This window comes from Acidithiobacillus sp. YTS05 (assembly GCF_024396695.1).
Lineage (GTDB): Bacteria > Pseudomonadota > Gammaproteobacteria > Acidithiobacillales > Acidithiobacillaceae > Igneacidithiobacillus > Igneacidithiobacillus copahuensis.
This window is the reverse complement of sequence record NZ_CP094359.1, coordinates 1-57,671: the sequence shown is the minus strand read 5'-3', so window position 1 is coordinate 57,671 and position 57,671 is coordinate 1. Positions and strand designations below refer to the sequence as shown.

46 protein-coding genes (1 of these 46 running past the window's edge) are annotated in these 57,671 nt (G+C 59.7%); 26 read left to right on the top strand and 20 right to left on the bottom strand.

Features of this window, described 5'->3' with window-relative positions; translation table 11 throughout:
- From MQE22_RS00230 to def, 9 genes are all read right to left on the bottom strand, one after another.
- Positions 1 to 140 carry the start of a ParA family protein gene (locus tag MQE22_RS00230; protein WP_215872120.1) on the bottom strand. It extends 616 nt beyond the left edge of the window, so 140 of the gene's 756 nt are visible here — the first part of the coding sequence; the start codon lies at positions 138 to 140; its stop codon lies beyond the left edge, outside the window.
- Between the two features lie 24 nt (positions 141 to 164).
- The gene (gene rsmG / locus MQE22_RS00225; protein WP_255789877.1) at positions 165 to 872 is read right to left on the bottom strand and encodes a 16S rRNA (guanine(527)-N(7))-methyltransferase RsmG; all 708 of its coding nucleotides are present in this window, start codon (positions 870 to 872) and stop codon (positions 165 to 167) included.
- Positions 873 to 2,747: a tRNA uridine-5-carboxymethylaminomethyl(34) synthesis enzyme MnmG gene (mnmG, locus tag MQE22_RS00220; protein ID WP_215872121.1), complete on the bottom strand. Its 1,875-nt coding sequence runs from the start codon at positions 2,745 to 2,747 to the stop codon at positions 873 to 875.
- Positions 2,748 to 2,861: 114 nt separating this feature from the next.
- On the bottom strand, positions 2,862 to 3,383 hold the full coding sequence (gene moaB, locus MQE22_RS00215) for a molybdenum cofactor biosynthesis protein B (RefSeq protein WP_215872122.1): 522 nt from the start codon (positions 3,381 to 3,383) through the stop codon (positions 2,862 to 2,864).
- A complete protein-coding gene (locus MQE22_RS00210; RefSeq protein ID WP_215872123.1) occupies positions 3,383 to 4,780 on the bottom strand; it encodes a sigma-54-dependent transcriptional regulator in 1,398 nt (465 codons plus the stop codon). Before MQE22_RS00210 ends, moaB begins: the two co-directional genes overlap by 1 nt.
- Positions 4,777 to 7,002 carry a sensor histidine kinase gene (locus tag MQE22_RS00205; RefSeq protein WP_215872124.1) on the bottom strand — a complete coding sequence of 742 codons (2,226 nt, stop codon included), beginning with the start codon at positions 7,000 to 7,002 and terminating at the stop codon, positions 4,777 to 4,779. Before MQE22_RS00205 ends, MQE22_RS00210 begins: the two co-directional genes overlap by 4 nt.
- Complete coding sequence (rsmB, locus tag MQE22_RS00200; RefSeq protein WP_215872125.1) at positions 6,999 to 8,267, bottom strand: 16S rRNA (cytosine(967)-C(5))-methyltransferase RsmB; 1,269 nt, start codon at positions 8,265 to 8,267, stop codon at positions 6,999 to 7,001. Before rsmB ends, MQE22_RS00205 begins: the two co-directional genes overlap by 4 nt.
- Positions 8,264 to 9,199 (bottom strand): methionyl-tRNA formyltransferase, encoded by a 936-nt coding sequence (fmt, locus tag MQE22_RS00195; RefSeq protein WP_215872126.1) that lies wholly within the window; start codon positions 9,197 to 9,199, stop codon positions 8,264 to 8,266. Before fmt ends, rsmB begins: the two co-directional genes overlap by 4 nt.
- Positions 9,192 to 9,695 carry a peptide deformylase gene (gene def, locus MQE22_RS00190; protein WP_215872127.1) on the bottom strand — a complete coding sequence of 168 codons (504 nt, stop codon included), beginning with the start codon at positions 9,693 to 9,695 and terminating at the stop codon, positions 9,192 to 9,194. The genes fmt and def overlap by 8 nt, the downstream gene beginning before the upstream one ends.
- A 75-nt stretch (positions 9,696 to 9,770) precedes the next feature.
- On the opposite strand from def, the gene MQE22_RS00185 reads away from it, so the two are divergent.
- Genes MQE22_RS00185 through corA form a run of 9 tightly spaced genes read left to right on the top strand, consistent with a single transcriptional unit; the run spans position 9,771 to position 18,058 of the window.
- Positions 9,771 to 10,823 carry a LysM peptidoglycan-binding domain-containing protein gene (locus tag MQE22_RS00185; RefSeq protein WP_215872128.1) on the top strand — a complete coding sequence of 351 codons (1,053 nt, stop codon included), beginning with the start codon at positions 9,771 to 9,773 and terminating at the stop codon, positions 10,821 to 10,823.
- Entirely contained in the window at positions 10,820 to 11,893 is a 1,074-nt protein-coding gene (gene dprA / locus MQE22_RS00180) for a DNA-processing protein DprA (RefSeq protein WP_215872129.1), read from the top strand. Before MQE22_RS00185 ends, dprA begins: the two co-directional genes overlap by 4 nt.
- Before the next feature lie 9 nt (positions 11,894 to 11,902).
- Complete coding sequence (locus MQE22_RS00175; RefSeq protein ID WP_215872130.1) at positions 11,903 to 12,343, top strand: Smg family protein; 441 nt, start codon at positions 11,903 to 11,905, stop codon at positions 12,341 to 12,343.
- 3 nt (positions 12,344 to 12,346) lie between these two features.
- On the top strand, positions 12,347 to 14,800 hold the full coding sequence (gene topA, locus MQE22_RS00170) for a type I DNA topoisomerase (RefSeq protein ID WP_215872131.1): 2,454 nt from the start codon (positions 12,347 to 12,349) through the stop codon (positions 14,798 to 14,800).
- 3 nt (positions 14,801 to 14,803) lie between these two features.
- Positions 14,804 to 15,136 (top strand): ferredoxin FdxA, encoded by a 333-nt coding sequence (gene fdxA, locus MQE22_RS00165; protein ID WP_215872132.1) that lies wholly within the window; start codon positions 14,804 to 14,806, stop codon positions 15,134 to 15,136.
- A gap of 17 nt (positions 15,137 to 15,153) precedes the next feature.
- Positions 15,154 to 15,846, top strand: a complete 693-nt coding sequence (gene minC / locus MQE22_RS00160; protein WP_215872133.1) for a septum site-determining protein MinC — start codon at positions 15,154 to 15,156, stop codon at positions 15,844 to 15,846.
- 16 nt (positions 15,847 to 15,862) lie between these two features.
- A complete protein-coding gene (gene minD / locus MQE22_RS00155) occupies positions 15,863 to 16,672 on the top strand; it encodes a septum site-determining protein MinD (RefSeq protein WP_215872134.1) in 810 nt (269 codons plus the stop codon).
- Between the two features lies 1 nt (position 16,673).
- Positions 16,674 to 16,934, top strand: coding sequence for a cell division topological specificity factor MinE (gene minE, locus MQE22_RS00150; protein ID WP_215872135.1), 261 nt, complete (start codon positions 16,674 to 16,676; stop codon positions 16,932 to 16,934).
- 11 nt (positions 16,935 to 16,945) lie between these two features.
- Complete coding sequence (gene corA / locus MQE22_RS00145; protein ID WP_215872136.1) at positions 16,946 to 18,058, top strand: magnesium/cobalt transporter CorA; 1,113 nt, start codon at positions 16,946 to 16,948, stop codon at positions 18,056 to 18,058.
- A gap of 38 nt (positions 18,059 to 18,096) precedes the next feature.
- Here the strand turns inward: corA and dhaM are convergent, their stop codons facing one another.
- Genes dhaM through glpD form a run of 6 tightly spaced genes read right to left on the bottom strand, consistent with a single transcriptional unit; the run spans position 18,097 to position 26,015 of the window.
- A complete protein-coding gene (dhaM, locus tag MQE22_RS00140) occupies positions 18,097 to 20,397 on the bottom strand; it encodes a dihydroxyacetone kinase phosphoryl donor subunit DhaM (protein WP_215872137.1) in 2,301 nt (766 codons plus the stop codon).
- Positions 20,394 to 20,999, bottom strand: coding sequence for a dihydroxyacetone kinase subunit DhaL (gene dhaL, locus MQE22_RS00135; protein ID WP_215872138.1), 606 nt, complete (start codon positions 20,997 to 20,999; stop codon positions 20,394 to 20,396). Before dhaL ends, dhaM begins: the two co-directional genes overlap by 4 nt.
- Positions 21,000 to 21,009: 10 nt before the next feature.
- A complete protein-coding gene (dhaK, locus tag MQE22_RS00130; protein ID WP_215872139.1) occupies positions 21,010 to 22,011 on the bottom strand; it encodes a dihydroxyacetone kinase subunit DhaK in 1,002 nt (333 codons plus the stop codon).
- Positions 22,008 to 22,982 carry an MIP/aquaporin family protein gene (locus tag MQE22_RS00125; RefSeq protein WP_215872140.1) on the bottom strand — a complete coding sequence of 325 codons (975 nt, stop codon included), beginning with the start codon at positions 22,980 to 22,982 and terminating at the stop codon, positions 22,008 to 22,010. Before MQE22_RS00125 ends, dhaK begins: the two co-directional genes overlap by 4 nt.
- A 1-nt stretch (position 22,983) precedes the next feature.
- Positions 22,984 to 24,489, bottom strand: coding sequence for a glycerol kinase GlpK (gene glpK, locus MQE22_RS00120; protein WP_215872141.1), 1,506 nt, complete (start codon positions 24,487 to 24,489; stop codon positions 22,984 to 22,986).
- A gap of 23 nt (positions 24,490 to 24,512) precedes the next feature.
- The gene (gene glpD, locus MQE22_RS00115) at positions 24,513 to 26,015 is read right to left on the bottom strand and encodes a glycerol-3-phosphate dehydrogenase (RefSeq protein WP_215872142.1); all 1,503 of its coding nucleotides are present in this window, start codon (positions 26,013 to 26,015) and stop codon (positions 24,513 to 24,515) included.
- 180 nt (positions 26,016 to 26,195) lie between these two features.
- Between glpD and MQE22_RS00110 the strand changes: the two genes are divergently transcribed.
- The 17 genes from MQE22_RS00110 (at position 26,196) to MQE22_RS00030 (ending at position 47,863) form a co-directional block, all read left to right on the top strand.
- Positions 26,196 to 27,812, top strand: coding sequence for a MutS-related protein (locus MQE22_RS00110; RefSeq protein ID WP_215885371.1), 1,617 nt, complete (start codon positions 26,196 to 26,198; stop codon positions 27,810 to 27,812).
- Positions 27,793 to 29,262 (top strand): MutS-related protein, encoded by a 1,470-nt coding sequence (locus MQE22_RS00105; RefSeq protein ID WP_215872144.1) that lies wholly within the window; start codon positions 27,793 to 27,795, stop codon positions 29,260 to 29,262. Before MQE22_RS00110 ends, MQE22_RS00105 begins: the two co-directional genes overlap by 20 nt.
- Positions 29,263 to 29,482: 220 nt before the next feature.
- Complete coding sequence (locus MQE22_RS00100) at positions 29,483 to 30,400, top strand: ribokinase (RefSeq protein WP_215872145.1); 918 nt, start codon at positions 29,483 to 29,485, stop codon at positions 30,398 to 30,400.
- Positions 30,397 to 31,305 carry a substrate-binding domain-containing protein gene (locus MQE22_RS00095; protein ID WP_215872146.1) on the top strand — a complete coding sequence of 303 codons (909 nt, stop codon included), beginning with the start codon at positions 30,397 to 30,399 and terminating at the stop codon, positions 31,303 to 31,305. Before MQE22_RS00100 ends, MQE22_RS00095 begins: the two co-directional genes overlap by 4 nt.
- An 11-nt stretch (positions 31,306 to 31,316) precedes the next feature.
- A complete protein-coding gene (locus tag MQE22_RS00090) occupies positions 31,317 to 32,075 on the top strand; it encodes an ATP-binding cassette domain-containing protein (protein WP_215872147.1) in 759 nt (252 codons plus the stop codon).
- The gene (locus MQE22_RS00085; RefSeq protein WP_226827290.1) at positions 32,068 to 33,024 is read left to right on the top strand and encodes an ABC transporter permease; all 957 of its coding nucleotides are present in this window, start codon (positions 32,068 to 32,070) and stop codon (positions 33,022 to 33,024) included. The genes MQE22_RS00090 and MQE22_RS00085 overlap by 8 nt, the downstream gene beginning before the upstream one ends.
- Entirely contained in the window at positions 33,024 to 34,529 is a 1,506-nt protein-coding gene (locus MQE22_RS00080; RefSeq protein ID WP_255789871.1) for a hypothetical protein, read from the top strand. Before MQE22_RS00085 ends, MQE22_RS00080 begins: the two co-directional genes overlap by 1 nt.
- Positions 34,530 to 34,552: 23 nt before the next feature.
- Positions 34,553 to 35,833 (top strand): ABC transporter substrate-binding protein, encoded by a 1,281-nt coding sequence (locus tag MQE22_RS00075; RefSeq protein ID WP_215872148.1) that lies wholly within the window; start codon positions 34,553 to 34,555, stop codon positions 35,831 to 35,833.
- 72 nt (positions 35,834 to 35,905) lie between these two features.
- The gene (locus MQE22_RS00070) at positions 35,906 to 36,796 is read left to right on the top strand and encodes a carbohydrate ABC transporter permease (protein WP_226827294.1); all 891 of its coding nucleotides are present in this window, start codon (positions 35,906 to 35,908) and stop codon (positions 36,794 to 36,796) included.
- Positions 36,796 to 37,638, top strand: a complete 843-nt coding sequence (locus MQE22_RS00065) for a carbohydrate ABC transporter permease (protein ID WP_215872149.1) — start codon at positions 36,796 to 36,798, stop codon at positions 37,636 to 37,638. The genes MQE22_RS00070 and MQE22_RS00065 overlap by 1 nt, the downstream gene beginning before the upstream one ends.
- A gap of 3 nt (positions 37,639 to 37,641) precedes the next feature.
- Positions 37,642 to 38,757 (top strand): ABC transporter ATP-binding protein, encoded by a 1,116-nt coding sequence (locus MQE22_RS00060; RefSeq protein ID WP_215872150.1) that lies wholly within the window; start codon positions 37,642 to 37,644, stop codon positions 38,755 to 38,757.
- 24 nt (positions 38,758 to 38,781) lie between these two features.
- A complete protein-coding gene (locus tag MQE22_RS00055) occupies positions 38,782 to 40,134 on the top strand; it encodes a sugar porter family MFS transporter (protein WP_215872151.1) in 1,353 nt (450 codons plus the stop codon).
- 132 nt (positions 40,135 to 40,266) lie between these two features.
- The gene (locus MQE22_RS00050) at positions 40,267 to 41,838 is read left to right on the top strand and encodes a type I restriction-modification system subunit M (RefSeq protein ID WP_215885370.1); all 1,572 of its coding nucleotides are present in this window, start codon (positions 40,267 to 40,269) and stop codon (positions 41,836 to 41,838) included.
- Positions 41,835 to 42,875 carry a PDDEXK nuclease domain-containing protein gene (locus MQE22_RS00045; protein WP_215872153.1) on the top strand — a complete coding sequence of 347 codons (1,041 nt, stop codon included), beginning with the start codon at positions 41,835 to 41,837 and terminating at the stop codon, positions 42,873 to 42,875. Before MQE22_RS00050 ends, MQE22_RS00045 begins: the two co-directional genes overlap by 4 nt.
- Positions 42,872 to 44,056 (top strand): restriction endonuclease subunit S, encoded by a 1,185-nt coding sequence (locus tag MQE22_RS00040; RefSeq protein ID WP_215872154.1) that lies wholly within the window; start codon positions 42,872 to 42,874, stop codon positions 44,054 to 44,056. The genes MQE22_RS00045 and MQE22_RS00040 overlap by 4 nt, the downstream gene beginning before the upstream one ends.
- On the top strand, positions 44,053 to 44,658 hold the full coding sequence (gene fic, locus MQE22_RS00035) for a protein adenylyltransferase Fic (protein ID WP_215872155.1): 606 nt from the start codon (positions 44,053 to 44,055) through the stop codon (positions 44,656 to 44,658). The genes MQE22_RS00040 and fic overlap by 4 nt, the downstream gene beginning before the upstream one ends.
- A 79-nt stretch (positions 44,659 to 44,737) precedes the next feature.
- On the top strand, positions 44,738 to 47,863 hold the full coding sequence (locus MQE22_RS00030; RefSeq protein ID WP_215872156.1) for a type I restriction endonuclease subunit R: 3,126 nt from the start codon (positions 44,738 to 44,740) through the stop codon (positions 47,861 to 47,863).
- A 41-nt stretch (positions 47,864 to 47,904) separates the two neighbouring features.
- Here the strand turns inward: MQE22_RS00030 and MQE22_RS00025 are convergent, their stop codons facing one another.
- The 5 genes from MQE22_RS00025 to dnaA form a co-directional block, all read right to left on the bottom strand.
- Entirely contained in the window at positions 47,905 to 51,384 is a 3,480-nt protein-coding gene (locus MQE22_RS00025) for an FAD-dependent oxidoreductase (RefSeq protein ID WP_226827296.1), read from the bottom strand.
- 59 nt (positions 51,385 to 51,443) lie between these two features.
- The gene (gene gyrB / locus MQE22_RS00020) at positions 51,444 to 53,843 is read right to left on the bottom strand and encodes a DNA topoisomerase (ATP-hydrolyzing) subunit B (protein ID WP_215872158.1); all 2,400 of its coding nucleotides are present in this window, start codon (positions 53,841 to 53,843) and stop codon (positions 51,444 to 51,446) included.
- Positions 53,840 to 54,886 (bottom strand): DNA replication/repair protein RecF, encoded by a 1,047-nt coding sequence (gene recF / locus MQE22_RS00015; RefSeq protein WP_215872159.1) that lies wholly within the window; start codon positions 54,884 to 54,886, stop codon positions 53,840 to 53,842. Before recF ends, gyrB begins: the two co-directional genes overlap by 4 nt.
- Complete coding sequence (dnaN, locus tag MQE22_RS00010) at positions 54,886 to 55,983, bottom strand: DNA polymerase III subunit beta (protein WP_215872160.1); 1,098 nt, start codon at positions 55,981 to 55,983, stop codon at positions 54,886 to 54,888. Before dnaN ends, recF begins: the two co-directional genes overlap by 1 nt.
- Before the next feature lie 241 nt (positions 55,984 to 56,224).
- Positions 56,225 to 57,574 (bottom strand): chromosomal replication initiator protein DnaA, encoded by a 1,350-nt coding sequence (gene dnaA / locus MQE22_RS00005; RefSeq protein ID WP_215872161.1) that lies wholly within the window; start codon positions 57,572 to 57,574, stop codon positions 56,225 to 56,227.
- Positions 57,575 to 57,671: the final 97 nt, after the last annotated feature.

Here is a 57,671-nt window from a genome sequence, read left to right as displayed (position 1 = left end):
CCCGTGCTGGCGTTGCCCTGCGGATCCAGGTCGATCAGCAGCACGCGCTTGTCCAAGGCTGCTACGGCCGCCGCCAGGTTGACCGCCGTGGTGGTCTTCCCGACACCGCCCTTCTGGTTGGCTATAGCCACAACCCGCATCTTATGTCTCTCTCCGCTTCGCGCTTACAGGATACCGACTGCGGGCGGAACCGACCAGTGACTGGATGACGCCGCGCTCTCCAGCTCGGCGCAGAGGGCAAAGCGTGGCGGTTGCCCGGGAACGGTCAATGGCTGCGCCACGAATCGTGCCGCCCAATCCGGTGGCAGTCTACTCATTTCTTCGGCCCAGGACGGTCCTTTGGCGAGCAGCAACGCGACCCCCGGTTGCAGGCAACTCTGGGTCATGACGAGGAACTCCGCCAGCTCAGCGGTGGCGCGACTAACCAGTACCATACCGTCGACGTAGCGTAACTCCTCGGCACGCTGTGCCCGAACTTCTACCTGCTCCAATCCCAGCAGCGACAGCACATGACGCAGAAACGCCACCCGCTTGCCCGCCGGTTCGACCAGCACGAAGGGTTGCTGCGGGCGCGCGACGGCCAGCGGAATGCCCGGCAGACCAGCGCCACTGCCGATGTCATACACCGGTCGATCCTTCGGCAAAAACGGTAACAAGGCCATACTATCGAGCAAATGCCGGTATACGGCCGCCGATGGGTCCCGAATTGCTGTCAGGTTATGGGTCCGGTTCCACGACATCAGCTCTGCCAGATAACGCAAAAGCCGCTCGCGCGCCTGCGGGCTGATTTCCTGGTCCAGGTCCATAGCGAGCAGCCCCTGATCGAGGCTCTGGCGCAGGGCGTTGCCGTCCATCTCGGGAATAGGTGGCACCTAGCTCGCCGCCGCCCAGTGGTGACGTTTCACGTGAATCAACAGCAGGGAGACCGCAGCAGGTGTGACCCCAGGGATGCGGCTGGCCTCCCCCACACTGCGCGGCTGCTGCCGCTGCAGACGTTGCCGCACCTCCGTAGACAGACCGGAAATGACGCCAAAGTCGAGATCCGCCGGAATTTCCATGCTCTCCCAGCGTTGATTGCGTTCGACCTCTTCCTCTTGCCGCTGCACGTAGCCGGCATATTTGCAGTCAATTTCCAGTACCGCGGCAAGGGAGACCGGTAACGGATCGCTGATACCACAGTCTGCCAGCAGTTCGGCGTAACCCAGCTCGGGGCGACGCAACAACTCCCAGAGGTTGTGGTCCCGGCGTAGTGGTTGCGGCAGGCGCAGGGCCAGGTGTTGGGCTGCGGGAGAGTCTTCGCCAATACGGATGGATTCCAAGCGCTGCCGTTCACCGCGCAGCGCTTCCTGCTTGGCGACAAAGCGTTGCCAGCGCTCTTCATCCACCAAGCCAAGCTCTCGGCCTACCGGCGTCAGGCGCTGGTCGGCATTGTCTTCGCGCAGCCGCAGGCGATATTCCGCGCGGCTGGTGAACATCCGATAGGGTTCATCCAGGCCGCGGGTAACCAAATCATCCACCATCACGCCAAGATAGGCCTCATGTCGTGCCGGACACCAGCCTTTTTCGCCGCGCATCCAGCGGGCGGCGTTGATCCCCGCCAGGAGACCCTGCGCCGCCGCTTCTTCGTAGCCCGTCGTGCCGTTGATCTGTCCGGCACAGAAGAGCCCCGGCAGAAGCTGGCTCTGCAACTCTGGGGTCAGAGCGCGGGGGTCGAGGTAGTCGTACTCGATGGCGTAGCCCGGGCGCAACAATACGGCGTTTTCCAGGCCGCGCATGCTGCGTACCAGCGCCTCCTGCACGGCAAAAGGGAGGCTGGTGGAGATCCCGTTGGGGTAGACCTCCTGGGTGCGCAAACCTTCGGGTTCGAGAAAGATCTGGTGTGACGCCTTGTCGGCAAAGCGCACGATTTTGTCCTCGATGGAAGGACAGTAGCGTGGTCCCTTGGATTGAATGTGGCCCCCATACATGGCCGAATGCTGCAAGTTGTCGGCGATGATGCGATGGGTTTCGGCATTAGTATAGGTGATATGGCAGGGGCGCTGTTCGACCTCGATGCGCTCCGTCAGAAAGGAAAAAGGGGGCGCCGGATCATCGCCAGGCTGGATCTCGAGCACGGAGTAATCGATGCTACGCCCGTCGATGCGCGGCGGGGTTCCGGTCTTCAGCCGGGCCACCGGAAACTCGAGGGCACGCAGACGTTCCGCCAGGGCATTGGCCGGGGCGTCACCGGCGCGTCCCGCCGGGTAACTTTGATCGCCAATGTGGATGCGTCCGGCGAGGAAAGTGCCGGTGGTAAGGACCACAGCCGGAGCCCGAAATTCCTGCCCATTCTCCAGGCGCACACCCGCAACCCTGCCATCTTCTATCAACAGATCGCCCACGCTGCCCTGAAACATCTGCAGGAGCGGTAGTTCTTCCAGCAGCTCGCGCACCGCGAGCTTATACAGGCTGCGATCGGCCTGGGCGCGCGTGGCACGCACTGCCGGCCCCTTGCGCGCATTGAGGACGCGGAACTGGATGCCGGCGCGGTCGATGGCACGACCCATGATCCCGCCCAGGGCATCGATTTCCTTGACCAGATGCCCCTTGCCAATACCACCAATGGCCGGATTGCAGGACATCTGCCCGATGGTGTCGATATTCTGGGTCAACAGCAGGCAGCGGCTGCCGCTACGCGCGACGGCCGCCGCTGCTTCAATGCCAGCGTGGCCAGCGCCTACCACAATGACGGGAAAGGTGTTTTTCATGGGCGGATTATCCTGCGACGATTGGCATCGGGCAAGTCCGGGGCAACGGCGCGAAGTACTGCACGTACTGCAGGTCAGTGCAATCGCGATAGAGACCTTATCGCTTGGCGTTCGCTAGACCTCGCCGCGAATCCGTGGCAAGAGCTGGGTGAGATTGCAGGGACGCTGACGGATATCCAACTGGGGGACGATGATCTGGCTGACCCCCGTGCGTACAGCCCCCGTGGAACCAGGCAACAGGAAAAAGAGGGTCCCCGAGCAAACCGCAGCTTCAGCGCGCGACTGTATGGTGCTGGTGCCAATTTCTTGGTAGGAAAGATAACGAAAGAGCTCGCCGAATCCTGGGATGGGCTTGCTGACCAAGGGCGCCATGGCCTCGGGGCAGACATCGCGGCCGGTGAGTCCGGTACCCCCCGTGCTGACGACGACATCGATCTGCGGGTCATCGATCCACGCCTGCATCTGCGCCCGCAGTGCCAGCAGATCATCGGCAACGATGGCACGTCGGACGATCCGATGACCTGCCTCGCGCAGCAAAATATCGGCAGCGTCACCCGACTTGTCGGTTTCGAAGGTGCGGGTGTCCGAGGCCGTGAGGATGGCAATACCCAGGGGTTGAAACGATCGTTCTTCCATCAGTCCTCCAGTTCATCTTCCGGGCGCCGCTCGCCGCGCAGCCCAATCCCCAGATTCTTCAGTTTGCGGTAGAGATGGGTACGCTCGAGACCGGCGGCTTCTGCCGTCCGGGCAATGTTCCAGTCGTTGCGCGCCAGGTGATATTCGAGAAAGGCGCGTTCGAAGCGTTCGCGCGCACGCTTCAGGGTGCCGCCAAAATCATCCGGCGAGGCGTTACCGAGGGGCATCAGACGCTGATCCAGTCCCAACGCGCCCTCCACTTCTTCGGCACTGACTTCGGGACCCTCGCTGAGAATCAACAAGCGTTGCACCAGGTTCTGTAATTCCCGCACGTTTCCGGGCCAGGGATAGTGGCGCAGAACCTCCATGGCCTCCGGCAGAAACTGCCGCCGACTCAGACCCTCGCGCCGGCGATACAGCCCCATGAACTCCTCGACCAGCTCCGGGATATCGGCACTGCGCTGCGCGAGGCTGGGCACTTGCAGCGGCAGCGCCTGCAGGCGGTAGAAGAGATCTTGGCGGAACTGCCCCGCGGCTACCAGTTTTTGCAGATCGCGCGCCGTGCCGGCAATGACGCGGACATCAAGGTCCACCGGCGTCGTCCCTCCCACCCGGAGGATGCGCCGCTCCTGCAGGGCAGAGACCAGACGCGCCTGGCTCTCGACGTTCATGTCAGCAATTTCGTCGATGAAAAGGGTGCCACCGTGTGCCAATTCCAGACGCCCCCGCTGCACACGCCCGTCTTGCTCAGCACCAAACAGCTCGACCGTGACATTGGGCTGAGCGATGACCGCCGCCCGCAAGTCGATGAATGGGCTGTTGACACGGCGGCTGTGGCGGTGCAGGTAGCGCGCCGCGACCTCCTTGCCACTTCCCGCTTCGCCTTGGAGCAGGACCCAGGAGTCTACCGCTGCAACCCGTTTGAGTTGTTCGCGAAACTGCTTGATAGCCGAACTTTCACCGGTAGGTCGCTCGATCACCCCACTCTGCTCGCGCAGTTCCCGGTTCTCGCGCTGTAGCTGGAAGGCTTCGAGGGCGTGCCCCACGCTGAGCAGGGTCTTGTCCAGAGACAGGGGCTTCTCGATAAAATCATAGGCCCCCAGTTTCGTCGCCTGCACGGCGGTTTCGATGGTGCCATGCCCCGACATCATCACCACCGGCTGCTCCAGGCCATTACTCGCGAGACGCCGGAGGAACTGCAATCCATCCTCCCCGGGCATCCAGATGTCGAGCAGAAGAAGATCGTAGAGGCCATCGCGCAGACGCACCTCGGCCTCGGCGGCACTGGCTGCCTGGGTAACACGGTAGCCCTCGTCTTCGAGGATATCGGCCAGCGTGCTACGAATATCCGGCTCATCATCGACGACCAGAATGTTGAGTCTTCCCGCTTCCTTCATGCTTCCTCCGCCACCCCCGCCGCGAGGGGAAACCGCATCACCACCCAAGCCCCGCTTTCTTCCCGGTTTCCAGCCTCGATCTGTCCACCATGCTCCTCGACGATGCGTCGCACAATGGCCAATCCCAGACCCGAGCCCTTGGGTTTACTGGTCACATAGGGCTCGAAGACGCGTGCTAGGAGATCCGCGGGAAAACCGGGGCCATCGTCTTCTACTGTCCATTCTAGCATGGGTTGCTCCGGGCCGAGCAGCATCCGAGTACGAATCCAGATGTGCCGCTGCCCCTCCGTTGCGGGTTCTGCCGTAGCAGCGATGGCATCGATGGCATTGCGCAGCAGATTGTTGAGGATCTGCCGCAGGCGATGGGCATCCGCGCGCAGCAGCGGCAGCTCCGGCGCCAGATCGCAGTGGATTTCCACTCCGGCGCCCTGCCCGCGATACAGCTCGGCGACATCGGCAATCAAGGCGTTCAGATCGATGGGATGCAGGTCCAGCTTTGGCGCTCGGGCGTATTCCGAGAAGGCATCGACCAACACTTTCAGGGCGTCGACCTGCTGGATGATGGTGTGGGTTGCCCGATCCAGCGTTTCTCCCTCGGCGCCAAGCCGTTCGAGATACTTGCGGCGCAGCCGCTCTGCCGAGAGCTGGATGGGGGTGAGCGGGTTCTTGATCTCGTGCGCCAGGCGCCGCGCTACCTCACCCCACGCGGCGCTGCGCTGGGCAGCCAACAGCGGGCTGATGTCGTCGAAGACCAGGACAAAACCCTCGGCCCCGCCCAGCTCGGCAAAGCGCGCGCCGTGCAGCAATAGGGTCTGGGTACCGTCATTCCGTTCGATCTGCAGCTCCCGTTGCATGTCGTTGCGTGGCTGCTGAATCCAGTCCTGCGCCTGCGCCCAGAATGCGGCCAGTTGCGGCTCATTTTCCGGATCCGGCAACCCGCTTTCCGGCAAACGCAGAATCTGCCTTGCCGCTGTATTGACTTCCGAGATCTTGCCATCATTCGCATATATCAGGATGCCGCTGGAAATCTGCGCGAGGATGGTCTCCAGATAATACCGTCGCTGATCGGCCTCCTCCTGCGCCTTGGCCGCCTGCTGCTTGGCGCGTGCGAGCTGTCGCGTCATGTTGTTGAAAGAATGCAGTAAAACGCCCAGCTCATCATTACTGGGAATGATTTGCAGGGGAATGAACTCGCCGCGCGCCACCGCCTGCGTCCCCGCGGCAAGGCGGGCGATGGGGGCGGTCAGGCGCCGGGCCAGGAGCAGGGCGATCCACAGGGCACTGAGCGCGGTCAGCAGGAGAGCGACCGCTAGGGTCATCTGAAAGGCCGTCTTCATGGGCCCGCGCATCAGAGTGAGCTGCCGATAGCGGTGATCGGCATTTTGCACGGCTGCAGCGGCCCGACTGAATTGCTCCGGCACCACCTGCTCCACATAGAGCAGACGATTGCCGCGGCCAAACTGCGGGTTCATCACCGGGATGAGCACGCGCACCAGGAACTGTCCGTTTTCGTCTGCTATTTTGACCAGCGGATGGTTGGCATGGGCGCCAAGCAAAAGGTCGTGGGGCAGGCGAGGGACCAGCTCGAGGTTGTCGCTGCTGGTGGCAATGATGCGATTGCTGCTGGAAAAGAGGGTGACGCTGCTCAGGCGAAACTGGTCACGCATCTGGATGACGGTCAGCACTGCGGCACTGTCCGGCTGCCCGGTGAGCGCTTGGGCAATCGTCTCCGCCGACAGCAGGGTGCTACTGCGGTAGCGGTCTACCCCCGCCTTGGCTACATCTACCGCCTGCTCGAGGGCGCTCTCCACTGCGGCGCTCAACCAGGAGTCGATGCCTTGATTGAGGTAACGCCAGGAGAAGGCAAACACCACGGCCGCTGGGGTTAGGCTGAGGATGGTGATGATCACGACCAGACGGGTGGCCAGCTGACTGCCCACCTCACCGCGCCGCACCCGCAGCAGCAGGCGGGCGACAGCGACCATGACCAACACCAGCAGAAGCAAAACGATGGCCGCCGAAGCGAGGAGCATGGGGATGAAAAAGGGGCTCAGCGGTCCGGCGGCACTGACAAAAAAAGTAAACGCGAGAAAGCCCAGGACCAGAAGGATCAGCAGCACCGCCCACCAGCGCAGGAAGCCGACGTTCCCGTCGGCGCCATCATTCTGACGCAGTGCACGCAACCAGTAGCGGCGCGGCGAAGGGCGCTGACGTTCGCTCATGCCTGCGTACCGACCTTGCGCAGCAGCGCGTAGTAGAAGCCATCCATGTCGTCTTGCCCGGGGAGGCGTTGACCGCAGCGTGGGTCTGCCACCCGCACCGCGTCGCTGTGCCCGGCAAGGAAATCCTGTATCTGCGCTTCGTTTTCTTCCGGCAAAATGGAGCAAGTGCAGTAGAGCAGGCGCCCCCCCGGTCGCAATTGTTGCCAAAGACCGCGCAGCAGACGCGCCTGCTCGTCACGCAAGGCGACGAGGTCCGGTTCGCGGTGCAGGATATCCGGGTGGCGACGAATGATGCCGGTGGCACTGCAAGGCGCATCGAGGAGAATGGCATCGAAAAGTTGCTGGTTGCCCCAGGTCTCCGGCAAGGCGGCATCGGCCTCCCGCAGCTCGGCACTAAGGCCCTGCCGTTGCAACGCCTCCTGCAGGCGGCGCAGACGGGGGGCGGAGCGGTCCAGGGCCAGTATATTTGTGGCCCCCAAGGCAAGCAGATGCGCGGTTTTGCCGCCGGGCGCGGCGCAGGCATCGAGAACTTTTTCCCCCCGCTGGGGCGCGAGAATCTCCGCTGCCAGTTGCGCCGCGCCATCCTGCACCGTGACCCAGCCGGCATCCCAACCCGGCAGTTCGCGGACTGGCAAACTGCCGGGCAGGATCAGGGCGTCCGGCAATTGGGCATAGGTGCGGCTGGGGTGACCGCATTCTTGCAAGCGCCGTTGGTATGCATCGCGACTGAGCTGCTGCCGATTGACGCGCAACCACAGCGGCGCCGGCTGGAGATTGGCGGCGACGATGGCGGGCCAGTCCTCTGGATAGGCCGCCTGCAAGCGCTGCAGCAGCCACGCAGGATGGGATTCCGACGGCGACGCCGCCACGGTGTCGAGCGCCGAACGCTCGCGCAGGTAGCGGCGCAGCACGGCATTGATCAGGCCTTTGGCCCAAGTCTTGCCGATCAGCTGGCTGGCCTCCACCCAGTCATTCACGATGGCAAAATCCGGGCGTTGCCCATGGCGCAATTCGTATAGCGCCAATTGCAGCAGGGCAAGCACCTGCTCATCCTGCTTGCCGGGGCGCAACAGACTCTGCAACGGTTCGCGCAGGGCTTGGCCCTCGCGCAGGGCGCCACTCAGCAACCATTGCAGGCTAGCCCGCTCTGCCCCCTGCAGGCCGGAGCGATCCAGGAGAAAGTCCAAGCGTTCCCCCGCCAACGCTGCCGGATAGGCCAGCAGAGCGGCGCGGCGCAGGCGCTTCCCCTGCACGGCCTCGCTCAAGCGAAAACCTCGCCCGCTTGCGGACGGTAGCCGCGCACGAAATCAGCACCGGAAAGTTGTGCCTTGCCCGCAGGTTGCACCCGGGTCAGCACCAGACTTCCCTGTCCACAAGCGACTTCCGGCCCTTCCGGCGTATTCGTGATCAGCGTGCCTGGTACGCCGCTGGCGCCGCCCAAACGCGCCGCCCAGACGCGTAACGGCTGCTCCCGAAAACTCGTGTGCGCCACCGGGTAGGGATGGTAGGCCCGAATCAGGCGTTCGCTGGTCGCGGCGTCCTGTGACCAGTCGATACGCGCCTCTTCCTTGCGCAGCTTTTTGGCGTAGATCGCTCGTTCGTGATCCTGGGGCTGGGGTCGAAGTTCCCCCAGCCACAGGCGGTCGAGGGCTTCGCAGAGGGCCTCGGCACCGAGTTCCGCCAGCCTGTCGTGCAGGCTGGCGCCGGTATCCGTATCCAGAATCGGCGTGCTGCGTGTCCACAGCACCGGGCCGCTGTCCAGTCCGGCTTCCATCTGCATGATACAGATCCCGGTTTTTTGATCGCCAGCAGCCAGCGCACGGACGATAGGAGCGGCACCGCGCCACGCCGGCAGGAGACTGGCGTGGACATTGATGGCGCCGAGGCGCGGCAGATCGAGCATCGCCTGCGGCAGAATCTGGCCAAAGGCAACGACAATGAGCAGATCGGGGGCCAACTGGGCCAACCAGTCGAGGGTTTCAGGACTGCGGCTGGATTCCGGCTGTAATACCGGCAGCCCCGCCTGCATCGCCAGGGTCTTGACCGGACTCGCCTGCAGCTTGCGCCCGCGCCCCGCAGGACGATCCGGCTGTGTCAAAACGCCGACGACATGGTCCTGACGTGCCAACAGGTGAGCGAGCACGATTTGCGCGAACTCCGGCGTTCCGGCAAAGACGATGCGCCGGTCCTCAGCCATGCTGGCGCACCCGCTTTTCTGCCTTGCGGCGAATCAGGTTCTGTTTCAGGCGGGAAAGATGATCGACAAAGAGCACGCCATTGAGGTGATCGATTTCATGCTGCAGACAGACTGCCAGCAGGCCGTCGGCTTCCAGCTCCAGAGTCTTGCCACTGACGTCCTGAGCGCGCACCTTGACCCGATCAGCGCGGCGCACGGTCTCGAGGACCCCAGGAACAGACAGACATCCCTCCTTCATCTCCTCCTCACCGGATTTCTCGATGATTTCGGGGTTGATGAGGGTCAGCAGCTCGTTGCGTCCATCGGAAACATCGACGACGATCAATCGCTGCCCGGCGGCCACCTGTGGTGCCGCAAGGCCGATGCCCGGGGCATCGTACATGGTTTCCGCCATATCATCCGCCAATTGACGGATTACCCGATCGATTCGTGCCACCGGCTGCGCCAGACCTTTGAGGCGGGTATCGGGATATTCGACAATTTTCAAAAGTGCCATAACCGGTCCGTTCTCGCAAAAATGGTTATCTTGGACTAATACTATGGGGCGCGGAAGTCCCAAGGAGATGAGATCATGCGGAAACGTGTTGTACCCCTGGCTATTGCCTGCGCCCTGCTGGGCCCTCTCGCCCCTGGCCTGGCACTCGCCGAGCCAGCAGCTGTCAGCCAGCAGTTGGGCAGTTATGTCGTACAACCCGGTGATACCCTATGGGGCATCGCCGCTCATTTTCTCAAAAATCCCTGGGAATGGCAGAAGATCTGGCGCGCCAATCCACAGATCCGCAATCCCAATCTGATCTACCCCGGCGATCGTATCGTCCTGTACCGGATGCCCAATGGCGAACCCGCCGTCGAGGTCATTCCCCTGCAACCCCAACTGCAGGTAGCGGCCATTCCCAGTTACCATACGGGTATCATCATGCCCTTTCTGCACAGCCCGGCCATCGTCGCCAACAAGCAGGAGTACGACAAACTGCCCTATCTCGCTGCGGCACTGCATGAGCGTCCCGCCTATACCGCCGGGGACAAGGTCTTCGTCAGCGGCCTCGACCAGGCTGCGGTGGGCACCCGCTACAGCATCGTGCGTCTGGGTACAGAGCTGCATCGCCTGGCCGACCCCAAGCCACTAGGCTACAGCATGGTCAACCTGGGCACGGCAGAGGTACTGCGCAACGGTAGTGAGGCAGAAATTCGTATTCTCTCAGCGCGGCGGGAAATCGATCTGGGCGACCGTCTGGTGCCGATCAGCCAGAGTCCGGCGCCACACTATTTCCCGAGCGCGCCCAAGCGGGCCGTCGCGGCACAAATCGTCGCCAAAACCAACAACGCCGAAGAACTCACGGTAGGGCAGGTGGTCATCCTCGATCAGGGCGCAAATGCCGAGTTGGAACCGGGCAACGTGATGGAGATCGACGACTCGGCACGGATGGGCAAGAATGCCGTCACCGGCAAGGATTTCCCCCTGCCCCCGGAAAAAATTGGTAGCCTGATGATTTTCCGCGTCTTCCCCCAGGTGTCTTATGCCGTCATCACCTCGGCAACGCGCGGCATTCCCTTGGGCGCCAATGTTTATTACCCGGTTGCCGGACCGGCAAAACTGCAGCAAGAGGCTCAACTCACTCCTTGAAACACTCCGCTTGGCTTGCCCTCCTGCGCTGCCCCGGTCTCGGCCCACGACGGCAGCGCCTCTTGCTGGAACAACAGGAGTCTGCGGAGGCATGTTTTGGCGTGCGCCATCCCGATCTCCCTGCCGTCAGTCAGGAGTGGCTGCGCCGGGACCCGGAAGACTGCCTGACGGATGCCGATCGCCAATGGTTGGCAAACGCCGAGCAGGATCTCTGTACCTGGTTCGATGACGATTATCCCCCCTTGCTGCGGGAAATTGCCGATCCGCCCATGGCCCTGTTTCTGCGCGGTCAGCGCGCCCGGCTGCGCGACCCACTTTTCGCCATTGTCGGCAGCCGCAACCCGACGCCGGTGGGGAATGCCACAGCCCGTGCCTTTGCCGAGGAGCTGGGCAAGAACGGACTGGTGATTGTTAGTGGCCTGGCCATCGGCATCGACGCCGCCGCGCACCAGGGTGCCCTGCATTCGGGTACCATCGGGGTACTGGGCACCGGCACCGATCTGATCTATCCGCGCGAAAATCTGGACCTCGCCCGCGCCATTCTGCCGACTGGCCTCATCATCAGCGAACAGCCCCCCGGCACCCGCGTCCATCGTGGCCTCTTTCCCCGCCGTAATCGGCTGATCAGCGGGCTTTGCCTAGGAACTTTGGTGGTCGAGGCAGCGGAAAATAGCGGCTCCCTGATCACCGCCCGTCTGGCCATGGAACAGGGCCGTGAGGTCTTTGCCATCCCTGGCTCGATCCACAGCCCTCTGGCCCGCGGTCCCCATCGTCTGATTCGGGACGGGGCCAAGCTGGTTGAGACAGCACAGGATATTCTCGAAGAGCTGGGACCTCTTTTTGCTGCCAGTCAGAGTGCTACGGTACGGGAACTGCGGCAGCCGGAAGACGAAACAGAACGTCAGGTATGGGCGGCACTGGGACAGGAAACCCTGAGCAGTGAGGAGATTGCCAGCCGCTGCGGATTGACGCTCCCGGCGCTTTCGTCCATCCTCTTGCACATGGAAATCCAAGGATATATCGCCTCCTGCCCTGGGGGGCGTTTCTGTCGCCTTCCCAATACCAACTAGGGGTCTGCCATGGAAGACGTCATCGACATCATCAGTTACCTGCTCGACCACCTCGACGACGACGAGGAAAACAGCGAGATCGAGGAGCAACTGCTCGCCGCAGGGTACCCGGAAGAGGGAATTCAGCGTGCCCTCGACTGGATGGATGGCTTCGACGAAGACCACAGCCCCGAAAACAGCCGCTCTGCCATCCGCAGCTATCAACCCTGGGAAAATCTGCAGTTGTCGGTGGCAACGCGAGGGCAGCTAGCGGAATGGGAACATCTGGGCGTCATCAACAGCAGTATCCGGGAGCGCATTATCGACCGTCTTCTGGCCCTGGAACTGGAAGAAACCGACCTGGAGACCCTCGACTGGGTCGCCTTTCTGGTCATGGTCAACGAGGACGGCCCCGACGGCTACTGGATGGACCAACTTCTCAGCCCCGATGGCCGTCGTATCCTGCACTGACGCATGACCCACTTGCTGATTGTCGAGTCGCCAGCGAAGGCGAAAACCATCCAGAAGTATCTGGGCGGCGACTTTGCGGTGCTTGCCTCCTACGGCCATGTGCGCGATCTGCTGCCGAAGGAAGGGGCCGTCGATACCGAACACGATTTTGCCATGCGCTATGCGGAAATCGCACGCAACGGCAAACATGTCGATGCCATTGCCAGTGCATTGCGCAAGGCCGATAGTCTCTGGCTCGCCACCGACCCGGATCGCGAGGGCGAGGCGATCTCCTGGCACCTAGTAGAGCTGCTGCGCGACAAGAAGTTGCTCGACGGCAAACCGGTACAGCGGGTGGTTTTCCATGAAATCACCCCGCGCGCGGTGCAGGACGCCGTGGCGCATCCGCGTGCGATTGCCATGGATCTGGTCAATGCCCAGCAAGCGCGCCGCGCGTTGGATTATCTCGTCGGTTTCAATCTCTCGCCGCTGCTCTGGCGCAAGGTACGCCCCGGTCTTTCCGCCGGTCGCGTGCAGAGCGCAGCCCTACGCATGATCTGCGAGCGTGAGGCCGAAATCCGCGCCTTCGTTGCGCGCGAATATTGGACCCTGAGCGCAGAGCTGGAGCAGGAGGAAAAGCGTTTTTCCGCACGCCTCAGCCAGTGGCAGGAGAAAAAGCTCGAGCAATTCGACATTCCCGATGCGGCGGCTGCCGAGGCGATACGCAGCGAGATCCTCGCCGACCTCAAGCGCCAGCCGCTCCAGGTAATCAAGGTCGAGCGCAAGCAGCGTCAGCGGCAACCGGCCGCGCCGTTTACCACCTCGACCCTGCAGCAGGAGGCCTCACGCAAACTCGGCTTCAATGCCAGCCGTACCATGCGCGTTGCTCAACAACTTTACGAAGGCATCAGTATCGGTAACGAGACCGTTGGTTTGATCACCTACATGCGTACCGATGCGGTGAATCTCTCCGAAGATGCCATTGCCGCCCTGCGCGACTTCGTGCAACAACACTTTGGCAGCGAATATCTCCCCAAAGAGGCGCGTCGTTTCAAGACCAAGGCCAAAAATGCCCAAGAAGCCCACGAGGCCATCCGCCCCACCGACATCCGCCGTCACCCCGATAGTCTGCAGGGCCGCCTCGACAAGGATCAATGGCGTCTGTACGACCTGATCTGGAAACGCGCCGTCGCCTGCCAGATGGCCGCGGCACAGCTGGATCTGGTAGCCGTTGATTTCACTGCGGAGAGTCACTGGCAACTGCGTGCCAATGGTTCGACGGTCACCTTTCCCGGTTTTCTCGTGGTCTATCAGGAAGGCAAGGACGAGCAGGACGAAGACGACGAGCAACGCCTGCTGCCTGCCCTGCAAAACGGCGATCAACCCGCCTTTCATGGGATCGAAGCCGAACAGCATTTCACCGAGCCGCCGCCACGCTACAGCGACGCAACCCTGGTCAAGACCCTGGAGGCGCATGGAATTGGTCGACCCTCCACCTACGCGAGCATCATCCAGACCCTGCAGAACCGGGAATATGTTGCGGTGGAACAGCGGCGTTTTCACCCTACCGACTTGGGGGAGGTAGTCAACCAGTTTCTGGTGCAGCATTTCGACCAATATGTTGACTATGGCTTCACCGCCGAGCTCGAGGACCAGCTCGATGCTATCTCCCGCGGCGAGAAAGACTGGCAGCCAGTACTGAAGGCCTTCTGGCAGCCTTTTCATGAGCGGCTGGAAGAGAAGGCCAATATCAGTCGCTCCGAGGCAACCAGCGAGGCGATCGACGAAAACTGCCCGGAATGCGGCAAACCGCTACGACTCAAGCTGGGGCGCTACGGTCGCTTCATCTCTTGTAGTGGCTATCCCGACTGCAATTACGCCCGCCCCATCGACGGTCCGCGTGAGGCACCGGAGCCGGTCGGACGCGACTGTCCTGATTGCGGCAAGGCCTTGGTCTATCGCCAGGGGCGCTACGGTCGCTTCATTTCCTGCAGTGGTTACCCCAGCTGCAAATATCTGGAGAGCCTGAACACACCCAAATCCACCGGCGTCACCTGTCCAGACTGTGGCAGCGGCGAGTTGGTGGAGAAGCGCAGCCGCTACGGCAAGGTCTTCTACTCCTGCAACACCTACCCCAAATGCAAATACGCCGTGTGGGGAGAACCCGTCGCCCGCGCCTGCCCACGCTGCACTTGGCCAGTGCTGTATAAAAAGAGCACCAAGCGTCGCGGTGAGGAGTTGGTCTGTCCACAGGCCGACTGCGCCTTCCATTTTCCAGAAGCGGCGGAACCGACCGAAATCGAAGAATTGTTGCGCGACTATCTACCGCCGGAGCCCAAAGCAGAGGAGGAACGGACCGACAACAGCGCGAAAAAGGGCGCGCGTCGAAGCCCGAGCACCGCGAAAAAGGCAAGTAGCAGCAAGAAGTCCGCCGGCGCTAAAAGCACCCGCAAAAAATCCAGCCCTGCCAAGGTTTGAAGCATGACCTACGTTGTCACCGAAAATTGTATCGAATGCAAATATACCGATTGTGCCGAAGTCTGCCCTGTCGAATGCTTTCACGAGGGGCCTAATTTTCTGGTCATCGACCCTGCCGAATGTATCGACTGTGCGGCCTGCATTCCCGAGTGTCCGGCTGACGCGATCTATGCTGAAGATGAAGTGCCTGACGACCAGAAACATTTCACCGCCCTGAATGCAGAACTCACCCGCCACTGGCCTGTCATACTGCGTAAAAAGGCGGCCCTGCCCCAGGCAGAAGAGTTCAAGGGGAAGAAAGACAAGCTGCCGCTGCTGCGGCGCGATCGGCCCTGACCGGTTTCACGTGAAACATGAATCCTACCCCGAAATCGATCCTGCGCCTTAGTGGCGGGGTATTCACCCTCAGCGTCTTGCGTCTGACGGACGCCTCTGTCAAGACCTTGCAGGCAGAACTTGCGGCCCAGGGATCCGCGTTGCGTCTGGTAGAGGGGGCAGCGGTCGTCCTGGACCTGACCGACATCGATCCCTCACTTTCCCTACCTTATACCGAATGGCTGGAGACTCTCCGCGAAGCCGGCTGTTTTCCCATCGGCGTGCGCAATGTCAGCGACGAACAAGCGGAAGCCGCGGCTGCTCTCGGGCTACCCCACCTGCGCGGCAGCGACGCCAAGATCGCCACTGCGCCTTCCAATGTGCCGCTGGTGACGCATGCCGCTGCCGGTAGCGTATTCAGCCAGCCCCTGCGCTCAGGTCAGCGCCAGTACGCGCGGGGTGGCGATCTGGTCTGCCTGGGCGCCGTCAACGCTGGTGCCGAAGTCTTGGCCGACGGGCATGTCCACGTCTATGGCCCCTTACGCGGCCGGGCCCTGGCGGGCGTTCAGGGAGACGAATCGGCACGTATTTTCTGCCAACGTCTGGAGGCCGAGCTGGTAGCCATTGCCGGCGTCTACATGACCCTTGACGCGGAGCACCCTCTTTGGGGCAAAGCTGCACAGGTTTCCCTCGATGGTGAACACCTGCATATAATCGCGTTGGAGAATTAATACAGGAGAGAAACTCGTGGCCCAAACTGTCGTCGTCACCTCCGGTAAAGGGGGGGTGGGCAAAACCACTACCAGCGCCGCCTTCGCCAGCGGCCTTGCCCAGCGCGGGTATCGCACTGTCGTCATCGATTTTGACGTAGGCCTGCGCAACCTCGATCTGGTCATGGGTTGTGAGCGTCGGGTGGTCTACGATTTCATCAACGTCATTCATGGAGAAGCACGCCTGCAGCAAGCGCTGATCCGCGACAAGATGCTGGAAAACCTCTACATCCTGCCGACCTCGCAAACCCGCGACAAAGACGCCCTGACGACAGAGGGTGTGGCTCGGGTCATGGAAGAACTGCAGACACAGTTCGATTACATTGTTTGTGACTCGCCCGCCGGCATCGAAAGCGGCGCCTTGCGGGCGCTGTACCACGCCGATGCTGCGATTGTTGTCACGAATCCCGAGGTTTCCTCGGTCCGCGACTCCGACCGCATCCTGGGCATTCTTGCCGCCCGCTCCAAGCGCGCCGAGGAGGGCGCCGAGCCCATTCGCGAACATCTCCTGCTTACCCGCTATGCACCGAAGCGCGTCCAGGGTGGCGAAATGCTCTCCCTCGACGATGTGCAGGAGCTGCTACGCATTCCGCTGCTCGGCGTGATCCCGGAATCCGAGATCATTCTGCAGGCCTCCAACCAGGGCATTCCGGCGATCCACATGCAAGGCTCGGATGTTGCCCTGGCCTATGAAGACGTCGTGGCAAGGTTTTTAGGCGAAGAGCGACCACTGCGTTTTGTACAGCCTGAAAAAACCGGCTTCTTCAAGCGACTCTTTGGAGGCTGATATGTCGTTTCTCGATTACTTTCTCGGATCGCGAAAAAAGACGGCCAGCGTCGCCAAAGATCGCCTGAAGCTGATCCTCGCGCATGAGCGCAGTGCCGATACACCGGACTTTCTTCCCGCACTGCAGGAAGAGTTACTGACGGTCATCAGCAAATACATGCCCGTCGAGAAGGATCAGATTTCCGTGCACATGGAGCGCCGCGGTGACTTTGAGGTGCTGGAGCTCAACATTCTCTTTCCGGAGCAACATTCGCCAGGCTAACGAGGGAGCAGATGGCCAGACGTCGGCGCGTTTCACGTGAAACCAAAGTTACCGGACAGGTGCAACGCAGCGGGCTCCCGCCGGGAACCTTGTTGGACAAACCGGGCGCTGTCCCGGCCGAGCTACGTCTGGTTGTCTACAGTCCGCAAAACTACTCCGTGGACAAGGAAGCAAACATTGCCAGTGCCGCTGCCAGCAGCGAGGCACATCGCGGGGTCATCTGGCTGCACTTCCATGGTACGCCAGACCGCGCGCAACTAGAGGAATTGGGCACGCGTTTCCAAATCCATCCCCTGACTCTGGAAGACATACAAAGCGCCCAGCAGCACGCGAAACTCGAGCCCTTCGAAAACTATGTCCACCTGCAATGCCAGCAGATATCGCGGCATGGTCACGAGTTCCAGGTCACCCCCTTCCACATCATTCTACGCGAAGGCTTGGTAATCAGTGTGTCCGCCGCGCGCCAGGGGCTGACCACGGTACTACTGGACCGCATACAGAATGACCAGTCACGGCTTCGCCGCAGCGGGGCGGAATACCTCGTCTATGCCTTACTGGATCTGGTGGTGGATCAGGCCTTTCCAGCGTTACAAGGCTTCACCGATGAGGTGGAACGACTGGAGGAAGAGCTCCTGCAACGCACTCACAAAGCGCAACTTGCCGAGATACAGCAGAGCAAAAGGGACCTGATCCTGTTCAATCATGTCCTCTGGCCCATGCAGGAAATGGTCTCGCGCCTGAACCACAGCATCGGCGAGCACCGCCTCCTGCCCGACGGGCTACGTCCCTATTTGAACGACCTCTACGACCATACCATTCAGCTCATGAGCCTGCTGAACAGCGAACGCGACGTGGTCAGTGGTCTGATGGATATCTACTTATCGATGGTGAACAATCGCCTGAGCGACATCATGCGCGTGCTGACCATCATCTCCACCATTTTCATTCCGCTCACCTTCATCACCGGTATCTACGGGATGAACATCGACGGCATCCCCCTACTGCATTATCGCTACGGCTACGATATCGTTGTGGGCTTCATGTGGCTCGTTGCCTTGACCATGATCTGGTATTTCCGCCGCCGCGGTTGGATGTTTCAGCGCGAGAACCACGATCATAGCTAATTCCACGACACTGCCCCTGCACCTGCCCCGCCATATGGCTACGCGACTCGCAATGCCTGCCAGACCCCGGCAAAACTGCGGGGACTCATCGACAGACGGCGAATGCCATGCTCCACCAAGCCCAGGGCGAGCTGTGGGTTCCCAGCAGCTTCCCCACAGACTGAAACCGGCACGTCCAGTCCCTGCAACAGGCCCTGGATCAGACCCAACACCGCCGACGAGCCGGCCCCGCCCAGATTCTGCAGCCGCTCATCGCCACGGTCCGCAGCAAACACATACTGCGTGAGATCGTTGGTGCCCACCGACACAAAATCCACTAGCCCCCGGAAACTGCCAGGCTCCAATAACATCGCAGGAACTTCAGCCATGATCCCCAGTGCTACCGGCCAGGCATGATCGATCTGCTGTTCGAGAAGGGCAGAATGACAGGATGCCAGTACCCTGCGCAGTTCGATAATTTCCTGCACTTGGCTCACCATAGGGGCCATGAGGGCAATGTCCTGCCCGTGACCGGCGCGCAAGATCGCGCGGATATGGATCTGCAAAAAATCGGGGCAAGCCAGCAGGGCGCGGATACCCCGTAGTCCCAGGGCCGGGTTCTCTTCCCTGCGCAGCCTGAGGAAGGGCAGAGGCTTGTCGGCACCGGCATCCAAGAGACGCACGACGCAGCGCCGCCCCGACATGGGCGCGAGTATTTTCTGCACGTGCTGCATCTGTTCCTCTTCGTTGGGACTTTGCCAACGGTCGAGGTACAGAAACTCCGTGCGCAACAAGCCAATCCCGCGCGCTCCTAAGCGTCGTGCTTCCTGCGCCTCGGCGGGGCTGGCCACATTGGCCCAGAATTCGACATGGCTGCCATCAGCGAGAGCCAGCTCACCTGCAAATTCTTCCGGCAGCGCCAGGGTTTCGCTCCTCGTGTAGCGTGCCCGTATGGCGTCGACCTGCGCTTTCTGCGGTGCAACGATGACTGCCCCGGTAGCGCCATCCATCGCCACCTCTATGCCCGCGCGAAGCTCAGGAGCACGCACATTGATCACATAGGGAATACCAGCGCCACGCAGGAGAATCGCGGCGTGGCTGTTGGGAGCACCTTGGCGATCAATCACACCCAGTACTTGCGCAGGATCCATGTTAGCCGCCATGGATGGCAACAAGTCATCAACGAGGAGAATGCTTGGCCTCGCTTCCGCAACCGTCCGTCGCTCTGGATCACCCAAAAGTTCTCCCAGTACCTGGCGTCCCAGATCGCGCCAATCGGCTGCTCGCGCCCGTAACAACGGCTCATGCAGTTGCTCGATTTCCTGGGCGAGTTCCTCCACCGCACCCGCCCAGGCATGCGCTGGCCCCTGCCCGCGTCGGAACTCGGCGTCGAGCTTTTCCTGCAGGCGCGGGTCCACCAGCAGGGCGCGCTGCGCGCCAAGGATATCTTCTTCCTGCGCCCGACTGGCGACAACGGTGATCGCTCGCCGGAGGCGCTCTGCTCCGTCAGGGGTGGCGGCCTCTGCGACGGGGAGCAAATCCTCCAGTCGGAGTCGCGCATCGGCCACCAAGCCCAGGGCAAAACCGGGAACAACCCCCTGCGGGCGCACTTCCGGGAGCGCCTCCGCGGGGTTCCCAAAGAGGCCATCCAGGCGCGTTAGCAAGTCAGGAGCAAGGGCCTCGTTACTGTAGACACAAAGGGCCTCGCCCTGCCGTAATTCGAGGGCTAGCAACCCGCTAAGGCTTTTTCCAGCCACCAAGGGAGTGGCAACCGCAGAACGCCCGACCCAGAAATCCATGCCCGCCTCACCGGCTACCCGCACCAATTCTGCCGCCGGCCGAAGATGCAAACCGGCTGGATCGGACAGCTCGTAACAGCGCCGTTCCATACCGACGTCGACGCGCATCACTGATTCCCGCACCGCGTCACTATCCGCTCCGGGCAAATCGTTCTGCTTGCCGCGTAATGCGTTCTGGGCCTCCCGTGCCACCTCCGGGAGACTGAGGCCGGCCTGGGCTGCCAAAGCTCCTGCCATCGCCCCTTCCACAAAGGGGGCTGGGCAAAGCGCGACGCGCTGCCGATCTTCTTGCGGGAGAAACTCCAGGGCCATCTGTGCACTCAGCACGGCACTCCCCAGATCCAGGAGCACGAGCACGGCGTGGGGGGCCAATTGGGACAGCGTTGCAGCGATGCGCGTCGCATCGGTACCGAGCTCCTCTCCTCCCTCTCCGGCACCAGCGGCAACGGCAATCCGTACCGAGTCTCCGGTGACCTGCCGAAGCAGTGCCTCCGTCGCCTCGGCAAGGGCGCGACTGTGCGAGACAAGCAAGAGGGCGACCACGGGCAAAGATGGACTCATCTAGCCACCTTCACCAAGCACGCAAAAAGCAGGGCGGCGGAGGCGGCACCCGGGTCGGCATGGCCGATGGAGCGCACGCCCAGATAACTGGCGCGACCCTTACGCGCCTGCAAAGGGATGGTTGCAGCTCGGCCGTCTTGCGCGGACTGGGCGGCTGCCGCGACGTCTCCCTGGGATGCCAGCACATCCACGGCAGGAATCAGGGCATCGAGCATGGTCTTATCACCGGCGTTCGCCTTGCCCAAGCGCTGTATGCCCGCCACTCCGCTTGTCAGGCAGCGACCGAGCTCCGCAGCACTGAACGCAGCGGACGCTCCCATGGCCTTGGCAGTCTCCAGGAAAAAGGTGCCATAGAGCGGCCCGGAGGCGCCGCCCACCGTGCCGATCAGCGTCATCGCCACCTCCTTCAGTAGCGCTCCGGGACTTTCTGGAACCCGCTCCCCTAATTTTTCTGCTACCTTGGCGAACCCTCGGGAAAGATTACTGCCATGGTCACCATCACCGATCTCTGCATCGAGGTGGTCGAGCTCAGCTCGTTCCTGCGCTAAGCGTTCCTGTATGCAGCGCATCCAGGCCATCAAGGTCTCGGTGTCATAATTCATGCTCATCTCCTCAGAGCCCCCAGCGCAGCGCGACCGTACAGACCGGGGCATCCCACCAGCGCTGCAGATCCGCTTCCAGCCGCAGGACGGTGATAGCGACCCCGGCCATATCGAGACTGGTCATGTACGGCCCCACCAGGCGTCGTTGGACGTGCAGCCCATACTCCCGCGCCACCGCCTCAGCAGCACGATAGACGATATAGAGCTCAAGCAAGGGGGTTGCCCCCAGAGCATCAACAAATAGCAACACCGGATCGCCCGGATGGAATGGTAGGTCATTCAGGATCGGCTCCATCAACATGCGGGTCAAGGTATCGGCAGGGGCCATGGCCAGCCGCTCCCGACCGGGTTCCCCATGGATACCCACGCCAAACTCAATCTCCTGCTCGCCGAGTTGAAAGCCCTCCTGGCCCGTGCTGGGATTATGGCAAGGGCCCAAGGCCAAGCCCATGGAGCGCGCCTGCCCATTTATCCGTTTACCGAGCGCTGCCAGATCAGCGAGCGCCATTCCTTCGGCCGCGGCCGCGCCGCAGATCTTTTCCGCCAGGACCGTTGCGCCTACGCCCCGCCGTCCGGCGGTGTAGAGCGAATCCTGGACAGCGACGTCATCATCGATCAGCACCTGCTCCACTGCTACGCCCTGGTCCTGCAGGATCTCCGCCGCCATCTGAAAGTTCAGTACATCGCCCGTATAATTCTTGACCAGATGCAGCACTCCGGCGCCGCCATGGGCGGCAAGGGACGCGGCCACAATCTGGTCCGGGGTAGGGCTGGTGAACACCGCCCCTGGACAGGCAGCGTCCAGCATTCCCAGGCCAACGAAGCCGGCATGCATGGGCTCGTGGCCCGAACCACCCCCGGAGATGATCGCCACCTTACCGGAGATCGGCGCATCCTGGCGCAGGACATAACTGGGGTCCGTGTGTACCCGCAGCAGATCCCCATGGGCGAGAGCCATCCCGGCAAGGGATTCGCTGACCACGGCTTCTGGATCATTGATCAATGCCTTCATTGTTTTGCCTCCTCTGCTTCGATTTGCGTGCGCACCTCATCCAGCGCTTTTTGCAACTTTTCCAGCTTGAAACCGAGACCCTTTTGTTCGACGCGCGGCTGTTTTTCCTGCAGGAGCTTGGCCCGGGCACAGAGGGTGCGGCTGATCATCCATTCATAAACATAGACGGCAATCGCCGCGCCGATGAGGGGGCCGACAATGGGTACCCACCAGTAGCCGTGGGGACCGGGAAAGGCATTGGTACCCCATCCCTGCAACCAGCAAAAAAAGCGGGGGCCAAAGTCACGGGCAGGATTGATGGCATAGCCAGTACCTACGCCAAAGGACATACCGATGGCCGCCACCGCAAAGCCGATCATCAGCGGGGCCAGGTTAGCGCCGGGTCCGACATTCATGTTGTCGATGATGGCGAGAACAAAGAGCAGCAGAAAGAAGGTTGCCACCACCTGATCCAACAGGGCGAGGCCCATCTGATTACCGTAGTACGCGGCCGGAAAGGTGGCGAAGATGCTGAAGGTGGTCAGCCCGCCAGATGCCGCCCGGGAGATGACCCCATGGGCGAGATTCCATTTGTCGATGGCGAGAAAATAGTCATAATAAACAATGGCCGCACCGGCAAAACAACCGACCACCTGGGCAATCCAGTACGGTACGACCTTGCGCCAGGGGAAATTGCCGCGCAGGGCAAAGGCCAAAGTCACCGCCGGGTTGATGTGCGCCCCGGAAACACCCCCCGCGACATAGACCGCCATGGCCACCGCCATGGCCCAACCCCAGGTGATCAGGAGCCAGCCGCCGGCCCCCTGGAAAATGACCAGAGTACGATGCGATTCGGTCAGACCGACCACCGCTACCGCGACACAACCGGCACCAAAGGCCAGCAACACAAAACAACCCAAAAACTCGGCGATCATCTCCGCCCAGATGGAGTGCGCCCGCCAACCCGTCTTTACCCCTGCATCCGTGCCCATCTTAGTTGCCCTCCACCCAAGCAAAGGAACGCTCGACCGCCTTCTTCCAAGAGTGAACCAGGCGAGCCCGGTCGCTCTCTTCCATCTGCGGCTTCCAGACATGATCAACGCCCCAGTTGGCGCGGAGATCCTCCGTGCTTTGCCACAGGCCGGTAGCCAGTCCAGCGGCATAGGCAGAACCCAAGGCGGTGGTTTCGACGATACGCGGGCGCTGTACCGGCACGGCGAGCATATCGGCCTGGAACTGCATCAGCAGCTCGTTTACGACCATACCGCCGTCGCTGCGCAGGGCACGTAGCCGAATGCCGCTGTCCAGCTCCATCGCCTCGACCACGTCGCGCACCTGATAGGCCGTCGCTTCCAGAGCAGCCCGCGCTACATGGGCCTTGGTGGCAAAGCGGGTCAGACCAGCGATCACCCCACGGGCATCTTCCCGCCAGTACGGCGCATACAGTCCCGCAAAGGCAGGCACGAGGTAGACATCGCCGTTGTCGGGCACACTGCGCGCCAGCGCCTCGATCTGCTCTGCCAGATCAAAAAAGTGCAGGTTGTCGCGCAACCATTGCACCAGGGCTCCCGCAATGGCGATGGAACCTTCGAGGGCGTAGTGGGTCGGCTCGTCGCCAAAGCGGTAGGCCACCGTACTCAACAAACCAGCCTTGGAATGGACCGCTTCCATACCCGTGTTCATCAGCAGAAAGCAACCGGTGCCGTAGGTATTTTTCGCCTCGCCGGGCGCAAAGCAGGTCTGCCCGACCAGGGCCGCTTGCTGATCCCCAAGCATTCCTGCCAAAACTGTCCCGCGCAGCGGCGCGCTGCGAATCTCCCCATAGACCTCTCCCGAGGAAACAATCTGCGGCAGGCAAGCGGCGGGTATACCAAACTCTGCGAGAAGCTCTTCATCCCAGCTGCAGCGCTGCAGATCCATGAGCAGGGTGCGACTGGCATTGCTGACGTCGGTGATATGCAAACCGCCATCCTTGCCTCCAGTCAGATTCCAGGCCAACCAAGTGTTGATATTGCCAAACAGGGCGTCACCCTGCTCGGCCTTGCGCCGTGCCCCGGGGACATTCTCCAGCAGCCAGAGCAACTTGAGCGCGGAAAAATAAGTGGTCAGAGGTAACCCGGTCTTCTCGCGAAACCAGGAATGTTCCCGCTTTTGTAGAAAGCGACGCATCAACTGATCGGTGCGGGTGTCCATCCAGACGATGGCTGGCGCCAGCGGCTCAGCACTGTGACGGTCCCACAATACGGTCGTTTCGCGCTGGTTGGTGATCCCCACGGCACGCAGATCCGAGCCGCTGAGGTTGGCACGGGCCAGGGCGGCCCCCACCACTTCGTTGCTGTTGTTGAGGATTTCCAGGGGATCATGCTCTACCCAGCCCGGTTGCGGGTAGATCTGCCGGTGTTCCTTTTGCGCCTGGGAAATGATCTTGCCGGCGTGGTCAAAAATGATGAAGCGGGTACTGGTGGTCCCCTGATCGATGGCTCCGACGTAATTGGACATTTTATATTCTCCTCTCTCGTTGCTCAGCGCTTGCTGAGCGCCTTCTCCAGATATTGGCGCAGCCGTTGCTCGGTCCCTGAGGGTACGTGCAGGGAAAGCTTGGAGCGTCGCCAAAGGATGTCCTCGAGGGTGTTCGCCCATTCGTGCGCGACGAGGTACTGTACTTCCGCCTCGTACAGCCCTCCGCCCAAATCCTCGCCCAGCTCCTCTGGTCGCTGGTGGCCTGCCAAAATCCGCTCGGCGCGGGTCCCATAGGCGCGGGCGTAGCGACGCAGCAAGGTGGCCGGAAACTCGGCATATTGACTCAGCAGCTGATGCAGGAAACGGTCGAAGTCAGCACCCGGGAGATCCCCGCCGGGGAGCGGCGCCGTCGCGGTCCAGGGCTGACCAGCGGCCTTACCCAGCGCCGGCTCCAGGAGTTGCAGGGCATGTTCGGCCAGACGCCGATAGGTGGTGATCTTGCCACCAAAGACCGAGAGCACCGGCGCACCGGGTCCTTTCTCGAGATTGAGGACATAATCCCGGGTCACTGCCGAAGCATTGGCGGCATGATCGTCATACAGGGGGCGTACACCGGAATAACTACGCACCACGTCTGCGGGAACGATGGTTTTTCGCAGATAACGGGAAGCGCTGCTGCAGAGGTAGGCGGTCTCCTCGGGACTGATCTGCACCTGCGCGGGATCCCCGTCGTAGGGGATGTCGGTGGTACCGATGAGGCTGAAGCTGCCCTCGTAGGGAATGACGAAAATGATCCGCCCATCGGGATTCTGCAGGATGAAGGCAAAGTCCTCGTCATAAAGGCGAGGGACGATGATGTGGCTGCCCTTCACCTTGCGCACGCTTTTATGGGTGTGCAGACCCAGAGCCGTCCCCAGGATCTCTCCGACCCAGGGGCCGGCGGCATTGACCAGAATGCGCGCAAGCAGCGTTTCCCGCTGGCCGCTGGCCGTCTCGATTTCCGCATGCCAGACTCCATCCACGACGGCTGCCTTGCTCAGCGAGGTATGCAGCCGAATCTCCGCGCCGCGCTCCCGGGCATCGATAGCGTTCAGCACCACCAGGCGACTGTCTTCGACCCAACAATCGGAATAGCTGAAGCCGCGCCGTATATTGTCCGCCAGAATCCCTCCCGCCGGATGTCGGGCAAAACGCAGCGCGCGCGATGCCGGCAGACTCTGTCGTGGCGCGAGATGGTCATAGAGCCAGAGACCAGCGCGCAACTTCCACCCGGCGCGGCTCTCCGGCCCTTCGGGCAGAATAAAGGTCAATGGCCAGATGATGTGCGGGGCGATATGGAGGAGGCATTCCCGTTCCTTGAGCGCCTCGCGCACCAGGCGAAATTCGTAGTATTCGAGGTAGCGTAATCCGCCGTGAATGAGCTTGGTACTGGCGGAAGAAGTGTGAGCGGCCAGGTCATCCCGCTCGATCAGGGTGACGGTGAGTCCCCTTCCGGCAGCATCGCGGGCTATACCCACGCCATTGATACCGCCACCGATGACCAGAATATCTTTTATATCGTTCATATTGACCCCTGGTTTTCATTTTTGCTGAGGAGGCAGCCTGTCATTGTGACAGGTATTTTTAGTGTAGAACAAAAAATTTCGAATATATTTTGTAATTTATCTATATATTCTGATAAGCGCGATTAGCCCTCATTGTCTTATACTGTAAAGAATTTCGCAGCGGCGCTTGGTGGTATGGCAATGACATCGGTAATAAGTCTACTTTGGCCCGAGGGAGAAGCGAAGCAGGACCCGACACCGGAAGCGGCGGTTTTCCATGATCTCCATTTGCAAGAGATCTTTGCTGCCGTCTGCCTGCCGGTACCGGATTTTGCGCTGGTTGATTGGTATCACGCCTTTCCCGGAAAATCGACGGTTATTCGCCATCGCCAGGCCATTCTGCGCGATCTGTTACAGCCATCGATACGCAGCGCCTGGACCAGCTTCACCCAGCGGATGCAGACCCTGCGCCGCCAGCTTGAACAAGCGCAAAAACTCTACCATGATCGCCAACGACAACGGGTTTTTCTGGATGCGATTGGTAACTACCAAACGGTTTTTTCCTCTCTGGTCGATGCGCTCACCGCCGCCAAGCCACGATCGACCGCGCTATGCACCGTTCTCGAGGGTTTGATCCACGAGTTACAGGCACCACAGCGGCAAGAGATGCACGATACCGCAAGGGCATTGCGCCAAGAGTTGGATGCCTTGCGCTACGACCTGCAAATCTCCGGAAGTCATGTGAGCCTCTGGCGCGAATGTTTGCAACGCAATGTAGACGAAGAAATTGTCCATACTTTTTCTCGCTTTCTGGCTGCACCGTCAGGCGAGGAAAACGCGCGGGAGGAGCAGGAGATCGGACAGATGGACGTCGATCCGGTGCAGGCACGAGTCCTCGACGCCATTGCCGAACTGTTTCCCGAGCTGTTTGCCCGTCTCGCCGTTTTTTACCAGCGCTGGGCGCAACCGGACCCCCAAGCCGCAATCGATGCCGTCCCCGCCCTGCGGATGGCCCGCTACCCCTTTGTCTTTGTCCCGCTGCTGCATTGGGAACGGGAGCTACAGTTCTATCTCGCCTTTCTGGATTTTCTCAGCCCCTTGGAGGCGGCGGGCCTGCCAAGCTGCGTTCCCGAGCTCTGTGAGGAGGAAAAACGCACCCATGCCGAGAGCGCTTACGATCTGGCACTGGCTGCGCGCCTACGCCAGGAACAGCAGGAGAATCCTGTGCTGAACGATATCGACCTGCACGGTAGCGAGCGCATTTTGTTGGTCAGCGGCCCCAATCAGGGGGGCAAAACGACCTATGCCCGTTGCTTCGGGCAACTCCATTACCTTGCTGGTATCGGTCTGCCGGTGCCGGCGCAGCAGGCCCAACTCTTCGTTTGCGACGCTATTTATACCCATTTTGAACGCCGCGAAGACGCCGAAAGCGAGCGCAGCAAGCTCGAGGCAGACCTGCTTCGTCTACGCCATGATCTGGAGCGGGCGACGCCACGCAGTATCTTCGTCCTCAATGAGCTGTTTCACTCTACCACCCTCGACGATGCCCGCTTTCTCAGCCAGGAATTGCTCAAGCGCCTACGGCATCTCGATCCACTGGTACTCTGGGTCAGTTTTCTCGATGAACTCAGCCGCTCCGGCGCCGATGTTGTCAGCATTCTGAGCATGGTCGACAGCGAGGAGGAGGACAAGCGTACGTTTCGCCTCTTACGCAAACCTGCCGATGGTCTGGCTCATGCCCTGTCTCTGGCCAGAAAATTTGGTCTGGACTACCCGCAACTTCTGGCGAGGATTGCTCATGCTTCCCCATCTTCTTGATCCGGAAAAAAGCCTTGCTGCGTTTCCTGCCAGCGTGCAGGAGCAGCATCTGGTCGAGGATCTGGGACTTGCGCCCCTGTTTACTGCCATGGCCGAGGACGATGACGAACGCCGGGAAATCGTAGAGCGGGTGATCCTGCGCTGGCGCTGTCGCGATGCCGCAACGGTACGCTACCGCCAAGAGGCCTTGACCGACTTGAGCGCGCAGCCGGAACGCGCCGAAGCCATCTTCGCCATCGCCCAGAACAGTCTGGACTTACCCGGACAGAGTCACCAGTTTCTGCTCTTCAGCAAATCTCCCAGCCGCCGACTGCGCGCCAATACCGCGCTCATGCAGGAATTGCTGCGCCAACTGCAGGCCTTGCGTGACCTGGGCAGCGCCACCTTCCATTCGGACGCCCTGCGCAAGCTTTTCTCCCGCTTGCAGCAGGAGATTGACGAGAGCTTTCTGCAAGCAGCGCAGGAAGCGCTGGCCGCGCTGCAACTGGACGAAGGCGTGCGCAGTACCGCAGGGGCGGACGCCACAGGGCGCTGTGTTCCAGAGGCCTTACACGGTGGCATTGGCAACCAGGGCTGGTTGGGAAAACTCTGGCGCACCCAGCACGAGGATGCGGGCTTCAGCATTGCTGATCGCGATGAGACGGGTCAGACAGCGCTCGGTAAACTGCGAGAACAGCTCCTGACCCAAACCGCACAAGTTCTTGATGATGCAGTCGCACGGGTACTGCAGTTTTTTCGCCTGCTCCGCGACGAGCTGCATTTCTATCTTGCTGCCATCACGCTACAGCAGAAACTTCGCCAACAAGGATTGTCTTGTTGTCTGCCGGAAGTACAGGAAGGCGGCGGACTGCTGAACGCTACAGGACTCTATTCGCCGCTTTTGCCCCTACGCGGGGAAAGCTCGGTAAGCAACGATATTGCTGCCCGCCATACCCCGCTGATTATCATCACCGGTGCCAATCGCGGCGGCAAATCGACCTTGCTGCGCGCCATCGGTATCTCTCAGCTTTGGGCAGAAAGTGGGCTCTACAGTTTTGCGAAAACCGTGCGCACCGGCCTGTGTCAAGGGATCTTCAGTCATTTTCAGCAGGAGGAGGACGCCAAGCTGCAGCACGGAAAATTTGCCGAAGAACTGCAACGGATGCAGGACATCGCAGCCGAGCTCCGGACCGGAAGTCTGATACTTTTCAACGAATCCTTTGCCGCCACCAATGAGCAGGAGGGATCTGAGATTGCGAGGCAGATCACTTTGGCCCTACGCGACGCCGGTGTCCGCGTGATCTTCGTTACCCATCTCTATAGCTTTGCCAAAAATCTTTTTAATAAAGAAGGAGAGAATATTCTATTTTTGCGCGCCAGCGCGGAGCCAGAAGCACAGCGCTTTCAGTTGCTCCCTGGCGCTCCGCAGGCCAGCAGCTTTGCCCGGGAGATCTATCAAGAAATTTTCTGAAGAGAAGAATTGCAATCTATTAATATAACATATTGTTAAAATTACTATCCAGATTAAATCATCAATTCTTTCTATAAATGTTTTTCTTGCGCAACATCTCGTCGTGTCCTATACCTAAATCACCTTTCAAAAATGTGACAATATGATACGAACGGGGAGATGATAATGCGGATAAATCAATCCGTCGGGGAATTTTTACCCTATAATCGACAGTACCAAAATGTTGGCCGTCATTGGTAGTTGTAACATCGACCTGCTTTTCCAGCTCGACCGGGTACCGGAACCAGGAGAAACGCGAATTGCCCGCAGTTTCAGCCGGCATCATGGCGGTAAAGGCGCAAATCAGGCAGTGGCCGCGCGACGTGCAGGAGCGGAGGTCCGGCTCATCGCTCAGCTCGGCCAAGACGACGCGGGGGAACTCCTGTACCAAGCCTTGGCGGCCGAGGGAATCGACCTGTGCGGCGTTCAACGCAGTCCGCTACCCACTGGCTCCGCCTGTATCCTGCTGGAAGATTCCGGCGAGAACCGCATCACCATCTACCCGGGTGCCAACCGCGACCGTCTCCCCCACGACCTCGAAACGCAGCTGCGTGACACAGCCTTCGTGCTGGCGCAGCTCGAGATCGACCCGGAATTGGTCCTGCATGCCGCACAGATCTGCCGCGCCAAGAGAATCCCCTTCGTTCTCAATGCGTCGCCAGTGCAGGATCTTTCCGCAGAACTCTTGTCTTTGACCGATTTGCTCGTCGTCAACGCCCAAGAGGCAGCGCAGATTCTGGGCCAGGCGCTTGACCCAGGCAGCGCCTTGGATGCCGCCAAAGCACTGGCGCGCGCACGCATGGGCGCGGTCATTACCCTCGGCGAGCACGGACTGGTCTGGGCCAGCGGCAACGAGGCGGCACGCCTGCCCGCCTACCCGGTAGCGGTAACCGACAGCACAGGCTGCGGCGACGCCTTTGCCGGTGTTCTGCTTGCCAGCCTGGCAGCCGGGGCATCCCTGTCTGCCAGCGCTCAGCGGGCGAACGCCGCCGCTGCCCTCACGGCAACCGTCATCGGTGCCCAGGACGCGTTGCCACGAAAAACAGACATCGAGCAGTTTCTTGCTTCTCACAGCCCGCGCACGGAGGATCAATCATGAAAGCCAAAAAACCCGCTACCCTAATTCTTGCCGCTCTCGGCAGTCTCGCTTTGCTTGGCAGCACTACCGCCGCTCCGCAGTACACCTTCGGTCTGCTGCTCTCGGCCATGACCCCCTATTTCGCCACCATCAAGAGTGGCGCCGAAAGTGAGGCGAAAAAACTGGGGGTGCAGCTCTTGGTCGAGAACGGCAACAATGACTCGGCTACCCAGTCCAATCAGGTCGATACCCTCATCGCCCGCAAAGTCAATCTGCTGCTGATCAATCCCACCGACGCCAAGGCGCTCATTCCCGCAGTGGAAAAGGCCAATGCCGCGCACATCCCGGTGGTGTTTATTGATCGCAAGGCAGATGGCGGCCATGCCATCGCCTACTTTGCCTCAGATAATACCCAAGCCGGCGCTCAAGCCTGTCAATTTCTCGCCAATCACCTGCATGGCAAAGGAAATCTGTTCATGTTGCTGGGCATCTCCGGCGCCTCAGCCACCAATGAGCGCAGCGCTGGCTGTGATTCCGTGCTTCAGCACTACCCCAATATTCACGTGGTCGCCCGACAGTCTGGCCATTTCAGCCGCCGCGGAGGCTTGACGGTGATGCGCGACGTCTTGATCGCCCACCCGAATCTAGATGCGGTCTATGCGGAAAATGGACAAATGGCCATTGGCGCCGTGCGCGCCGCCGAAGCAGCAGGCCGCCTCAAAAACCTCACCATCGCCATGATTGGTAGCGGTAGCGCAGGGGAAACCCAACTGGTCAAAGAAGGGAAGATTGCGCTCAGTGTCGCGCAGCAACCTGCCGTCATGGGGGCACTCGGGGTCGAGGCCGGATACAACTACCTGAACACCGGTACCGTATTCGTGCCGGTTCCGTTACACATGGATTATGCCCCCGGCCAACGCCCCTGAGCAACGCAGTCATGCCAGAGAACGCTCCTCTCCTGGAACTGAGAAACATCGGCAAGCGCTTTGGTGCCGTCCATGCACTGCGCGGTATTGACCTGCAGATCATTTCCGGAGAGGTTCTCGCCCTGCTGGGCGACAACGGCGCCGGTAAATCCACTCTGGTCAAGATCATTGCCGGAGCGCATGCCCCGAGCAGTGGGGAAATGTTCCTGGCCGGCAGCAAAGTCTCGCTCTTCGATCCCCGCCATGCCCACGACCTGGGGATCGAAACGATCTACCAGGATCTGGCGGTTGCCGAGAATCTCGATGTCGCGAGCAACATCTTTCTGGGACGCGAGCGCAAGTCGCGCATGCTGGGATTTCTGCCGATCCTTGCCCGGCGCGAAATGCGACGGGAGGCGGCAAGCGCGCTGGAGCATCTTGCCATCGAGCTACCGCTGCGCCAGGTGGTGGGGGAACTGTCCGGCGGGCAACGGCAAGCGGTCGCCATCGCCCGCGCTGCATACTGGCAGGCACGCCTGGTCATCATGGATGAACCCACGGCCGCTATCGGCGTTGGTGAGCACGAAGCCATTCTAAAACTCATTCAAAATCTTGCGCGTTCTGGAGTGGCGGTCATTCTGGTAACCCATACCATGCCCGACGTTTGGCAGGTGGCGACGCGCATCGTCGTGCTGACTCGTGGTGAAAAGGCCTTGGAGGGCAAAACCGAGGAATTAACGGAGGAGCGCGTTGTGCGTGCCATGCTCGTCGGGAGAGAATCTGATGCCTAACGAACTGCGCCATCATCCCATTCTGCAGGCCATCGTTGACCAGGGCGTGCTGATCGCCTTTGTGCTCCTGGTGGTATTTCTCGCCTTCGTGGCACCGCACTTCGTCTCTACGGCCAACGCCTTCAGTATCCTGATCGACGCCGCACCCTTGGTTCTCCTCGCCCTCTGCGAACTGGTCGTCATGCTGGTGGCGGGCATCGACCTGGCGGTCGGCGCCATTGCCGGGTTTACCGGTGCCATTGCTGCCACCATGATGCTGCAGGGATTCCCCTGGCCCATTGCCACCCTTCTCGCGCTGCTCGCCGCGATGCTTGCCGGCACCCTGCAGGGGGTCATTATCAACTACCTGCGGGTGACGGATTTCATTACCACCCTGGCGGGCTTGTCGATTTTCTCCAGCCTGACCCTGATCATCACCGATGGCGAGCCGATGAACATCAACGCCAACGGCTTCAATGCTCTGGGCGAGGGCCATCTGCTCGGGGTTCCAACGCAAATCTGGATTGCCGCGTTCATCGTGCTTGTGGTGGCGCTGTGGCTGGGCCTCACCGCATCCGGCATGCACCTCTACGCCATTGGCGGCAACCGTGTTGCTGCCTACCGCGCCGGCATCCGCGTGCGTCGTCTGCGTAGCTTCGCCTATGCCTTCTCTGGGCTCTCGGCGGGCATCGCCGGGGTGATTCTGGCGGCACAACTGGCTACCGCCGATCCCAACGCCGGACGCGGGCAAGAATTACCGGCGATCGCCGCGGTGGTCATTGGCGGCGTATCGCTCTTCGGTGGCCGCGGTTCGGTCTGGGGCGCCGTACTTGGCGCCCTGATTTTGAGCACCATCCTCGACGGTCTGGTGCTTCTCAATATCTCGCCCTTTTTCACCGAACTGGTGGAGGGCGTCGTCATTCTTCTGGCGGTCATGATGGGCCACCTGAGAAAAAGGAGCAGCAACTGATGGCTGCACACGAGGGGAATCCCCTCGCGCAAAACGGAGGAGTACACCATGAAAACAAAAAACCATGCACACCCAGACTACGGCAACGCGCCGCTCTCGCCAGCGCAACGCTGGCCGCCACCTTGCTGCTGGGCGGCTTTGCCCTGCCCGCCTACGCAGTCGATAACAGCCACTCGCTGATTCCCAGCAACAAGGTCCTGGAAAGCGATCTCGGCGGTACCAAGATATCGGCCATGCTGGGGCTGATCAATTTCAGCTACCTCAACCATGGACATACCACGCAGGATACCCATTCCATGGCTTTGGGTGGACATCTGTACCTGCATAGCCCGTCCTACGTGGGCTTGAGCCTGGGCGTGGGCGGCGATTTTGCCACCTGGACCGGCTTTTATCAGCATGAAGATCCGGAGCTTACCGGCCCCTACCCCAGCCATGGCATCGCCATCCTGCGCCTGGGCTACCTGCAGTACCATTACGGATCGGTGGTGATCCGTGGCGGACGGGAGTTCATCAACACCCCCTATGCCAACATGGACTACTACACCTACAATCCGCGCGCCTTTACCGGCGTCGCAGCGGTCTGGGACGTGCTTGGACATCCGCAGGATGCCAATTGGGCCGGCAATGGGCCTTTGACGCTGAGTGGCTCGCCTGCCACCGTCAGTGTGATGTTTGCCCGGGAGTTCAGTTACGCCAGTCGCTATAGCTCGACATTTACCACGGGTAACCGCTATACCGATGCCCATACCAATGGCTTTTATACCGTTGGCCTGCGCTATCAGACGCCTTTCCTGGGCAATCATATCGCCGTTCAGCTATGGGACTATAATTTCTACGGCTTTGCCAACATGTTCTATGGACAGGCGAATTTTTCCGCTCCCATCGAGCAGAATCTGGCGCTTCTGGCCGGTTTCCAGATGATAGCCGAGGGTAATTCTGGCGCCGGCACCAACTTTCTCCACGCCCTCAACGCCAATTCCGTCGACGCGCACATCTATGGCGGCCGACTCGGCGTGGAATTTGGTACCGAGCATGACACGGTGGCGCTGGTGGGCAATTACAGTCCCGTCAATTACAACTCCTTCCGCCACGGCGGCCTCATCCATCCCTATAATGACCTGAGCGGGACGGAATACACCACCACCATGCAGACCGGCATCTCCGATTTTGGCCCCGGATATGCCTATGGCATTGCCAGCAATTTTGGCTTTTTGCAGCACAAGCTGCTGGTCAACGCCAGCTTCATCCGCTACGTGGCGCGCTATGGCTACGGCGGCAGCGCCTATTCTTACAATGGCGCTTATGGCTTCCCCACTGGCGAGGCGGTTCCCGACCAGAAGCTCTGGTCCATGGACGTGGGCTTCTCTTACAACCTGGCGAGTTTGCTGCAAGGCCTGACGGTGGCCGACTACACCGACATCTCCGTCGCCCAGAACCAGGCCAACTATCCGCAGTATCACAATCCCTATGTCAGTAACCGTTTCTATCTGAAATACCACTTCTAAGACGAACAGAGGAGAACACGATCATGAAACAACCTGCAAAACGGGCTCTTGCCCTCGCTATCTTGGGTATGGCTATGCTGGCTGCGGAACCCGCCCTGGCCGACCAGACTTCCTTGAGCGTCATCAACTGGTGGACTGCCGGCTCGGAAGCCAAGGCAATGAATGTGCTGGTGCAGATGATGAAGGCCCAGGGAGTGAACATCAAAAACGATGCAATCGCCGGTGGTGGTGGCGCGCAGGCGCGTACCATCCTGAAAACCCGTCTGATGGAAGGCGAGACGCCCGGGGCGGCGCAAATCAAGGGGGTAGAGATCCAGCAATGGGGACATACGGGGCTGCTGGCCAATGTCGATGCCGCCGCCAAGGCGGGCGACTGGGATCAGAACATCCCGACAGAAATCGACAATTACATGAAATACAAGGGGAATTATGTCGCGGCCCCGATGGATCTGCATCGTCTGAACTGGCTCTGGTACAACCGCGCGGTGCTTACCAAGGCCGGCATCAAGACGCCACCCAAGGACTGGGATGAGCTGATTGCCGACCTCGCCAAGGTACAGGCCAAGGGCATGATACCAATGGCCGGCGGGGGCAATGGCTGGATGATTGCCACGGAATTTGATCCCATCGCCCTGGAAACCGGGGGTCCGGAGTGGTACCGCGACGTCTTCGTCAAGCTCGATGCCAAGGCCATCGACAGCCCGACCATGGTCAAGGCCCTGGAGCGTCTGCGCCAGATCGAGAAATATACCCCGAAGTCGCTGGCAGGACGTACTTGGAACTACGACACGGGTCTGGTCGCCCATGGCCAGGCGGCGTTCCAGATCATGGGCGATTGGGCCAATGGTCAGTTCGAGTTTCTGGGGGTGACTCCGGGTGGCCCCAAGGTTGGCTGTGTCGCCTTCCCCGGTACTGCTAATGATTTCATCTACAATGTCGATAGCTTCATCTTTTTCCGCCAGCATAGTGCCGCTGGTCGCGAGGCGACGATCAAACTGGCGGAGACCATGACCAGCCCCAAGTTCCAGTTGCTCTTCAACAAATATAAGGGCTCGATCCCCGATTTGATGAATGTGTCGCTGAAGGGCTATAACCCCTGCCAGTTGAAGTCGCGCGCGCAGTTCCTCACCGCCAGCAAGGAGCATAATCTGGTGCCGAGCTTCTCGCAGAACATGTCCACCTATGGTCCGCCAACTGGCGCCTTCATCGACTCTCTCGATCAGTTCTATACTTCCAACGAGAGCCCCCAGGCGGCCGCCGCGGCAATGGCAAAGCGCGTAGAGGTAGCCAAGAGCCAGGACTAGGAAATGCAGTAGAGCGCAGGCATCCCGCCCAGCCGCGGCGGGATGCCGTTCCATCACAAAAAGGGGAGGTTCATGGCACATTCCGTGATGCAGCGTATCGGTGGCAAGGACCAAGTCATAGCGGGTCTGATGCTGTCACCTACCGTACTGGCGGCCATTTTTTTCATCTACGCCTTCATTCTCTGGACCGTGTGGCTATCTTTGACGCGATCCACGATTCTGCCCAGCAACCACTTCATTGGTCTTGCCAATTATAACGACCTCTTCGGCAGCAGCCGCTGGTGGCGTTCCCTGAGCAACCTGGGAATTTTCGGCGGGCTGTATGTGGCCATATCCATGGCCATCGGTCTGCTGCTCGCCATTCTTCTCGACCAGCGGATCCGTGGGGAACGCCTATTTCAGGTGGTCTTTCTCTACCCCATGGCCATCTCCGCCGTGGTGACCGGGGTCGCCTGGCGCTGGCTGCTCGACCCCAATTTTGGCGTCCAGGCGATCGTTCGCTCCCTGGGCTTCACCCATTTCCAGTTCGCCTGGATCGATGATCCAGACCTCGCCATCTACACCGTGGTCATTGCCGCCGTCTGGCAGACCTCCGGCTTCATGATGGCGATCTTTTTGGCCGGCCTGCGCGGCATCAGTCCCGATATCGTCAAGGCGGCACGCATCGACGGTGCTGGGACTCTGCGCATTTATCGACGAGTGATTCTCCCCAATCTGGCGCCAACATTTTTTGTGGCATTCATCCTCAGCGCGGGACTGGCCATCAAGGCCTTCGGTCTGATCATTGCGCTCACCGGCGGCGGTCCTGGCTACAGCACCAACGTTCCGACGATCTTCATGTATGTTTTTTCCTTTGAGCGCGGCGAGATGGGGGTGGGGGCAGCCAGCGCCTTGATCATGCTGGCCATCATGATGGTGGTGGTAGTTCCCTTTGTGATCCTCGATGCACGGAGGAAAGTCTGATGCGCCGTTTGCCGATCTACTTGCTTCTGACGCTTGCCGCGTTGTTTTTTCTATTACCGCTCTACATCATGCTGGTGACGTCCTTCAAAACCATGCCGGAAATCTACAATCAGGGCATCCTGGCCCTGCCCCGGCAGTTTGACCTCTACGCCTGGCGACATGCCTGGAGTGGGGCCACCATCGGCGCCAGCAATCAGGGCATTCATCCGTTCTTTATCAACTCGTTTGAGCTGGTGATTCCGGCGGTCATCATCTCTACCGCAATCGGCGCCATCAACGGGTACATCCTGACCCACTGGCGTTTTCGTGGCGCCAATATCATTTTCTATCTACTACTGCTCGGCACCGTATTTCCATTTCAGATCATCTTGTTGCCGATGGCCTGGGTACAGGGAAAATTGCATATTGCCGGTACCCTGATCCCTGGTTTGGTCATGGTCCATATCATCTATGGTTTGGCATTTACCACCCTCTTTTTCCGCAATTATTATGTCAGCATTCCGCACGATCTGGTGCGTGCCGCGCGGGTCGATGGAGCCGGCTTTTTCCGCATCTTCTGGCGCGTCATGTTGCCATTGAGCACGCCCATCATCATGGTGACGGCAATCTGGCAGTTCACCATGATCTGGAACAACTTCCTCTTTGGTGTCGTCTTTACCAACAGCGATCAACAGCCGGTTACGGTTGCCATCAACGACCTCGTCGATACCGTCACCAGCGTGCATATGTGGAATGTCGATATGGCCGCAGCGCTGATTGCTGCCATACCCACTCTGGTGGTCTATTTATTGGCCGGAAAATATTTCGTGCGCGGCCTGACCGGCGGCGCGGTAAAAGGATAACGTATGGGTAAGCTCATTTTGCAGGACATTCACAAAAGCTATGGCAAGGATGAAGTCCTGCATGGCATCAATATCGAGACCGGAGAAAATCAGTTTCTGGTGCTGATTGGTCCTTCCGGCTGCGGCAAGACGACCTTGCTCAACATCATCGCCGGTCTGGAACAGGAAAGTGGGGGAGACATCCTGCTCAACGATCGCCGACTGAACGGACTCAGTCCCAAGGATCGGGACATTGCCATGGTCTTTCAGTCCTACGCCCTCTATCCGTCGATGACTGTGCGCAACAACATCCTTTTCGCCCTGGAAAATCGCAAGGTGCCCAAGGCAGAGCGGGAGCAGATCCTCATGGATGTCGCGCGCATGCTGCAAATCGAACATCTGCTTGACCGCCGACCCCGCCAGCTTTCCGGGGGTCAGCAGCAGCGGGTCGCCATCGGCCGCGCCATCGCCCGCCGACCCACCCTCTTTCTCTTCGACGAACCACTGTCCAATCTCGATGCCAAATTGCGAGTGGAAATGCGCAGCGAGATCAAGCGCCTGCACCAGCAGCTGCAAACCAGCATGGTCTACGTCACCCATGACCAGATCGAGGCGATGACCATGGGCGATCTCATCGCCGTGATGAATGAGGGTGTCATCCAACAACTGGGCAGTCCCGAGAGTATCTACAACGATCCGGCCAACCGCTTTGTGGCGGGTTTCATGGGCTCCCCTTCCATGAACTTTCTGCCCGTGGTCCCGCGCGAAGAGGCATCGGGGCTGTGCCTGCGAGTGGCTGGTGCCGAGGGCGACGGAAACCTTCTTCCCGTACCGCCAAAAATGCAGGGGGCCCTACGCGGTCAGTTGGGACGCCGCATTACACTGGGAATCCGTCCCGAGCAGATCACCGATCCCGGCAGTGCGCGCGAGGGCGAAGCCTTGCACAGTATCGAGCTCGACGTGGAGCTGCTCGAGCCCACCGGCCCCGATACCCTGGTATTTACCCGCCTGGATGGCCACAGCCTGGTGGCACGGGTACATCCGAGTACCCACTTACAGATCGGATCCCGCTGTACCCTGAGTTTTCATATGGAGCGGGCGGTCTTTTTCGATCCCGAAAATGGCTCCCGACTGGCGTAACCATCCTCGTAACGGGGCAGAGCCATGCAACGTGGCGCTACTTCTTTTGCCCTGATTGCCGGAATTGCTGGGCTTGGTGGCCTGCTTTTTGGCTATGGCACGGCCATCGTGGCCGGCGCCTTGCTCTTTCTGCGCCATGTCTTTTCCCTGGATGCCAGCAGTGCCGGCCTGTTTGTCGCCATCGCCCTGGCCGCCGCAGCCCTTGGCGCCGCCCTGGCTGGAGTCCTGGCCGATCGCTTTGGGCGACGACGGATCATCGCCCTCGCGGCCCTGCTCTTTGCCGTGGGGTCTCTGCTGGCGGCCCTCGCCAACAGCATCCCGCTGCTCTTCCTGGGGCGCGCCTGTCTGGGCCTGGGGATCGGACTCAGCTCAACGGTCACCCCCCTCTATCTCGCGGAAATCACCCCCGCCAAACAGCGTGGCGCCATCGTCACCATCAATCAGCTGCTCATTACCGTGGGAATCCTCATCGCCTATCTGATCAGTCTGGCTTTTGCCGACAGTAGCGCCGGGTGGCGTTGGATGTTCGCTCTGGGAGCGCTACCAGCGATCGTTTTGCTGCTTGGCGTTCTGTTGCTGCCGGAAAGTCCGCGCTGGCTGCTGCAAATGGGTCGCTCCGAGGCAGCGAGACAGGCCCTGCAAGGCCTGCGTCTCGATCCTGCCGCAACGCAATGGCAGGAACTGGCCGCCAATAATCCAGGCCAGCGCAGTCTGCCGTGGCGGGCACTCCTGGCGCAACGACGGCCCTTGCAGATCGCCCTGGTGCTGGCCATCTTTCAGCAGATCACCGGCATCAACGTGGTGCTCTACTTCGCACCCATCATCTTTCATGCCGCTGGCTTTACCTCGACCGACGGGGAGATCATTGCCACGGTAGGGATCGGCACCATCAACTTCTTCGCGACCCTGCTGGCTCTGCGCTGGCTGGATCGGATTGGACGACGACCGCTACTGTTAACCAGCTTTCTTGGCATGTTTGCGAGTTTATTGACCCTTGCCAGTTGTATGCTGGCACAGGCGCAGGGAGCCTTCCTGTATCTGCTGGCCTTCGCCGTAGCAGCTTATGTCGCCTTCTTTGCCATTGGCATCGGCCCGGTTTTCTGGCTCCTGATCAGCGAGATCTTCCCGACTGGCCTGCGCGGACGGGCCATGGGGCTCGCGACCATCGTCAACTGGCTCAGCAATATGCTGGTCACCGGCGTATTTCTCAGTCTGATGCACTGGTTGGGCGAGGGCCAGACCTTTTTTCTCTATGCCCTAGCCTCCCTCGTTGCCGCTTGGTACACCTGGCGCCGTGTTCCGGAGACCCGAGGCCTGACCCTGGAAGAGATCAGCGCCTCGTTTGCGCGGGACGACTCCAGAGCGCATCAGGAATAACCCTTCCTGCAGGTTCCCATATCCCACCCTGGACCTTCGGGAACATGGTCCGTAGAGCGCGTCTCTGGTAGATTTTCAGCGCAAAGGAAATCCAATTGGGAACCAAATGAACGATTCAACAGGACATCGACTATGAGCAGCATTCAGCAACGCGCCGAACTGCAACGCCGCATCTGGCAAATCGCGAACGATGTGCGCGGCGCCGTCGATGGCTGGGACTTTAAGCAATACGTGCTCGGCAGCCTGTTTTACCGCTTCATCAGTGAAAACTTTGCGGCCTACATCGAAGGCGATGATGACAGCATCAACTATGCCGAGCTGCCCGACAGCGTCATCACACCGGACATCAAAGACGACGCCATCAAGACCAAGGGCTACTTCATCTACCCCAGCCAGCTCTTCGCCAAGGTCGCGGCCAAGGCCAACACCAACGAGAGTCTGAATACCGACCTGGCTGCCATCTTTGCAGCCATAGAAGCCTCCGCGAATGGCTACCCGTCTGAGCAAGACATCAAAGGACTGTTTGCCGATTTCGACACCACCAGCAACCGCCTTGGCAATACCGTCAAAGACAAGAACACCCGCCTCGCCGCTGTGCTCAAAGGTGTGGCCGAGCTGGATTTTGGTGATCTTCATGGGGGCGATTTTGACGCCAGTCACATCGACCTCTTTGGCGATGCCTATGAATTCCTCATTTCCAACTACGCGGCCAATGCGGGTAAATCGGGTGGCGAGTTCTTCACCCCACAGCATGTCTCCAAGCTGATTGCCCAGCTCGCCATGCACGGCCAAACCAGCGTCAACAAGATTTACGACCCCGCCTGCGGCTCGGGCTCGCTGCTGCTGCAAGCCAAAAAGCATTTTGACGCGCACATCATCGAAGACGGTTTTTACGGGCAAGAAATCAACCATACCACCTACAACCTGGCGCGGATGAATATGTTCTTGCACAACATCAACTACGACAAATTCAACATCCAGTTGGGCAACACCCTGATCGACCCCCACTTTAGCGATGAGAAGCCCTTTGATGCCATCGTTTCCAACCCGCCCTATTCGGTGAAGTGGATCGGCAGCGACGACCCCACCCTCATCAACGACGAGCGCTTTGCCCCAGCGGGGGTACTGGCGCCCAAATCCAAAGCCGACTTTGCCTTTGTGCTGCACGCGCTTAGCTACCTCTCGGCCAAGGGGCGCGCCGCCATCGTCTGCTTCCCCGGCATCTTTTACCGTGGCGGGGCCGAGCAGAAGATCCGCCAATACCTGGTCGACAACAACTATGTCGAAACCGTGATCTCGCTCGCGCCCAACCTGTTCTTTGGCACCACCATTGCGGTGAATATTCTGGTGCTGTCCAAACACAAAGCCGACACCCGCACCCAGTTCATCGACGCCAGTGGCCTGTTCAAGAAAGAAACCAATAACAATGTGCTGCTGGACACGCATATCGAGCAGATCATGGCGGTGTTTGATAGCAAGGCGAACATCGAGCACTTCGCGCAATCCGTACCCTTCGAGCAGGTGGCCGCCAACGATTACAACCTGTCCGTCAGCAGCTATGTCGAAGCCAAAGACACCCGCGAAGCGGTGGACATTGCCCAGCTCAATGCCGAGCTGAAAACCACCGTTGCCCGAATCGATAAGCTGCGCAAGGAGATTGATGCCATCGTCGCCGAGATTGAAGGTGCGGAAGTAAACGGATGAGCGACATGCCCCCCACACTGTTGCCCGCGCCCGCAGGCTACGCCGACTGGCTCAGTGAGTTAAAAGCCAGAATCCACAGCGCCCAGCAGCGGACCGCGCTGGCCGTTAATCGCGAACTGGTGTTGCTGTACTGGCAAATGGGTCAGGATATTTTGCTCCGGCAACAGGAACAAGGTTGGGGCGCAAAAGTAATTGAACGGCTGTCGCACGATTTACGCGCCGCCTTCCCCGACATGAAAGGGTTTTCGCCGCGCAATCTCAAATACATGCGTGCCTTCGCAGAGGCTTGGCCCGATGCCGAATTTGTGCAAGCGGTGCTTGCACAACTGCCGTGGTATCACCAATTGGCGCTGCTGGACAAGCTGTCCAGCCCCGAAGCGCGCCGTTGGTACGCCGCAAAGGCCATTGAGCACAACTGGTCGCGCAATGTGCTGGTGATGCAAATCGAAACCCGCCTGCACGAACGCAGCGGTTCAGCCATCACCAACTTTGATGCCCATTTGCCCAAACCCCAGTCCGATCTGGCACGCGAATCCCTCAAAGACCCTTACCGTTTCGACTTTCTGAGCCTGACCGACGAAGCGCAAGAACACGAGGTTGAGCGTGCCTTGGTCAAACATATCACCGAATTTCTGCTGGAGTTGGGCGCGGGCTTTGCCTTCGTCGGTCGGCAGGTGTTGCTGGATGTGGGGGGTGACGAATTTTTCATTGACCTGCTGTTTTACCACCTAAAATTGCGCTGCTATGTGGTGGTCGAACTCAAGGGAGGCAAGTTCAAACCCGAGCATCTGGGGCAACTAGGGTTTTACATGACCGCTGTGGACAAGCAGGTGAAGCACGAACTGGACAACCCCACCATCGGCCTGTTGCTGTGCAAGAGCAAAAACAAGGTGGTGGCCGAATACGCCCTGGGCGACAAAAGCCAACCGATGGGTATTGCCGAATACAAACTGATCCAATCGCTGCCCGACCCCCTCAAAACCAGCCTGCCCAGCATTGAGCAGATCGAGCGGGAATTGCAGGGAGGTGAGGCATGAGTCGGATTGATGAATTGATCGAGGAGTTGTGCCCGGATGGGGTGGAGTTCAAGGCCGTAGGAGACATTGCTAGTGTCGGCACTGGCAGCAGTGACCGCAAAGATGCGACTGACGACGGAGAATTCCCGTTTTACGTGCGCTCTAGAGAAGTTCTTCGCATCGCCAAATATGAGTTCGATGAAGAAGCAGTCCTGATTCCAGGCGAAGGTGGAATTGGCGAAATTTTCCACTACGTATCTGGCAGATACGCCTTGCATCAGCGTGCCTACCGAATCAGTTTTAACTACAACCAACTCGACACGAAGTTTGCCTACTACTATTTCGCGGTTCATTTCAAGGCTTTTATTCTGTTGAAGGCGGTCAGCGCCACAGTTACTTCGATTCGCAAACCGATGATCACCGACTTCCGCATTCCCATCCCACCCCTCGGAATCCAGCGCGAAATCGTGAAAGTGCTGGATACTTTCACCGAGCTGACCGCCGAGCTGACCGCCGAGCTGACCGCCCGTAAAAAACAATACCACTACTACCGCGATCAGTTGTTGAGTTTTGAAGAGGGGGAGGTGGAGTGGAAGCCGCTTGGGGAGATCGGTGAGTTCATCCGCGGCAAGCGGTTCACTAAGGCCGACTACGTGGATGACGGAATCAGCGTGATCCACTATGGCGAGATATACACGCAGTATGGCGTGTGGACGGATCACGTCATCTCACAAGTCCGACCCGATATGGCCAACACCTTGCGCTACGCCAAGCCCGGCGACATAGTGATTACCGACGTGGGCGAAACCGTCGAGGATGTCGGTAAAGCCGTTGCATGGCTGGGCGATAAGGAAGTCGCCATCCACGACCACTGCTATGCCTTCCGCCACACGATGAACCCGAAATTCATTTCCTACTATATGCAGACAACTTCGTTTATTGCCGAAAAAGCAAGGTATGTGGCTCGCACCAAGGTCAACACTCTGCTGATTGACGGTTTCTCGAAAATCAAGATCCCTGTCCCGCCACTCGAAGAACAAGCCCGCATCGTCGCCATCCTCGACAAGTTCGACGCGCTGGTGAACGACCTCTCCTCCGGCCTGCCTGCCGAAATCAAGGCACGCCGCCAGCAATACGAGCACTACCGCGACCGGCTGTTGAGCTTTCCGCAGCAGACTGACCACCAAGGAGGCATGGCATGATTCTGGAAAACAAACTCAACATTAATCATCAGGTTGAGCTCGCCAGAGCCGAAGAAAAACTCAGCAAAAAAAAGGCCAAACAACTGTTTGACTCGGGCGACATCGAAAAAGTGGCGGTCGGCACCTTCCCCGGCCTGTCGTTTATCCATACCTATTTATTCAGTGACATATATCACTTTGCTGGTCAGATTCGTGATGTGAATATCGCCAAAGGAAATTTTCGCTTTGCATCCGTGCTTTATCTCGATGCCGCCCTGCAGCGGATCGATGCCATGCCACAAGGCACCTTCGATGAAATCATCGAAAAATATGTGGAGATGAATGTCGCCCACCCGTTCCGGGAGGGTAACGGTCGGGCCACTCGCATCTGGCTGGATCTGATGCTTAAAAAAGCGATTCGGCAGGTGGTGGATTGGAATTTGGTGGACAAGACCGAATACCTCTCCGCGATGCAGCGCAGCGTGGTGAAAGACCTGGAAATCAAGACGCTACTCAAACAGGCGCTCACGGACCAGGTGGACGATCGCGCCCTGTTCATGAAAGGCATCGATGTGAGCTATTACTACGAGGGTTATAGCGAATTCAAAACCGCTGGGCTGTAGCGCACAGGCTCAGCCCACAATCTTTTGTCCCACAGGCTGCGGGAAAATATGACTTTTGTTATAGCCAGGAACAATACCGATGACCGACTACAAAACTATCGCTGAATCCAATCACTTCATTGTTCTGGATAAATACAGCCGCGACTGGAAGGTGGCCGAAAGTTACCAGAGTGAATACGACTTGGAACGCGAGTTGATCGTGGACTTGCAGAATCAGGGCTATGAATACCTGCCCAGCCTAAGTACCCCCGAAGCCTTGCTGGCCAATGTGCGCGAGCAACTGCAAACGCTCAATAATGTGCATTTCCTTGATGGCGAGTGGCGGCGTTTTGTGGAAACCTGGCTGGACAAGCCGAGCGATGGCATTGTCGAGAAAACCCGCAAGATTCACGACGATTACATTCACGATTTTGTGTTTGACGATGGGCGCATCCAGAACATCTACCTGCTGGATAAGAAGAACATCGCCCGCAACAAGGTGCAGGTGATTAAGCAATTCGAGCAGACCGGCAGCCACGTCAACCGCTATGACGTGACGATTCTGGTCAATGGCCTGCCGCTGGTGCAGGTCGAGCTGAAAAAGCGCGGCGTGGCGATTCGGGAAGCCTTCAATCAGGTGCACCGCTACAGCAAGGAGAGCTTTAACAGCGAGCATTCGCTGTTCAAATACTTGCAGTTGTTCGTGATCTCTAACGGCACCGACAGCCGCTACTTTGCCAATACCACGCAGCGCAACAAGCACAGCTTCGACTTCACCATGAACTGGGCGAGGGCGGATAACAGTCTGATCAAGGATTTGAAGGACTTTACCGCCACTTTCTTGCAGAAAGGAACCCTGCTCAATGTGTTACTGCATTATTCGGTGTTCGATGTGAGCGATACCTTGCTGGTGATGCGCCCCTACCAGATTGCTGCCACCGAGCGCATTTTGTGGAAGATCAAGAGCAGCTATCAGGCCAAGAACTGGAGCAATACGGAGAGTGGTGGTTTCATCTGGCACACCACCGGTAGCGGCAAAACCCTGACCAGTTTCAAGGCGGCGCGTCTGGCTACCGAGTTGGATTTCATCGATAAGGTGTTTTTTGTGGTGGACCGCAAGGATCTGGACTACCAGACCATGAAGGAATACCAGCGCTTTTCACCGGACAGCGTGAATGGCTCGGACAGCACGGCGGGACTGAAGCGTAATCTGGACAAGGACGACAACAAGATCGTTGTCACCACCATCCAGAAGCTCAATAACCTGATGAAGAGCGAAGGCAACCTGCCGATCTTTGGCAAGCAGGTGGTGTTCATTTTTGATGAGTGCCACCGCAGCCAGTTTGGCGAGGCGCAGAAAAACCTGAAGCAGAAGTTCAAGAAGTTTTATCAGTTTGGTTTTACCGGCACGCCAATCTTCCCCGAGAACGCGCTGGGCGCGGAAACCACTGCCAGCGTGTTTGGCCGTGAGCTGCATGCGTATGTGATCACCGATGCGATTCGTGACGAAAAGGTGCTGAAGTTCAAGGTGGACTACAACGATGTGCGCCCGCAGTTCAAGGCCATTGAAACCGAGCAGGATGAGAAAAAACTCAGCGCGGCAGAAAACCGGCAGGCTTTGCTGCACCCGGATCGCATCTGCGAGATCACTCAGTACATCCTGAACAACTTCCGCCAGAAAACCCACCGCCTGCATCCCGGTAACAAAGGCTTCAATGCCATGTTCGCGGTCAGCAGCGTGGACGCGGCCAAGCTGTATTACGAGTCGTTCAAGACCTTGCAGAAGGATAGCGACAAGCCGCTGAAGGTGGCGACCATCTTTTCCTTTGCCGCCAATGAAGCGCAGGATGCGGTGGGCGATATTGCCGACGAGAGCTTTGATGTCTCGGCCATGAACAGCAGCGCCAAGGAGTTTTTGAGCGCGGCCATTGCCGACTATAACGCACTGTTCAAAACCAATTTCAGCGTGGATAGCAATGGCTTCCAGAACTATTACCGCGACCTGGCCAAAAGGGTTAAAGCCAAGGAGATCGACCTGCTGATTGTGGTCGGCATGTTCCTCACCGGCTTTGACGCGCCCACGCTGAACACCTTGTTTGTGGATAAAAACCTGCGTTACCACGGCTTGATGCAGGCTTATTCGCGCACCAACCGCATTTTTGATGCCACCAAAACCTTCGGCAATATCGTTACCTTCCGCGATCTGGAGCAGGCGACCATAGCCGCCATTACCCTGTTCGGTGACAAGAACACCAAGAATGTGGTGCTGGAGAAGAGCTATAGCGAATACATGGAAGGCTTCACCGATGAGGTCACCGGCGAGGCGCGGCGCGGCTTTGTGGCGGTGGTGAAGGAGCTGGAAACGCGCTTCCCGGATCCTGCCGCCATTGAAAAAGAGTCGGACAAAAAGGCTTTCGCCAAGCTCTTTGGCGAATATTTGCGCGTTGAAAACATCCTGCAAAACTTCGATGAGTTCGCCAGTCTGAAGGATTTGCAATGCATTGATATGAGCGACCCGGCGGCGGTGGCGGCGTTCAAGGCCAAGCATTATCTGAATGATGAGGATCTGGCCGCGTTGCAAGAGATCAAGATACCTGCCGAACGCAAAATCCAGGATTACCGCTCGAGCTATAATGATATTCGCGATTGGTTGCGGCGGGATAAGGCCTCCGCCGAGAAGGAAAAATCCAGCATCGACTGGGATGATGTGGTCTTTGAAGTGGAATTGCTCAAATCCCAGGAGATCAACCTAGACTACATTCTGGAGTTGATTTTTGAGCACCACAAGAAGGTCAAGAGCAAATCGGAATTGGTGGATGAAGTGCGTCGGGTCATTCGCGCCAGCCTGGGCAACCGCGCCAAGGAGAGCCTGCTGGTCGATTTTATCAATCAGACCGATCTCGATCAGATTGGCGATAAGGCGAGCGTCATCGATGCCTTCTTCACCTTTGCCCAAGCGGAACAACAGCGCGAGGCGGAAGAACTGATCAGCGCCGAAAATCTGAATGTCGAGGCCGCCAGGCGCTATATCACCAGCTCGCTCAAACGGGAATTTGCCAGTGACAGTGGCACGGAGCTCAATGCCGTACTGCCCAAGATGAGCCCGCTGAATCCACAATACCTGTCCAAAAAGCAGAGCGTTTTTCAGAAAATCGCGGCGTTTGTAGAGAAGTTCAAAGGCGTCGGCGGGCAGCTTTGCGATTTGCCCCGGAAACCCGAGGCCTGACCCTGGACGAGATCAGCGCCTCGTTTGTGCGGGATTGATCCTCAGGCGTCGGCGCGCGCCAGTACATGGTCCAGCCAGTGGCTGGAAAGCCGTTCGAGCAGACGGTTCTGCCCCTGCCGGGCGGTGAGGTTGTCGAGATCGACCCAGGCCAGAGGTTGATCCTGACCGGCACAGGTGAACACCGCCTGGGTGCGTTTGCCGGTTTCCGGATCGACCTGCCATTGCAGGCACTGGGCACAGACACCCTTGAGCATGCACTGCATGGGGCTGCCCACGGTGGCAACCGCTTCCAGATGGGCCGGGAACAACGACCCGAGATCGCCGCGCAGAGCGCTCTGGAAGCCCTTGAGCAGGCCGGTGGAGCCCATCACCATCAGACGATCGACCTGCTGCAGGGGGATCCCATCCCCGGCCTGTCCGGGCAATTGTCCGGCGGCGTACTCACGGAGCAACTGTACCATGTCCGCCGCCTCGACACTGAGGTCTTGCGATCGCCGCGCGGTAATCTTCGGACCCCGAGCCGTACACCAGAGAATCTGGTCGGCGGCGGCCTCCAGTTCGTCTTGGTGGTCGAGCTCGCTGGCCTGCGCGAAGGCTGCCACATAGAGCACACGATTACCGGCGGCGCGCAGGGCGGGGCCGATATCGAGCATCACTGCTGCCCCCCAGCGCCCGGCGACCACGGCGATGGTCTTGCCTTGGGGAATGTCCGTGGGTGCCCCCGTCGGACCCATGAGTAGGACGGGATCGCCTTCCTGCAGGCGTCCGGCAATGCGCGGCGCCGTACCCCATTGCAGCACCATCAGCCGGATCAAGTCGCCTTCCACTCCGGCGCCGCTGACCGTCAGTACCGGGATCTGCAAGCGGGTATCTTCGACCACGGGGCTGCCGGTCTCGAAGCTCTGCAGGCGGAAGAACTGCCCCGGCTGAAAATTACTGGCCGCTGCCGGGGCCTCGACCCAAAGCTCGCAGACCGCCGGGTTGCTGCGGTCGATACGACGAATCCGGGCGCTGAGCCGAGACTTCAGGCGCTCCTGGAACGCAGAGAGATCCTTCCGTGGCGCCGGGGGGAGAATTTCCATCGCCGCCAGCACATCGGGATAGCTCCGCTTGGCAGAGGCGATGGCCTTGACCACGCTGCCGTGATAGACCGGATGGGTATCGCCAATGAAGCTGACCCGATGACCGACGCCATCCTGGTAGGAAGTGAAAGGACCGGGCTCGGGCGATTTACAGTGCTCCGCTACCTGCACCTCCTGCACACTGCGGTCCGGGTGCGCCAGATGCGGCTGGAAATGATCGCCATCGAGCTGCAGGGTACCCGGATATTCCCGCTCATAGATGGTATTCGGCACCGTTCCGGCGGCCACGAAAACACTGCGGGCGGGCAGGCAGAGTTCCTCGCCCGTCGCGACCCAGCGGCCATCCTCTTCGCGCAGCTTGCGGAAAACCATGGCCTCGACATGCCCAAAGCCATCGAGATCGGCCCGTAGTGGATCTGCGCCTTCCTGGTAGAAAAGCCCCTCTTCCATGGCCTTGATCAGCTCTTCGTGGTTGCGGGTATAGGCAGGGGACTGGCGCATACCCTTGCGATAGGCCAGGGTGACGCCACCCCAGGCATGCAGCAGGGGAATGAAATTGGGTTCCTCGCCCTTCGCCGCCGCCCGCTCGCGTTCTGCGCGTACTGCCCGACCGTGGGCAAGAAATTCATCGAGGATGCCGGCGTCCTCTTCGGACAATCCTGCCCGCAGCTTTTCCTCGCCCATCTCGGGCAAAAGCGCCTCATAGCGCGCCAGGACTTTTTCGACCTGGCGAATATAGTAGGCCTGCACCTCGGTGGCGGTATCCACCGCCGTCAGACCACCTCCGATGACCACGGCGGGCAGCCGCACCTGCAGATTGGCCAGGCTGCTTTTCTTGCCGGCACCGGTGAGCTGCAGGGCCATGAGGAAATCACTGGCCTGGCGCATGCCGCGCGCCAGACTGCCGGGCAAGGATAGCACCCGGGGCAGGCCAGCGCCGGTGGCCAGACAGACATGATCAAAGCCCAGTTCCCAGGCATCTTCCAAACGCAGAGTGCCGCCGAGGCGCACGCCGCCAAAGATCTGGAACCCCGGCCGCCGCAGCAGGCTGAGATAGATCAGCTTGAGAAAGTTCTTGTCCCAGCGCACGGTGATGCCGTATTCGGCAACGCCGCCAAAACCGAGCAGGATGCGCTCATCAAGGTCTTCCTGCAGGGCCGACCAATCGCGCACTGGCGCCGTTTGCAGGCCATCGGGTAAGGGTTCGATCTTGAGCCCATCGACCCCGACCACAGTACAGCCCGCCTGCAGGAGGTGGTGGGCCATGGTGAAGCCTGCCGGCCCCATGCCAGCTACCAGGACTTTGCGGCCGTTGTCGTTGGTGGCAACGAATTGTTCCTGGCGCAGCGGATTCCAGCGCGTCAGCAGGTCATAGATCTCCACGCCCAAGGGCAGTTCCAGCACGTCAGTAAGGATGCGCGTTTCCACCTGGGGAATGTTGACCGGGTCTTGTTTCTGATAGACGCAGCCCTTCATACAATCATTGCAGATGCGGTGGCCCGTCGCCGGCACCATGGGGTTGTCGACCATGATCATCGCCAGGGCGGCAATGCTGAAGCCATCCCGCCGCAGAATCTGCATCTCGGAGATCTTTTCTTCCAAGGGGCAGCCAGTCAGGGTCACGCCGAGGGGATCGACCTTGAAGCCCAACTCGGGTACGCCCTTTTTCTCCGGGAAGCCGCGCGAGCAGAAATCGCCGTCGTGGTCGTGACAATAGAGGCAGTAATGCACCTCGCTTTGCACGCTGCGCAGGTCCATGCGCTGGTCAGTGAGATGGAAGGCATCTCGACGTCGCCAATTTTGCGGGTCGGCCGCCAGGGGATGATCGGCGCGCTCGGCATGTACCAGCGGCACCAGGTTCTCATGATCCATCCGTTCGGGTAGGCGAAAACTCGACCATCCCTCTACGGCAAGCTTGGCCGACGGATCACTCAGGGCCAGGGCACACCACTGGGTTAGCCGCTGAATAGCCTCGGCGTGCGCGGCCTCATCGGCCAACCAGCCCATCCCCAAGCGGGCAATCGACCACTCGCGATCGTCGGCGGGCAGACCGCTGGCATGCATCTGCTGATCCAACCAGCTTTGCAGGTCGCTGAAACTCTCGGCGAATTCGCCGCGAAAGCGTCGGCCGCGGCGCAGGACAAACTGCTTTTTGAAGTCCATGACCACGTCCTGATCACGGATCTTGGCTTGCAGGGCCTGGTTGGCATCGGCAATGGCAAAAAACTCGACGAGGAAATTTTCCAGATGCGGCGCAAGCGCAAGCAACAACTCGCTGCGTTCTTGGCCGTCCTGTGCAGCGCGTCCGGCGCGATGATCGAGCAGGCGCTGCGCCAGATCGGTGTCCCGCTCCCGCAGTGCATCGAGAAAGGCGGTATCCAGCTCTTGCGTCGTTTCCGCCTGCAGATAGTTTGAAAATGCGAAATCACTCAGCTTCAAAAAAGGTACTCCCTGCTTTCCCCGCCGACCGAAGCCGGCCATTTTGCCCTTCCCTGTACTTAGATGTCGAGTCGCGAGACGTAGCGGGCATTCTCTTCGATAAAGCGACGGCGTGGCTCCACGGCATCCCCCATGAGCATGGAAAAGACCTCGTCGGCAGCGATGGCATCTTCCACATCCACACGCACCAGGCGCCGGTTTTCGGCATTCATGGTGGTTTCCCAGAGCTGTTCCGGGTTCATCTCACCCAAGCCTTTGTAGCGCTGGATTTCGACGCCACGCCGGGCATCCGCCAGCAACCATTGCATGGCCTCACGAAAGCGCCGCACGTCGCTGCCTTTTTCCCCACGCTCGATACGCGCTCCCTGCCCCAGTCCCGCTTCGACCTCGCTGGCATATTTGCGCAAGTGCCGGAAATCACTGCTGAAAAAGTACTGGCTATCAAGATAACGTTGTTCACGGCTGCCATGTAGCTGGCGGCTGACCAGCAAGCGCGGTTCCTCGGCGGTGCCCAGCCATTCGATCTGCCAGTTTTCCCCCGCCAGGGCAGTTACCTCCATCTCCGCCGCTAGGGCTTGGGCATAAGCCGCCCACTGCGCGTCGCTGGCGTCCTCCAACGGTGCCGGCACGCTGGCCATTGCCCAGAGCAGCGCTTGCGGATAGCGGCGCTCCAAGCGGGCCACCAGGGCATCAATCGTCTGATACTGACGCATCATGGCGGCGAGGGTCTCTTCCGTGACGCTACGTCCCGTCTCGGCATGGAAGGCCGCGCCCTGCATGGCCAGCTCCCGCAGATACGCCGCCAGCTCGTTGTCGTCCTTGATGTAGCGCTCGTCCCGCCCCTTCTTGACCTTGTACAGCGGCGGCTGGGCAATATAGACATGGCCCCGTTCAACCAGCTCCGCCATTTGCCGGTAGAAGAAGGTAAGCAGCAGGGTGCGGATATGGCTGCCATCGACATCGGCATCGGTCATGATGATGACGCGGTGATAACGCAGTTTGGCCACGTCGAAGTCTTCCTTGCCGATCCCGGTGCCGAGGGCGGTGATCAGGGTGCCAATCTCGTCCGAGCCCAACATCCGATCGAAACGCGCGCGTTCGACATTGAGGATCTTGCCCTTGAGGGGGAGGATGGCCTGATGGCGACGATCGCGGCCTTGCTTGGCCGAGCCACCGGCGGAATCCCCTTCGACCAGATAGATTTCACATTTGGCCGGGTCTTTTTCCTGACAGTCGGCCAGTTTCCCTGGCAGATTGGCGACATCCAGGGCGCCCTTGCGCCGCGTCAGTTCCCGCGCCTTGCGCGCCGCCTCCCGTGCCCGCGCCGCCTCGATGATCTTGGCAGCAATCGCCTGCGCTTCCTTGGGATGTTCATCGAGGAAGATGGTCAGGGCCTCGGTCATCGACGATTCGACAATCGGCTTGACCTCACTGGATACCAGTTTGTCTTTGGTCTGCGAGGAGAATTTGGGGTCTGGAACCTTGACCGAGAGCACCGCCGTCAGACCCTCGCGGGCGTCGTCACCACTGGCGGCAATCTTCGCCTTGGCCAGCAGTCCTTCGCGCTCCATGTACTGGTTCAGGGTGCGGGTCAGGGCTCCGCGCAGGCCGGCCAGATGGGTACCGCCATCGGCCTGTGGGATGTTGTTGGTAAAGCAGAGCACCGTCTCGCTGTAGCTGTCGCTCCATTGCAGCGCCGCTTCGACGGTGACGCCATCGCGCTCTCCGGTCAGGGTGATAATGGAGGGATGGATGGCGCTGCGGTTGCGATTGAGATGTTCGACAAAAGCACGGATGCCGCCTTCATAATGAAAATTTTCTTCGCGCCCTTCACCGCGCTCGTCGACCAGACGAATGCGCACACCGGAGTTCAGAAAGGCCAGTTCGCGCAAGCGTTTGGCGAGGATTTCGAAATGAAAGCGGGTTTGCGCAAAAATTTCCGGAGAAGGCAGGAAGCGGATCTCGGTACCATGCTTGCGCGACGCCTCCCCCTGGGCCAGCGGTGCCAGTGGCTCGCCATCGCGGTATTCCTGGGTCCAGACATGGCCATCGCGCTGAATGCGCAAGCGCAGCCAACTCGACAGGGCATTCACTACCGAAACACCAACGCCATGCAAACCACCGGAGACCTTGTAGGCGTTGTCGTCAAATTTGCCGCCGGCATGGAGCACAGTCATGATCACTTCTGCGGCCGAGCGTCCTTCCTCGGCGTGGATGTCTACCGGGATGCCGCGGCCATTATCGGTCACACTCAGCGACTCATCCTCATGGATGCTGACGACGATCTGGTCACAATAGCCCGCCAGGGATTCATCGATGGCATTGTCGACCACTTCAAATACCATGTGATGCAGGCCACTGCCATCGTCGGTGTCGCCAATGTACATGCCCGGACGCTTGCGCACCGCTTCCAGCCCGCGCAAAACCTGAATGCTGGAAGAATCGTAGTTTTTCGTCATTGCATTTCCTCGATCAATTGACCTGCGTGCAGATAAAAAAGGGTATCGCCGGGCTCGGCGGGTGGCTCGGTGCCGGCGGCGAAAATCTGCGTCTGTAGTGCCTGGAGCTCCTGCATCCACCATCGACGCGCTCGCGAGTCGAGTTCCGCAGCAAAATCGTCGATGAGAATCACCGGCAAGGCTGCCCCGGCATCGCGTTGCACGGCAATCTGCGCCAGCCGGAAGGCAATCCCCAGCAGGCGCAACTGGCCGCGCGACAACTGCTCTGCGGCTGCCCGCCCCTGGACGCGAAACTGCAGGCGGGCGCGGTGCGCACCGCTATGGGTATAGGCGAACTGCTGATCGATACTGCGATCGCGTTCCAGGGCCTCTGCAAGATCGCCATTCCATCCCGGATGGAGAACAAAATCCACTTCCTGATCGGCCTGCGGGCTGGTGGACCAGATGCGCTGAAAATGGAGCTGCAAGGCCTCAACGTGGATGCTGCGTTGATCCTGAATGCGCTCGCCGAGGCGGATCACGGCGGCATTCCAGGCCTCCGGTGGAAGCCCCTGGCGCAAGGCTGCATTGCGCTGGCGCAAAGCCTGGCGATATTCGCGCAGGCTTACACCGTAACGGCGATCGGCATAGTACAGACCCCAGTCGAGGATGCGGCGACGCTCTTCGGCCGTACCGGAAACAAAGTGCGCATTGCCTTCGTGCCATGCTTGCAGCGGCAGAGTGTCGAGCAATTCCCAGGCACTGTGGATGCGTTCACCGTCCCGGGCGATTTCCCGTTCTTCCCCCTGCCGCCGCATCCCGACAAATTCTGCAATGCTGTCACTCAGGCGAGCACCCAGCCGATAATGCTCTGCTCCATCGCGAATCAACTGCCGCTGTCCACGCCGCCAGCTTTGTCCTGTGGCCAGCAGGTGCAGGGCTTCCAATACGGTGCTTTTGCCCACGCCATTGGCGCCGAGCAGCCAGTTCCAACCCGGTTGTGGCCGTAGCGTCAGCTGGGAGATGCTGCGCAAATTTTCGATCTGCAGCTCCACGATGGGCATTACAGACGAATGGGCATAACGATATACAGGGGATTATCGCTTTCTTGGGTGCGGATCAGTGCGCTGCTGGCACTGTCCCGAACCTGGATCAGTAATTCGTCGCTGGCAAAGATGTTTTGTGCATCCAGCAAGTAGCGAGTGTTGAAGGCAATTTCTGTGGCATCGCCATGTAGCGCGGCCGGTATACTGATTTCCCCCTCTTCCTGCTCTTCATTGCGGCTGCGGAGCACGAGGTTTTCCGCTTGGAAGTGCAGTGTGCAGACTGGGTTCTTGTCGCTGGCGATAACGTCGATCTGTTGCAGGGCAGTTTTCAGCGTTGGCCGGTCGATGATGCAATGGGTAAATTGGCCAACAGGGATGACCCGACGATAATCTGGATAGTTGGCATCCACCAGTCGGCTGGCAAATTCCTGTGATCCCTGTTGCATGCGGCAGCCTTGTTCATCAAAGCTCCAGGCGATATCGCCACTTCCCACGATGCGTAGCAGTTCCAGTACCGTTTTGCGGGGCAGGATGCCGTGGTAGGGCTCGGCATCGGAGCTATGAGCGAAGGCAATTTCCACCCGCGCCAGGCGATGTCCGTCGGTGGCGACGAGGCGCATCTTTTGCTCGCCAATCTCGACAAAAACGCCGTTGAGGAAATAGCGGGTGTCGTTGTGTGCCATGGCAGTGGAAGCCGCAGCCAGAGCGCGTTGGAAATCTTCGCCATCGCAGTTACCGGAGATGCGCGCAGCGCGCTCTTCCATGATGGGAAAATCCTGCGCAGGCAGGGTCGGTAGCGTAAATCGGGCGGAGCCGGACCGTAGGGTCAGACGCTCCCCGTTTTTGTGCAAGAGAATCTCGCTGCCATCCGCCAGGGTGCGACAGATGTCATAGAGCTTGCGTGCGGGAATGGCGGTTTGTCCGCCTTCTTCCACGCTGAGTTCCAGTTCTCCACGAAGCTGGATTTCCCCGTCGCTGGCAACGAGCTGCAGCCCTCTTTCGGTGCTGCGCAGTAACAGATGCGACAGGATCGGTTGTACCGGCCGGCGATTGGCAATGTTGGCCATGGCCGCGAGGAGGGGCAGGATCTCATCTTTCTGCACACGAAGCTTCATCGGGTTGTCTCCCAAGAGAATAATAAATTTTCTTTCTTTTTCTTATAGTGATTATTAAGGGGAATTTTGCCTGTGGATAACAGGCTTACCCTATTGATCAGTATGCCCCATGCAGGGGGACAGGAGGGACGGACAGCCTGTGGAAAAGCCGGTATCTTTGGGGATGATTTTCCGTGCGGATTCCATCCCCAAGCCAGTACCGGACTTGTTCCGGGGGTTACCCACAGCTTGTTCCGGCGCCTCATCCGCCCAGCACCCGCAGGATATTGTTGTAGTCCTCGGCAACCTGAGGGTCACTCTGCCGCAGTTTTTCGATCTGCCGACAGGCATGCAGGACCGTGGTGTGGTCGCGACCACCAAAGGCATCGCCAATCTCCGGCAGGCTGTGTGAGGTGAGTTCCTTGGTCAGGGCCATGGCCATCTGCCGTGGGCGGGCGATGTTGCGGCTGCGCCGCTTCGACTGCATCTCCGAGCCACGAATGTGAAAGTACTCGGCGACCACTTTCTGGATGTTGTCGAGGCTGATCATGCGCTTTTGCACGTCGATCAGATCGCGCAATGCCGCCCGCGCGGTCTCGACACTGTAGGGCTTGCGGGTGAAATTGACGTGCGCGATGACGCGCCGCAGCGCACCTTCCAGCTCCCGCACGTGCGAGCGGATCTTCTCGGCAATGAAAAAAGCTACTTCCTGGGGCAGTTCGATCCCCGCTTCTTCCGCTTTACATAAAACGATGGCCATGCGCGTTTCCAGATCGTGGGGTTCGATAGCCACCGTCAGGCCCCAACCGAAGCGCGATTGCAGACGTTCTTCCAAGCCCTCGACCTCTTTGGGATAACGATCACAGGTGATGATGATCTGACTGCCGCCGTCGAAGAGGGCATTGAAGGTATGGAAAAATTCTTCCTGGGTACGGTCCTTGTTGGCGAAGAATTGGATATCGTCGATGAGGAGGGCATCGAGCTTACGGTAGCGCTGCTTGAATTCGGCGGTGCTGTTGTGCTGGAGGGCGCGCACCATGTCCATGATGAAGCCCTCGGAGCTGATATACAGGATCTTGGCTTGCGGATTCGCACGCAGGATTTCGTTACCCACGGCATGCATCAGGTGGGTTTTGCCCAGACCGACGCCACCATAGATGTACAGCGGATTGTAGGATTTTCCCGGATGTTCAGCCACCTGGCGCGCTGCCGCTACCGCGAGCTGGTTCGACTTACCCTCGACATAGGCCTGAAAGGTAAAACCGTTATTGAGATGATGACCGTTGAGATGATGAGCGTGTCCGCGACGCTCCGGCTGGCTCGCTGGCCTTTCGTCGCTGATGGGCGCAGGCGCCTGCTGCAGGGCAACGCGCAAGCACAAGCCCGGAAGGATTTCATTCAGCTCTTTTTCCAGCAGTTCGCGGTAATGATTCTGCACGCGATCGCGGACAAAGCTGTTGGGTGCCAGGAGCAACAGTTCTTCGGCGTGCAATTCGGCCTGCAAAGGCCGCAGCCAAGTATTGTACTGCTGGGTGGACACCAACATTTCCATGCGGACGCTGAGGGCGCTCCATAGCGCTGCACCATCCTGGCTTGCCGTTTCGTTACTCATGGGGTCCTTGTCACAGGTACGGAATACGTTTCCCTGCAGCGTTCGGCACGCTACGCTAGCCACCACTGCTTGCTCCGGAGTATACGCCATGGCCCTT

Coding starts and splice junctions, on each gene's coding strand:
- MQE22_RS00175 (WP_215872130.1), top strand. CDS start 11,903: ATGGAAGACGTCATCGACATCATCAGTTACCTGCTCGACCACCTCGAC.
- MQE22_RS00125 (WP_215872140.1), bottom strand. CDS start 22,982: ATGGGCACGGATGCAGGGGTAAAGACGGGTTGGCGGGCGCACTCCATC.
- MQE22_RS00065 (WP_215872149.1), top strand. CDS start 36,796: ATGCGCCGTTTGCCGATCTACTTGCTTCTGACGCTTGCCGCGTTGTTT.
- MQE22_RS00030 (WP_215872156.1), top strand. CDS start 44,738: ATGACCGACTACAAAACTATCGCTGAATCCAATCACTTCATTGTTCTG.
- dhaM (WP_215872137.1), bottom strand. CDS start 20,397: ATGAGTCCATCTTTGCCCGTGGTCGCCCTCTTGCTTGTCTCGCACAGT.
- dnaA (WP_215872161.1), bottom strand. CDS start 57,574: ATGAGTAACGAAACGGCAAGCCAGGATGGTGCAGCGCTATGGAGCGCC.
- topA (WP_215872131.1), top strand. CDS start 12,347: ATGACCCACTTGCTGATTGTCGAGTCGCCAGCGAAGGCGAAAACCATC.
- mnmG (WP_215872121.1), bottom strand. CDS start 2,747: ATGAAAAACACCTTTCCCGTCATTGTGGTAGGCGCTGGCCACGCTGGC.
- glpK (WP_215872141.1), bottom strand. CDS start 24,489: ATGTCCAATTACGTCGGAGCCATCGATCAGGGGACCACCAGTACCCGC.
- MQE22_RS00095 (WP_215872146.1), top strand. CDS start 30,397: ATGAAAGCCAAAAAACCCGCTACCCTAATTCTTGCCGCTCTCGGCAGT.
- MQE22_RS00105 (WP_215872144.1), top strand. CDS start 27,793: ATGCTTCCCCATCTTCTTGATCCGGAAAAAAGCCTTGCTGCGTTTCCT.
- MQE22_RS00085 (WP_226827290.1), top strand. CDS start 32,068: ATGCCTAACGAACTGCGCCATCATCCCATTCTGCAGGCCATCGTTGAC.
- MQE22_RS00205 (WP_215872124.1), bottom strand. CDS start 7,002: ATGAGCGAACGTCAGCGCCCTTCGCCGCGCCGCTACTGGTTGCGTGCA.
- recF (WP_215872159.1), bottom strand. CDS start 54,886: ATGCCCATCGTGGAGCTGCAGATCGAAAATTTGCGCAGCATCTCCCAG.
- def (WP_215872127.1), bottom strand. CDS start 9,695: ATGGCACTTTTGAAAATTGTCGAATATCCCGATACCCGCCTCAAAGGT.
- fmt (WP_215872126.1), bottom strand. CDS start 9,199: ATGGCTGAGGACCGGCGCATCGTCTTTGCCGGAACGCCGGAGTTCGCG.
- MQE22_RS00080 (WP_255789871.1), top strand. CDS start 33,024: ATGGCTGCACACGAGGGGAATCCCCTCGCGCAAAACGGAGGAGTACAC.
- fdxA (WP_215872132.1), top strand. CDS start 14,804: ATGACCTACGTTGTCACCGAAAATTGTATCGAATGCAAATATACCGAT.
- moaB (WP_215872122.1), bottom strand. CDS start 3,383: ATGGAAGAACGATCGTTTCAACCCCTGGGTATTGCCATCCTCACGGCC.
- MQE22_RS00070 (WP_226827294.1), top strand. CDS start 35,906: ATGGCACATTCCGTGATGCAGCGTATCGGTGGCAAGGACCAAGTCATA.
- MQE22_RS00060 (WP_215872150.1), top strand. CDS start 37,642: ATGGGTAAGCTCATTTTGCAGGACATTCACAAAAGCTATGGCAAGGAT.
- MQE22_RS00210 (WP_215872123.1), bottom strand. CDS start 4,780: ATGAAGGAAGCGGGAAGACTCAACATTCTGGTCGTCGATGATGAGCCG.
- minC (WP_215872133.1), top strand. CDS start 15,154: ATGAATCCTACCCCGAAATCGATCCTGCGCCTTAGTGGCGGGGTATTC.
- MQE22_RS00040 (WP_215872154.1), top strand. CDS start 42,872: ATGAGTCGGATTGATGAATTGATCGAGGAGTTGTGCCCGGATGGGGTG.
- dhaK (WP_215872139.1), bottom strand. CDS start 22,011: ATGAAGGCATTGATCAATGATCCAGAAGCCGTGGTCAGCGAATCCCTT.
- MQE22_RS00100 (WP_215872145.1), top strand. CDS start 29,483: ATGTTGGCCGTCATTGGTAGTTGTAACATCGACCTGCTTTTCCAGCTC.
- dnaN (WP_215872160.1), bottom strand. CDS start 55,983: ATGAAGCTTCGTGTGCAGAAAGATGAGATCCTGCCCCTCCTCGCGGCC.
- MQE22_RS00050 (WP_215885370.1), top strand. CDS start 40,267: ATGAGCAGCATTCAGCAACGCGCCGAACTGCAACGCCGCATCTGGCAA.
- MQE22_RS00045 (WP_215872153.1), top strand. CDS start 41,835: ATGAGCGACATGCCCCCCACACTGTTGCCCGCGCCCGCAGGCTACGCC.
- MQE22_RS00185 (WP_215872128.1), top strand. CDS start 9,771: ATGCGGAAACGTGTTGTACCCCTGGCTATTGCCTGCGCCCTGCTGGGC.
- minE (WP_215872135.1), top strand. CDS start 16,674: ATGTCGTTTCTCGATTACTTTCTCGGATCGCGAAAAAAGACGGCCAGC.
- MQE22_RS00055 (WP_215872151.1), top strand. CDS start 38,782: ATGCAACGTGGCGCTACTTCTTTTGCCCTGATTGCCGGAATTGCTGGG.
- MQE22_RS00075 (WP_215872148.1), top strand. CDS start 34,553: ATGAAACAACCTGCAAAACGGGCTCTTGCCCTCGCTATCTTGGGTATG.
- fic (WP_215872155.1), top strand. CDS start 44,053: ATGATTCTGGAAAACAAACTCAACATTAATCATCAGGTTGAGCTCGCC.
- MQE22_RS00110 (WP_215885371.1), top strand. CDS start 26,196: ATGACATCGGTAATAAGTCTACTTTGGCCCGAGGGAGAAGCGAAGCAG.
- MQE22_RS00090 (WP_215872147.1), top strand. CDS start 31,317: ATGCCAGAGAACGCTCCTCTCCTGGAACTGAGAAACATCGGCAAGCGC.
- glpD (WP_215872142.1), bottom strand. CDS start 26,015: ATGAACGATATAAAAGATATTCTGGTCATCGGTGGCGGTATCAATGGC.
- dhaL (WP_215872138.1), bottom strand. CDS start 20,999: ATGAATTATGACACCGAGACCTTGATGGCCTGGATGCGCTGCATACAG.
- corA (WP_215872136.1), top strand. CDS start 16,946: ATGGCCAGACGTCGGCGCGTTTCACGTGAAACCAAAGTTACCGGACAG.
- gyrB (WP_215872158.1), bottom strand. CDS start 53,843: ATGACGAAAAACTACGATTCTTCCAGCATTCAGGTTTTGCGCGGGCTG.